50 protein-coding genes (2 of these 50 cut by a window edge) are annotated in these 57,671 nt (G+C 61.3%); 21 read left to right on the top strand and 29 right to left on the bottom strand.

Translation table 11 applies throughout. The annotated features are described in order from the left end of the window. From AB5Y91_RS09215 to fabA, 3 genes are all read left to right on the top strand, one after another. Window positions 1-221, top strand: partial view of a tyrosine-type recombinase/integrase gene (locus AB5Y91_RS09215; protein ID WP_368169610.1) — the 3' portion only. Its footprint begins 1,057 nt before the window's first position; only the last 221 of its 1,278 coding nucleotides appear in the window; its start codon lies beyond the left edge, outside the window; it ends in the stop codon at window positions 219-221. A 190-nt stretch (window positions 222-411) separates the two neighbouring features. Beyond that, the gene (locus AB5Y91_RS09210; RefSeq protein ID WP_368169609.1) at window positions 412-2,388 is read left to right on the top strand and encodes a Lon protease family protein; all 1,977 of its coding nucleotides are present in this window, start codon (window positions 412-414) and stop codon (window positions 2,386-2,388) included. Between the two features lie 78 nt (window positions 2,389-2,466). Beyond that, window positions 2,467-3,027: a 3-hydroxyacyl-[acyl-carrier-protein] dehydratase FabA gene (gene fabA / locus AB5Y91_RS09205; protein WP_106886764.1), complete on the top strand. Its 561-nt coding sequence runs from the start codon at window positions 2,467-2,469 to the stop codon at window positions 3,025-3,027. A gap of 84 nt (window positions 3,028-3,111) precedes the next feature. Here the strand turns inward: fabA and rmf are convergent, their stop codons facing one another. The 14 genes from rmf to AB5Y91_RS09135 all read right to left on the bottom strand — a co-directional run bounded on the left by rmf (window position 3,112) and on the right by AB5Y91_RS09135 (window position 23,576). Continuing rightward, complete coding sequence (gene rmf, locus AB5Y91_RS09200; RefSeq protein ID WP_010674759.1) at window positions 3,112-3,288, bottom strand: ribosome modulation factor; 177 nt, start codon at window positions 3,286-3,288, stop codon at window positions 3,112-3,114. Between the two features lie 161 nt (window positions 3,289-3,449). After that, a complete protein-coding gene (locus AB5Y91_RS09195) occupies window positions 3,450-5,096 on the bottom strand; it encodes a DUF3466 family protein (RefSeq protein WP_368169608.1) in 1,647 nt (548 codons plus the stop codon). A gap of 8 nt (window positions 5,097-5,104) precedes the next feature. Next, window positions 5,105-7,015, bottom strand: a complete 1,911-nt coding sequence (locus AB5Y91_RS09190; protein ID WP_368169607.1) for an ABC transporter ATP-binding protein — start codon at window positions 7,013-7,015, stop codon at window positions 5,105-5,107. Window positions 7,016-7,083: 68 nt separating this feature from the next. After that, window positions 7,084-7,314, bottom strand: coding sequence for a glutaredoxin family protein (locus AB5Y91_RS09185; protein WP_111910621.1), 231 nt, complete (start codon window positions 7,312-7,314; stop codon window positions 7,084-7,086). Then, window positions 7,314-9,485 carry a bifunctional 23S rRNA (guanine(2069)-N(7))-methyltransferase RlmK/23S rRNA (guanine(2445)-N(2))-methyltransferase RlmL gene (gene rlmKL, locus AB5Y91_RS09180; protein ID WP_262110379.1) on the bottom strand — a complete coding sequence of 724 codons (2,172 nt, stop codon included), beginning with the start codon at window positions 9,483-9,485 and terminating at the stop codon, window positions 7,314-7,316. The genes AB5Y91_RS09185 and rlmKL overlap by 1 nt, the downstream gene beginning before the upstream one ends. Window positions 9,486-9,770: 285 nt before the next feature. After that, complete coding sequence (locus AB5Y91_RS09175) at window positions 9,771-10,307, bottom strand: cell division protein ZapC (RefSeq protein WP_106886759.1); 537 nt, start codon at window positions 10,305-10,307, stop codon at window positions 9,771-9,773. An 85-nt stretch (window positions 10,308-10,392) separates the two neighbouring features. Continuing rightward, window positions 10,393-11,403: a quinone-dependent dihydroorotate dehydrogenase gene (gene pyrD, locus AB5Y91_RS09170; protein WP_111910624.1), complete on the bottom strand. Its 1,011-nt coding sequence runs from the start codon at window positions 11,401-11,403 to the stop codon at window positions 10,393-10,395. 46 nt (window positions 11,404-11,449) lie between these two features. Then, window positions 11,450-16,291 carry an NAD-glutamate dehydrogenase gene (locus AB5Y91_RS09165; protein WP_368169606.1) on the bottom strand — a complete coding sequence of 1,614 codons (4,842 nt, stop codon included), beginning with the start codon at window positions 16,289-16,291 and terminating at the stop codon, window positions 11,450-11,452. 447 nt (window positions 16,292-16,738) lie between these two features. After that, the gene (locus AB5Y91_RS09160) at window positions 16,739-16,960 is read right to left on the bottom strand and encodes a DUF2835 family protein (protein WP_106886756.1); all 222 of its coding nucleotides are present in this window, start codon (window positions 16,958-16,960) and stop codon (window positions 16,739-16,741) included. A gap of 63 nt (window positions 16,961-17,023) precedes the next feature. Next, the gene (gene pepN / locus AB5Y91_RS09155) at window positions 17,024-19,648 is read right to left on the bottom strand and encodes an aminopeptidase N (protein ID WP_368169605.1); all 2,625 of its coding nucleotides are present in this window, start codon (window positions 19,646-19,648) and stop codon (window positions 17,024-17,026) included. Window positions 19,649-19,787: 139 nt separating this feature from the next. Further along, the gene (prc, locus tag AB5Y91_RS09150) at window positions 19,788-21,800 is read right to left on the bottom strand and encodes a carboxy terminal-processing peptidase (RefSeq protein WP_106886754.1); all 2,013 of its coding nucleotides are present in this window, start codon (window positions 21,798-21,800) and stop codon (window positions 19,788-19,790) included. Window positions 21,801-21,808: 8 nt separating this feature from the next. Beyond that, on the bottom strand, window positions 21,809-22,447 hold the full coding sequence (proQ, locus tag AB5Y91_RS09145) for an RNA chaperone ProQ (RefSeq protein ID WP_106886753.1): 639 nt from the start codon (window positions 22,445-22,447) through the stop codon (window positions 21,809-21,811). Between the two features lie 101 nt (window positions 22,448-22,548). Then, window positions 22,549-23,007, bottom strand: a complete 459-nt coding sequence (locus AB5Y91_RS09140; RefSeq protein WP_005329612.1) for a GAF domain-containing protein — start codon at window positions 23,005-23,007, stop codon at window positions 22,549-22,551. A 110-nt stretch (window positions 23,008-23,117) separates the two neighbouring features. Then, window positions 23,118-23,576 carry a hypothetical protein gene (locus tag AB5Y91_RS09135; protein ID WP_368169604.1) on the bottom strand — a complete coding sequence of 153 codons (459 nt, stop codon included), beginning with the start codon at window positions 23,574-23,576 and terminating at the stop codon, window positions 23,118-23,120. 281 nt (window positions 23,577-23,857) lie between these two features. Between AB5Y91_RS09135 and ccoN the strand changes: the two genes are divergently transcribed. From ccoN to ttcA, 11 genes are all read left to right on the top strand, one after another. Next, window positions 23,858-25,282, top strand: coding sequence for a cytochrome-c oxidase, cbb3-type subunit I (gene ccoN / locus AB5Y91_RS09130; RefSeq protein ID WP_111910628.1), 1,425 nt, complete (start codon window positions 23,858-23,860; stop codon window positions 25,280-25,282). A gap of 18 nt (window positions 25,283-25,300) precedes the next feature. Then, complete coding sequence (gene ccoO / locus AB5Y91_RS09125; protein ID WP_106886750.1) at window positions 25,301-25,915, top strand: cytochrome-c oxidase, cbb3-type subunit II; 615 nt, start codon at window positions 25,301-25,303, stop codon at window positions 25,913-25,915. Between the two features lie 11 nt (window positions 25,916-25,926). Next, complete coding sequence (locus AB5Y91_RS09120) at window positions 25,927-26,106, top strand: CcoQ/FixQ family Cbb3-type cytochrome c oxidase assembly chaperone (RefSeq protein ID WP_005329633.1); 180 nt, start codon at window positions 25,927-25,929, stop codon at window positions 26,104-26,106. Further along, the gene (gene ccoP, locus AB5Y91_RS09115; RefSeq protein WP_042648242.1) at window positions 26,106-27,083 is read left to right on the top strand and encodes a cytochrome-c oxidase, cbb3-type subunit III; all 978 of its coding nucleotides are present in this window, start codon (window positions 26,106-26,108) and stop codon (window positions 27,081-27,083) included. Before AB5Y91_RS09120 ends, ccoP begins: the two co-directional genes overlap by 1 nt. Window positions 27,084-27,208: 125 nt before the next feature. Beyond that, window positions 27,209-27,697: a FixH family protein gene (locus tag AB5Y91_RS09110; RefSeq protein ID WP_005329637.1), complete on the top strand. Its 489-nt coding sequence runs from the start codon at window positions 27,209-27,211 to the stop codon at window positions 27,695-27,697. Window positions 27,698-27,786: 89 nt separating this feature from the next. Further along, window positions 27,787-30,168 carry a heavy metal translocating P-type ATPase gene (locus tag AB5Y91_RS09105; RefSeq protein WP_368169603.1) on the top strand — a complete coding sequence of 794 codons (2,382 nt, stop codon included), beginning with the start codon at window positions 27,787-27,789 and terminating at the stop codon, window positions 30,166-30,168. 135 nt (window positions 30,169-30,303) lie between these two features. Next, complete coding sequence (gene ccoS, locus AB5Y91_RS09100; RefSeq protein ID WP_106886747.1) at window positions 30,304-30,492, top strand: cbb3-type cytochrome oxidase assembly protein CcoS; 189 nt, start codon at window positions 30,304-30,306, stop codon at window positions 30,490-30,492. After that, window positions 30,476-31,162, top strand: coding sequence for a sulfite exporter TauE/SafE family protein (locus tag AB5Y91_RS09095; protein ID WP_368169602.1), 687 nt, complete (start codon window positions 30,476-30,478; stop codon window positions 31,160-31,162). Before ccoS ends, AB5Y91_RS09095 begins: the two co-directional genes overlap by 17 nt. A gap of 68 nt (window positions 31,163-31,230) precedes the next feature. Continuing rightward, the gene (locus AB5Y91_RS09090; protein WP_025327016.1) at window positions 31,231-31,986 is read left to right on the top strand and encodes an FNR family transcription factor; all 756 of its coding nucleotides are present in this window, start codon (window positions 31,231-31,233) and stop codon (window positions 31,984-31,986) included. 136 nt (window positions 31,987-32,122) lie between these two features. Beyond that, on the top strand, window positions 32,123-33,070 hold the full coding sequence (uspE, locus tag AB5Y91_RS09085) for a universal stress protein UspE (RefSeq protein WP_168235130.1): 948 nt from the start codon (window positions 32,123-32,125) through the stop codon (window positions 33,068-33,070). A 67-nt stretch (window positions 33,071-33,137) separates the two neighbouring features. After that, on the top strand, window positions 33,138-34,046 hold the full coding sequence (gene ttcA, locus AB5Y91_RS09080) for a tRNA 2-thiocytidine(32) synthetase TtcA (protein WP_025327018.1): 909 nt from the start codon (window positions 33,138-33,140) through the stop codon (window positions 34,044-34,046). A gap of 72 nt (window positions 34,047-34,118) precedes the next feature. Here ttcA and AB5Y91_RS09075 read toward each other — a convergent pair whose 3' ends face one another. Together AB5Y91_RS09075 and AB5Y91_RS09070 are read right to left on the bottom strand one after the other, a co-directional pair. Further along, window positions 34,119-34,796: a DUF2987 domain-containing protein gene (locus AB5Y91_RS09075; protein WP_368169601.1), complete on the bottom strand. Its 678-nt coding sequence runs from the start codon at window positions 34,794-34,796 to the stop codon at window positions 34,119-34,121. A 16-nt stretch (window positions 34,797-34,812) separates the two neighbouring features. Continuing rightward, window positions 34,813-35,571, bottom strand: coding sequence for a hypothetical protein (locus AB5Y91_RS09070; protein ID WP_163138052.1), 759 nt, complete (start codon window positions 35,569-35,571; stop codon window positions 34,813-34,815). A 270-nt stretch (window positions 35,572-35,841) separates the two neighbouring features. On the opposite strand from AB5Y91_RS09070, the gene AB5Y91_RS09065 reads away from it, so the two are divergent. From AB5Y91_RS09065 to AB5Y91_RS09035, 7 genes are all read left to right on the top strand, one after another. Next, window positions 35,842-36,459, top strand: coding sequence for a glutathione S-transferase family protein (locus AB5Y91_RS09065; protein ID WP_368169600.1), 618 nt, complete (start codon window positions 35,842-35,844; stop codon window positions 36,457-36,459). 208 nt (window positions 36,460-36,667) lie between these two features. Then, window positions 36,668-37,087, top strand: coding sequence for a D-ribose pyranase (rbsD, locus tag AB5Y91_RS09060; RefSeq protein WP_111910634.1), 420 nt, complete (start codon window positions 36,668-36,670; stop codon window positions 37,085-37,087). 21 nt (window positions 37,088-37,108) lie between these two features. Then, complete coding sequence (gene rbsA / locus AB5Y91_RS09055; protein ID WP_368169599.1) at window positions 37,109-38,638, top strand: ribose ABC transporter ATP-binding protein RbsA; 1,530 nt, start codon at window positions 37,109-37,111, stop codon at window positions 38,636-38,638. After that, entirely contained in the window at window positions 38,635-39,603 is a 969-nt protein-coding gene (gene rbsC, locus AB5Y91_RS09050) for a ribose ABC transporter permease (RefSeq protein WP_043131801.1), read from the top strand. Before rbsA ends, rbsC begins: the two co-directional genes overlap by 4 nt. Before the next feature lie 34 nt (window positions 39,604-39,637). Continuing rightward, window positions 39,638-40,513: a ribose ABC transporter substrate-binding protein RbsB gene (gene rbsB / locus AB5Y91_RS09045; protein WP_368169598.1), complete on the top strand. Its 876-nt coding sequence runs from the start codon at window positions 39,638-39,640 to the stop codon at window positions 40,511-40,513. A 105-nt stretch (window positions 40,514-40,618) separates the two neighbouring features. After that, window positions 40,619-41,551, top strand: coding sequence for a ribokinase (rbsK, locus tag AB5Y91_RS09040; RefSeq protein ID WP_368169597.1), 933 nt, complete (start codon window positions 40,619-40,621; stop codon window positions 41,549-41,551). Further along, window positions 41,551-42,552, top strand: a complete 1,002-nt coding sequence (locus AB5Y91_RS09035; protein WP_368169596.1) for a substrate-binding domain-containing protein — start codon at window positions 41,551-41,553, stop codon at window positions 42,550-42,552. The genes rbsK and AB5Y91_RS09035 overlap by 1 nt, the downstream gene beginning before the upstream one ends. Before the next feature lie 90 nt (window positions 42,553-42,642). On the opposite strand, the gene AB5Y91_RS09030 is transcribed toward AB5Y91_RS09035, so the two are convergent. The 13 genes from AB5Y91_RS09030 to thrS form a co-directional block, all read right to left on the bottom strand. Then, window positions 42,643-44,301 carry a diguanylate cyclase gene (locus AB5Y91_RS09030; protein WP_368169595.1) on the bottom strand — a complete coding sequence of 553 codons (1,659 nt, stop codon included), beginning with the start codon at window positions 44,299-44,301 and terminating at the stop codon, window positions 42,643-42,645. Further along, the gene (locus AB5Y91_RS09025; RefSeq protein WP_139743864.1) at window positions 44,298-44,780 is read right to left on the bottom strand and encodes a hypothetical protein; all 483 of its coding nucleotides are present in this window, start codon (window positions 44,778-44,780) and stop codon (window positions 44,298-44,300) included. Before AB5Y91_RS09025 ends, AB5Y91_RS09030 begins: the two co-directional genes overlap by 4 nt. Before the next feature lie 85 nt (window positions 44,781-44,865). Further along, window positions 44,866-45,639: a Sir2 family NAD+-dependent deacetylase gene (gene cobB, locus AB5Y91_RS09020; RefSeq protein WP_106886735.1), complete on the bottom strand. Its 774-nt coding sequence runs from the start codon at window positions 45,637-45,639 to the stop codon at window positions 44,866-44,868. 72 nt (window positions 45,640-45,711) lie between these two features. After that, on the bottom strand, window positions 45,712-46,326 hold the full coding sequence (locus AB5Y91_RS09015) for a GNAT family N-acetyltransferase (protein ID WP_368169594.1): 615 nt from the start codon (window positions 46,324-46,326) through the stop codon (window positions 45,712-45,714). A 3-nt stretch (window positions 46,327-46,329) separates the two neighbouring features. Next, window positions 46,330-47,580, bottom strand: a complete 1,251-nt coding sequence (locus AB5Y91_RS09010) for a response regulator (RefSeq protein WP_368169593.1) — start codon at window positions 47,578-47,580, stop codon at window positions 46,330-46,332. Between the two features lies 1 nt (window position 47,581). Then, window positions 47,582-51,505, bottom strand: a complete 3,924-nt coding sequence (locus AB5Y91_RS09005) for a transporter substrate-binding domain-containing protein (RefSeq protein ID WP_368169740.1) — start codon at window positions 51,503-51,505, stop codon at window positions 47,582-47,584. A 54-nt stretch (window positions 51,506-51,559) separates the two neighbouring features. Next, window positions 51,560-51,856 carry an integration host factor subunit alpha gene (gene ihfA / locus AB5Y91_RS09000; RefSeq protein WP_005300715.1) on the bottom strand — a complete coding sequence of 99 codons (297 nt, stop codon included), beginning with the start codon at window positions 51,854-51,856 and terminating at the stop codon, window positions 51,560-51,562. A 3-nt stretch (window positions 51,857-51,859) separates the two neighbouring features. Next, window positions 51,860-54,247, bottom strand: coding sequence for a phenylalanine--tRNA ligase subunit beta (gene pheT / locus AB5Y91_RS08995; RefSeq protein WP_368169592.1), 2,388 nt, complete (start codon window positions 54,245-54,247; stop codon window positions 51,860-51,862). 12 nt (window positions 54,248-54,259) lie between these two features. Continuing rightward, a complete protein-coding gene (pheS, locus tag AB5Y91_RS08990; RefSeq protein ID WP_106886730.1) occupies window positions 54,260-55,243 on the bottom strand; it encodes a phenylalanine--tRNA ligase subunit alpha in 984 nt (327 codons plus the stop codon). A gap of 323 nt (window positions 55,244-55,566) precedes the next feature. Beyond that, the gene (gene rplT / locus AB5Y91_RS08985; protein WP_010674800.1) at window positions 55,567-55,923 is read right to left on the bottom strand and encodes a 50S ribosomal protein L20; all 357 of its coding nucleotides are present in this window, start codon (window positions 55,921-55,923) and stop codon (window positions 55,567-55,569) included. Window positions 55,924-55,937: 14 nt separating this feature from the next. Beyond that, window positions 55,938-56,135, bottom strand: coding sequence for a 50S ribosomal protein L35 (gene rpmI / locus AB5Y91_RS08980; RefSeq protein WP_005315535.1), 198 nt, complete (start codon window positions 56,133-56,135; stop codon window positions 55,938-55,940). A gap of 85 nt (window positions 56,136-56,220) precedes the next feature. Beyond that, the gene (gene infC / locus AB5Y91_RS08975) at window positions 56,221-56,751 is read right to left on the bottom strand and encodes a translation initiation factor IF-3 (RefSeq protein ID WP_205597183.1); all 531 of its coding nucleotides are present in this window, start codon (window positions 56,749-56,751) and stop codon (window positions 56,221-56,223) included. Between the two features lie 21 nt (window positions 56,752-56,772). After that, window positions 56,773-57,671 carry the end of a threonine--tRNA ligase gene (gene thrS / locus AB5Y91_RS08970; protein WP_043131783.1) on the bottom strand. It continues 1,030 nt past the right edge of the window, so only the last 899 of its 1,929 coding nucleotides appear in the window; its start codon lies off the right edge, out of view; it ends in the stop codon at window positions 56,773-56,775.

The raw sequence follows: 57,671 nt of genomic DNA, 5'->3' as shown, positions 1-57,671 counted from the left end.
GCTTTGCCCAGGATGCCGCCGAGATGCGTACCCTGACGCCGCATTCCATTCGCCATACCGGCATCACCCACGACATCAACCTGCATGGCCGGCCACTGTCACACGTACAGGCAGACGCGGGACACGACAGCATAGACACCACCTCCAAATACCTGCACACCGGCAACAGCGAACGCCACGAGAGTGCCAACCATAAGCCGCTGGATCGCCTGCATGAATGAGTGTCCGTAAAAGTGCTACCCAGCGTATCTGCCAAACGTTATATGGCGGGAAAAAATACCCGCCAATCGCCTTCATACAGACCGCGCATAATGCATATTATGTTAAATGATGTGTGCTTGTTTCCTGTTACCGCCAATTGAACTGTGTATAATGGAAACAATTGATCCTATCCCCGACCGGATGTCTTAAGTGGCTGAATTAACATCAGAACAATTAAAACCCGCTTTCACGATTGAGCAGTTCCCCACGCTCAGCGAGCTCGAACCCATCCCTTTTGCCGCCCTGCAACCCAGAGCCATTTCCGGCATCAAGCGACTGGCCAGTTTTGATGGTGACTGCCCGGTCATGCTGCTCAACGGCTTCCCGGGTGCGGATTATGAGAGTGTCTGCCAGACCTTGATCGCCTCTTCCAATGGCAAGGATGGCGACCTTTTCGATCTCTGTTACACCGAGAACCTCAACAACCCGTTCAAGCCTATCTGGCTGCGCCTGCAACCCGGTACCGGGTTCGAATTCTGCGAGATGGTTGGCGAGCTGCTCAAGCTGATGAGCCATCACCTGGATGCCGAACGCCTGGTCACCCGGATCATCCGCAAGCAGGAAAATGACCCCAAGATTGTGGACTTTCTCTCCGATCTGGCGGCGCACGTGGCTCAGGGGCTCGAATTCCAGCACCCGGTGCTCATCAACCTGCTGATCCATCACGAAGAGCAGCAGGCCCCCGTCATCTATGGCCGGGACCTGAACTGGGACACCCTGTTTGGCTCCATCAACTATCAGACGGAGCAAGGCTCGGTCTATGCCAACCAGCATCTGCTGGAGCCGGGCCTGCTGCGGGAAGCCAACGGCGGCTATCTCATCCTGCAGCTCGACGAGCTGCTCGATCAGCCCCATCTCTGGTTCAAGCTCAAGAACGCCATGCAAAAAGGCGAGCTGGACTGGAATGCCTATCAGGAAGGCAAGACCCTGACCCCCTTCTTCACCCCCGAGGCTACGCCTATCCGGTTCAAACTGATCCTGGTGGGCGACCGGCTGGAAGTGGCCGAGTTCCAGATGCTGGACAGAGACATGTCCGAGCGCATCTTCCTGCGCGCCGATCTGGTGTCCGAGGTGAACATCGAAGAGGACTTGCCCGAGTTCCTGCAATACCTGGCCTGGCTGCGGCTGCGCTGGAACCTGCTGGACTTCACTCCGGGTGCCCTCCTCGCCCTGTGTCGCCATGCCAGTCGTCTCTGTGACCATCAGGAGTGGCTCTCCCTCTCGGAGGTGCAACTCAGCGCCATCATGCGCATGGCCGACAGCCTGGCCCGCGAGCTGGAGGCAACGACCGTCACCGACGAGCACATACTGCTCGCCCTGGAGGAGCAGGATTACCGCCTCAACTACCTGGTGGAGCAATCCGATCAGGGGGTCATCGATGGCCAGATCCTGCTACAGACCGACGGTGAAGAGGTCGGCCAGATCAACGGCCTCTCCGTCATTCAGGTAGCCGGTCATCCTTATGACTTCGGTGAACCGGTGCGGCTGACCGCCACAGTACACCTGGGGGATGGCGACGTGGCCGACATCGAGCGCAAGGCAGAGCTCGCCGGCCACATTCATGCCAAGGCGATGATGATCATCCACGGCTATCTCTCCAACAAGTTCGGCGCAGAGAACCCCTCACCACTCTCTGCAAACCTGGTGTTCGAGCAGTCCTATCACGAGATTGACGGCGACAGCGCCTCCCTGACAGGTCTGTGCGCCCTGCTCTCTGCCCTCGCCCGCCAACCCATCTCCCAGCGCTTCGCGGTGACCGGTGCGGTCGATCAGTTCGGCAACGTGCAGGCTGTGGGTGGCGTGAACGAGAAGATCGAAGGCTTCTTCCGGGTGTGCAAAATCCACGGCATCACCGGCAAGCAAGGTATCATTCTGCCCGGTACCAACGCCCAGCAGCTCAACCTCTCCGATGAGGTGATCGCCGCCGTCGAAGCGGGCCAGTTCCATATCCACCCGGTGGATCATGTGGAAGAGGCCATCGAATTGCTGACCGGCTGTGTAGCCGGCGAGCCTGACATGCCGGACACCCTGTTTGGCCGGATCCAGGACAGACTGGATGAACTCAATGGCACTGCACCCAAGAGTGGCGTGCTGCGCAACCTGCTGGGCCGTCTATTCGGCCTCTAAATAAAGTGATCGGAGTTGTTTAGCGAACAACTGTAAGCTAAATTGGCCCGGCTTTGACCCATATGAAGGATAAACAGCGTGACCCTAGATAACGACACCACTAATACCCACCTCTCCCTGTGTGAACAAGGTAAAGAGTCGTTTACCCGTGAAGAGCTGCTTGCTTGCAGCCGTGGCGAATTATTTGGTGAGGGTAACAGCCAACTGCCCGCCCCCAACATGCTGATGATGGATCGCATCGTCAAGATCACTGACAACGGTGGCGAACACGGCAAAGGCGAAATCCTGGCCGAACTCGATATCACTCCGGATCTCTGGTTCTTCGACTGCCATTTCCCTGGCGATCCCGTCATGCCGGGCTGTCTGGGTCTGGATGCCATGTGGCAGCTGGTCGGTTTCTTCCTGGGCTGGAAAGGCGGTCCGGGCAAGGGACGCGCTCTGGGCGTGGGCGAGGTGAAATTCACCGGCCAGATCCTGCCGACCGCCAAGAAAGTGACCTACAAGATCACCTTCAAGCGCGTCATCAACCGCAAGCTGGTGATGGGCATTGCCGACGGCGTGGTCGAGGTGGATGGTCGTCCCATCTACAGCGCGACCGACCTGAAAGTGGGCCTGTTCAAAGACACCACCGCATTCTGATCTGCTCTGACCCGGTCAGAGAGTGACAACGTAAAGGGGCCGCCATGGCCCCTTTCCTTTTTGCAATGAGTGATGAAGTCTCGGTTACTTCATGAAGAGGCCTGAGCCTCGCCCCTCCATGGCGTCGCGCCAACCACCAAGCCAGTGCCCTCTGGCATCCAGGCATTGGTACGGACACGCTTCTTTCTGTTTGCCGACTACGCCAGCCTGATAACCACGAGCGCGTGCTCTTTCCAGACGGTCCCGTTTCTGTCTCTTCATCATCTACGACCCTCTTCGTGGAACAAAAAAGCGACCAAGTTTTCACCGGGTCGCTTTCATCTTTACCCCAGGGGGGAAGCAGGGTCAAACAAAAAATTCCATGCTATTCAGACGTTGTGACACAAGATACTGAACTGCATTAATTTTTGATGACACATTTTTTATCGCTGGTAACGGCGCAGCCAGGCGAAGGGCAAGGCCAGCAGAGTCAACCAGAACAGGCTGCCACCACCACCATCTTCACCATCCTGACCGGTCTGGTTGTTGACCGGGGCATTGCTCACCACATATTCAGCGGGCTTGTTGCCCTGATAGTCCGCCACGGCCGGTGTCAGCTTGACGGCGACCACGGTTGCGTTGGTACGCAGGTTCAGATCGCTCTCGCTGTTGTAGCGATAGGCGGTCGCCGCTATGGTGCCATCGCTGCTGATGCCGCTGGCGTAGGCGATGTGGTAATACTTGCCATTCTGGGCACACTGCTTGGCACCGGCATCATCCAGGCCACAGATCAGGTCGTTCAGGTACCAGTTGTTGCTCGGGGACGCCGCATTGAGCAGGAAGGCTTCCTGCATGCGGTTGGTGCCGTTGGCCACAGGCTGGGTCTGATGACGGGAGTCACGCCAGCCGACCACCATGTTGTGATCGTTGATGGCAGCGCCCTCGGAGCCGGAGCCAGAGAGCGGCTTGTCCTGCAGGGGGATGCTGGCCGCAGAGCTCGGATTGTTCAGATTGAACAGGAACATCTCGGTCGGTCGGTTCTGACCCTTGTTGATGCTGTAACGCTGGTTACCGATCACATAGCCATTCTCGTTGACAGACACAGCCCAGCTATTTTGCAGCACGCTGTCATCCTTGCCAGGCTCGCCATCGGGCAGCGGGATGATCTTGGTGGCACCCACTGTGCCGGCATCGAGGTCCAGGGTCCAGTAGCTGGCCAGGTTGCGGCCGTCGAGATCCCCCGACCCTACCTCACCGGTGGAGCTGTAGCCAACGCCGTACAGGGTGCCGTTGAATGTCGCCGCACCAAATGCAGACGCGGTCTGCAGCACTTCGTCGCGCTGACGGCCATAGTCGCTGGCCTGTATCAGCTTGTTGAAACCACCCGAGCCATTGAGCAGCCAGAAGCTGGCCTGGGTATCGACCCCGGGGCAGTAACGAAAGTCACCATACTCATCGTCATTGCCGGCGAAACACCAGTTATAGAAGTCACCACCCACGTTGTGGCGGTACTTGCCGCTGGCGGCTGTCCCTGTCACCAGGTACTGACCGTTGTCCAGCTTCTTGATGCTGGTCGGGACGCTCAGGCTGTGGGCGCCGGCGGCATCTTTCAGCTCGACCGGGTTGCCGTCATTGACGATGGCAAAGGCGGTGCGCAGCTTGCCGTCCATCTTGTAACCCGCGCGGTCGGTCGGGGCATCCCCCAGAGCCGTTACCAGGCCATCGGTCTGAGTGGTGGCAACATAGCCGATGCCGCTACGCTGATCGACACCATCGAGGAAATCGCGGCGCCACTGGTAGGCAAAGCCCGGATTCTCGTCCCAGAAGGAGTCACAGACGGAGCTTGAAAGGAAGCAACCCTGCTCGAAGCGGAAACGATCGACCAGGAAGTCGGCAGAGCGCACGGTCGAGAAGTACTCAGCCATGTTGTTCTTGGTATTGATCCCGATGAGTCCGCTGCCATCGGTACTGATCCCGCTGGCATATCCTTTGACTTCGTCATCGACAATGGTGAAGAAGGAGCTTTGTGCCGCCTGCGCGTTGAGGCTGGCGCCGACCAGGATGGCCAGCATGGATAATTGCTTTTTCATCTACTTCCTTAGTCTTGATGTTTCAACGCTTCCAACTCCTCCCAACGGGAGAAGGCGTGTTCCAATGCGGCCTCTGCCGCATGCAATGCATCCAGTTTGGACTGGGTCTGCTCCGCCGGCAGGGAGAAGAAGCCGGGATGGTTGATCTCCGCCTGCAGGGCATCGAATTCCGTTTCCAGCTGCTCCAGCCGGGCTGGCAGATTATCCAGCTCCAGTTGCAACTTGTAAGAGAGTTTGCGTGTTTTTTTCGCCGGCTCAGCCGTCAACGCGACAGGCTCTGCCACCTTGGCCGCGGCCGCCTTGATCGCCTGTTGCTGACTCTGCTGGGCCCGGGTGGCCATCATGTCGGCATAGCCGCCCACATAATCGCTGATCCGCCCATCCCCTTCAAACAGCCAGCAGCCGGTCACCGTATTGTCGATGAAACGGCGATCGTGGCTGACCAGCAGCAGGGTGCCCGGATAATCGGTCAGCAGCTCTTCCAAAAGTTCCAGCGTTTCGACATCCAGGTCGTTGGTTGGTTCATCCAAAATCAACAAGTTACTGGGTTTGAGGAACAGCTTGGCCAACAGTAGACGGTTTTTCTCGCCCCCTGACAAGGCCTTGACCGGGGTCCGCGCCCGTTTGGGTTCAAACAGGAAGTCCTGCAGGTAGCCGAGGATATGGCGGGAGCGGCCGCGCACCATCACTTCCTGCTTGCCCTCCCCCACGTTGTCCACCACAGTCTGCTCGGGATCGAGCTGTTCGCGGTACTGATCGAAATAGGCCACTTCCAGGTTGGTGCCGCCCTTGACCAGCCCGCGGCTCGGCTCGAGCTGACCCAGCAAGAGCTTGATGAGGGTGGATTTGCCGCAGCCGTTGGGGCCGACCAGGGCAATCTTGTCGCCCCGCAGCACCTGCAGATCCAGCCCCTGGAACAGGGTGCGATCGCCAAAGTCCAGTCCTAGCCCTTCGGTCTCGAACACCAGCTTGCCGGAGCGGTTGACGTCGTCCATCTGCAGCTTGGCCTTGCCTTGCAGCTCACGGCGCTGGCTGCGCTCCATGCGCATCGCCTCGAGGGCGCGCACCCGGCCTTCGTTGCGGGTACGGCGGGCCTTGATGCCCTGACGCACCCACACCTCTTCCTGGGCCAGCTTGCGGTCGAACTCGGCGTTTTTCAGCTCCTCGACCCGCAACCACTCCTCCTTCCCTTGCAGGTACTGATCGTAATTGCCGGGCCAGGAGGTGATGGCGCCCCGATCGAGATCGATGATCCGGGTCGCCAGTTTGTGAATGAACTCCCGATCGTGGGAGATGAAGACGATGGCGCCGCGAAAATCCTTGAGGAACTCTTCCAGCCAGTTGATGGCGTCTATGTCCAGGTGGTTGGTCGGCTCGTCCAGCAGCAGCAGATCCGGGTCACAGGCGAGCGCACGGGCCAGGGCCACCTTGCGCAGCCAGCCACCGGATAAACTGTCGAGGGTCACGTCGGGATCCAGCCCCAGCAGGGTCAGCACCTGGCTGATGCGAGTCTCGAGCTGCCAGCCGTTCTGATAATCGAGCTGCTCCTGCAACTCGCTCATCTTGCGGATGTTGGCATCGGAGGGATCGTGGCCCAGCTCCAGGGAGATGTGGTGATACTGCTTGAGCAGCTCACCCACCCCGGCCAGCCCTTCGGCGGCATAGTCGAACACGGTCAGCTCGCTCGAGGCGGGAGGATCCTGCTCGAGACGGGTCACCTTCAAGTCCTGCTGCAACACCAGACGGCCGTCATCCAGGGAGAGCTCACCGGCGATGACCTTCATCAGGGTGGACTTGCCCGCCCCGTTGCGCCCCACCAGACAGAGGCGCTCGCCACGCTCTATGGTCAGCTCGGCATTGTCGAGCAGCGGGAAATCACTGAACGACAGACAAGCGCCGTGCAATGTCAAAAGTGCCATGTTTGTTCCTTGTTACTTATGAAAAAACGGGCGGCAGACTCTGCCCCCGTTTCATCGTCAAATCAGCCTCACCCCTGATGGGCAAGCCAGCCCTTGAGCTGTGCCAGGGTGAAGGGCCAGCCCAGTTCGCGGCCGGCGTCATCCCGCAGCACAGGGATGCGCACCCGGTAGGCCGCAAGCCACTGCTCGTCCTCCATGATGTCACACTGGCGAGTACTGGCGGCAAGGCCAGCCTCCTCCACCAGCGCCCAGGCCTGTTCGCACAGGTGGCAGCCGTCGGTGTGAAACAGGGTCAGCATCAGGCCTGCGTCTCGGCGTGGGTGATGATCCAGCAGTTGTGGATATGCTGGTTGCGCTCAAAATCCTTGGGCCGGGTCTTGCCGGTGATGTTCTGGGCCTTGAGGCCAGCGGCCTCGAGACCGGCCAGATCCATCTTGAAGTGGCGCTTGTTGTTGGAGAACACCAGGGTGCCGTCCGCCGCCAGCAGGCGTTTGAGGTGCTGCATCAGCAGCAGGTGATCCCGCTGCACGTCGAAGCTCTCGTCCATCCGCTTGGAGTTGGAGAAGGTGGGCGGATCGATGAAGATGAGATCGTACTGATCTTCGGCCTCGGAGAGCCACTTCAGGCAATCGGCCTGGACGAACTTGTGCTGACGACCCACCAGCGAGTTGAGCCGCATGTTGTCCTGCGCCCAGTTGAGGTAGGTGTGGGACATGTCCACAGTCGTGGTTTCGCTCGCCCCGCCAAGGCCCGCGTGCACGGTGGCACTGCCGGTATAGGCGAACAGGTTCAGGAAGCGCTTGCCGCGGGCCATCTGACCCAGCATGCGACGGGTCTGACGGTGATCGAGGAAGAGGCCGGTATCCAGGTAGTCATAGAGGTTGACCCACAGACGGGCGCCGTACTCCTGCACCTCCATTCTGTGCTGCTCTTCGGAGAGCTTCTGGTACTGCTGCTTGCCTTCCTGACGCTCGCGCACCTTCAGGATCACCTTCTCGCCGTCCATGCCGGTCACCTTGATGGCGGCCTGCACCATGTCGAGCAGACGCTGACGGGTCTTCTGGGCGGGAATGTCCTTGGGCGCGGCGTACTCCTGCACCACCAGGTAATCCCGATAGCGGTCGATGGCGGCGTTGTATTCCGGCAAGTCGGCGTCATAGAGGCGATAGCAGTCGATCCCCTCCTTGCTGGCCCACTTCTCGAGGGTCTTCAGATTCTTGCGCAGACGGTTTGCGAAGTCCTGGGCCACCTCTTTCTGGGAGGCCACGGAGTCGAGCGCTATCTGGTAGTTGCGCAGCTGGCACTCGAGGGCACCGTTGAACAGACGATATTGCTTGTCGGCCCGCAGGCGCAGGCAGCTCAGCAGCTCAGGCGAGGCAGACAGAATAGTGACCTTCCAGCCCTGGAAGCTGCGGCGCAGGGCATCGCCCAGGGCCTGGTGCACTTCCAGCAGGGCCGGGAACTCCCCCAGACGCTCGCCATAGGGCGGGTTGGAGATCAGCATGCCGACTTCGCGGGCCTCCCCTTCTGCGGCGGCTTGCGGCAGCGGGTTCTCAAGCGCGGTCACGTCGGCCTGCTTGAAGGTGATGAGGTGGGCCACACCGGCCGCCTTGGCATTGTCGCGTGCCTTCATCAGCACACGAGGGTCGGCATCGCAGCCAAACAGCTTCACTTCGCAGCGCTGCATGCCACGCTTGGCGCGCACCTGGGCTTCCATCATCAGGCTCTGCCACAGATCGCCATCGTGTTGCAGCCAGCGATCGAAACCGAAGCGCTCCCGGCGCAGGGCCGGCGCCATGTCGGCGGCGATGAAGGCCGCTTCGATCAGCAGGGTGCCGGAACCGCACATGGGGTCCATCATGGGCTCGCCGGTCCAGCCGCTGCGCGCAATCATGGCGCAGGCCAGGTTCTCTTTAAGGGGCGCTTCGCCTGTGCCCTGACGGTAGAAGCGCTGATGCAGCGCCGGGCCGGACAGGTCCAGGGTTATGTTGGCCTTGCCCTTGCCCAGGTGCGCCATGATGCGAATGTCCGGCGACTTCTTGTCGACGTCCGGGCGCACATGGCCGCGCTTGGTGAAGCGATCAACGATGGCATCCTTGATCTTCAGCGCGCCGTACTGGGTGTTGCGAATGGCCGGGTTGGTACCGGTGAAGTCCACGGCTATGGTGGCGGTACCGGGGAAGTGCTCTTCCCAGGGAATGGTGTGGGCACCGAGATAGAGATCCAGATCGTCGTTCATCTGGAATTCGGAGAGCACCAGCACGATGCGGGAGGCGAAACGGCTCCACAGGCAGGCCTTGTAGCCGATGGCCAGTTCGCCTTTGAAGTGGACGCCGGCCACGGTCTCACGGACCTGCTCCGCGCCCAGGGTGGTCAGCTCGACGGCCAGCAGGTTTTCCAGCCCCTTGGGGCAGGTTGCAAAAAATTCTTTCATCACGCTCACGGGGATGCCATAAAAATAGTGCCGCATTATACCTTATCGGCCCGCACTCGGCATCCGAACCTTGGGGTTCGCGCGAATATAAAGGGGCTGGCCGACGCAATGGCTACCATTTTTTGCTCTTGTCACCGGCACAGAGGGCGCGGGCTCGATGAGGCAACTCAATATCCAGTGCAGAAGGGCGTGCGCCGAACGGCGACGAATTGACTCAAGGAAGGTGCCGCAATGGCATGGGAGAGACGAGCGATAAATAACCGGCGTCGGTTATTCCGAGGGCGTATGAATATCAACCAAAAATAACGTGCAGAGGCAGCATCAGCTGACCTGTCGATATTGTGCCTGGGCACGGGTCCTGGTCTGCATCCGGTTATTCATCACCTTGATCACCGCGAACCTTGGCAGGATCTTGCTGGCAGTCAGCACCAATTCCTCGGTCAGGTTCAGGCAGACGCTCGCCTGTTCCCCGGCCTCGATGACCATGAACTCTCCCCTGCCATGGGATGTCTGCATCGACACCAGGGAGCCCATTTCCGGCGAGCAATGAGTCTGCTGTTCATGAAAGAACCAGCTTTGTGGCATCAGGGGTTTATAAAAGCGGCTGACGGCGATGGCATTGAGTACCAGCTGAACCTGATGGGGAACACTCCAATCGAGTTCGGCGGCCTTGTCCATCAATTGATAATAGAGGGCGGCATCGTCGACACAAAAGGGCTGGGTCGTGAAGGAGCTGGGGACGAGTTGTCGCCCCTTATATTCGGTGGCGAATATCATGCGATCGGATAAATCCAGCATCAGACGATCATCCTGAGCATCATAATGCCACTGCCAATTGTCATTGGGTTGGATACACATGGAGTTGCCCTTACTTAAGCCGTCCCTCGACTTTATTCCATGTCGAGAATTTGAGCAACTTTAAATAAGGGCAAGCGGTTATCTTTTAAATATGGGTAACTATCTCTTTGACCAGACTCGGGCCCTTATAAATAAAGCCACTGTAAATCTGGACCAGACTGGCACCCGCCGCCAATTTCTCCCGGGCGGCCATGGCGCTGTCAATACCGCCCACCCCAATGATAGGCAGGGCCCCATTGAGGGCCTTGGCCAGCTGGCGGATCACCTCTGTGCTCTTGTGCTGGAGCGGACGGCCGCTGAGGCCCCCGGCTTCACCGGCATGGGGCATGTCATAAATCATGTCACGCTCCAGGGTGGTATTGGTGGCGATGACGCCATCGATCCCGTTTTTGATCAAAGAGGCGGCAACCTGATTAATTTCATCCAGGCTGAGGTCGGGGGCAATTTTAACGGCAAGGGGCACGTACTTCTTATATTGCGCGGCCAGCTCCTGCTGCCGAACCTTGAGGGCAGCCAGCAACTCATCGAGCGCCTCGCCATATTGCAGCGAACGCAGTCCCGGGGTGTTGGGAGAGGAGATATTGACGGCGATATAACCGGCATGATCATAAACCTTGTCCATGCAGATCAGATAATCGTCCTTGCCCTGCTCTATCGGGGTGTCCTTGTTCTTGCCGATATTGATGCCAATCACCCCCTGATATTTGGCCTCTTTCACCTTGGCCACCAGATGATCGACACCCTTGTTGTTGAATCCCATCCGGTTGATGATCCCTTCCGCTGGAATTACCCGGAACAACCGCGGCTTGTCATTTCCGCTCTGGGGCTTGGGGGTCACAGTGCCTACTTCAATAAAGCCGAACCCCATGGCACCAAATGCGTCGATACACTCCCCGTCTTTATCGAGGCCGGCAGCCAGTCCCACCGGATTGGCAAAATTAAGCCCCATGACAGTGACGGGGCGTTGGGGGAGTGAATGACGGAAGAAACAATCGAGCGGTGTACCGAGAAGGCGGGGCAAATACTTGATGGAGAGATCGTGTGCCTGTTCCGGATTGAGTTTGAACAGAAAATGCCTGGCGAGGGGGTACAGCATGTTTGCTCCTTAAAAAAGCCCCGGCAACTGGCCGGGGCTTTTGGGGTTATGCCGAGGTTCGGCAATTCAACTGGAGCAGGTTCAACTCTCGCAAGGCCACCGAGAACTTGGCGAACTCGTGAGTACTCGTGGTCTTGAAGTCGGCCAACATATGGGTCCAACGGGACAAGAGTTGCTCATGCTCCGAAATCCAGTCGGCCAGTATGGTAGCGCATTCCCCCTGCTCTTTGCACCCTTCCAGTACCACTGAGGTGAGGCTGCGTTGCTGCCAGTCCAGATCCTCGCGGAAGGAGGCCCTGGCCATCGCCTGCCAATGGTTGCCCACTGGCTGATGGTTGATCTGCTCGAGGAACCAGTGCAGATCCAGCTTGGCGCCGAGGCGGTAGTAGACGTTGGCGGCGCGCACTATGTCGGTCTTGTGCTCCGCGGCAATCTGCGCCAGATCCAGGCTGGAGAACAGGCTGCTCATGTGGGCGACCTGACGGGCGATGGCTTCCGGCACCTGTTTGGCCACCAGCTCCGCGACCTTCTGCTGATGCTCAGCCACTTCGCTCTCGTCCATCACCTCGTAAAGGTGCTCCCCCAGGGTCTCGAAGGCCGGACGGAAGAAGGCGATGTTCTCCCCTATGCTCCAGCTGCGGTTGCGGGCACGCAGGAACCAGCGGGTGGCACGACGCACTATGCGGCGGCTGTAGAACATCAGCTCGAGCTGGGTGTTGGCATCCACCAGGTTGTCACAACCCTCGATGTCGCGCCACAGGGTACCCAGACCGAATACCTCACGGGCCATGGCGAAGCAGCAAGCCACTTCGGCCACAGAGGCACCGGTTTCGTCCTTCATCCGGCTGGCGAAGTTGAGCCCCATGTCGTTGACCAGCATGTTGGCCACCCGGGTCGCGATGATTTCGCCGCGCAGCGGGTGCTGGGCCAGCTCGGCACCGAACTGCTGCTGCAACTGGGCCGGGAAGCTGGTGACCAGCATGTTGGCGAGGAAGGGCTCCTCGGTCACTTCCGGGCAGTTGAGCTGCTCTTTCAGTACCATCTTGCCGTAAGCCACCAGCACGGCGAGCTCGGGACGGGTCAGCCCCTGCCCTGCGGCCATCCGCTCGGAGAGTTCCTCGTCGGAGGGCAGGAACTCCAGCGCACGGTCCAGCTTGCCTTCACGCTCCAGCCCCTGGATGAAGCGTTGCTGCTCTTTCAGCTGTTCGGCGCCGCGGAAGGCGGTGACCGAGATGGACTGGGACTGGCGGTAGGCGTTGGTGATGACGATCTGCGCCACATCATCGGTCATCTCGTACAGCATCTGGTTGCGCTGCTTGAGAGTCATGTCACCTGCGGCCACCAACTGGTTCAGCAGTATCTTGATGTTGACCTCGTTGTCGGAGCAATCCACCCCGCCCACGTTGTCGGTAAAGTCGGTGTTGATATGACCGCCCTGGCTGGCGTACTCCACCCGGCCAAGCTGGGTGAAGCCAAGGTTGCCACCCTCGCCCACGATGCGGGCACGCAGATCACGGCCATTGACCCGCAGCACGTCGTTGCTGCGATCCCCCACGTCGGCGTCGCTCTCGCGGGCGCTCTTCACGTAGGTGCCTATGCCGCCGTTCCAGAGCAGATCCACGTTCAGGCAGAGCAGCGCCTTGATCAGCTCGTTCGGGGCCATGCTGGCCTTGTCGGTGCCGAGCAGGGTCTGAATTTGCGGGCTCAGCTTGATGGACTTGGCGGAGCGCAGGAAGATGCCGCCCCCTACGGAGATGAGCTCCCGGTTGTAGTCATCCCAGCTCGAGCCCGGCAGCTCGAACAGCCGCTGTCGCTCGACGAAGCTCTTGGCCGCATCGGGAGTCGGGTCGATGAAGATGTGCATGTGGTTGAAGGCGCCCACCAGCTGGGTGTGCTCGGAGAGCAGCATGCCGTTGCCGAACACATCGCCGGCCATGTCACCTATCCCCACGCAGGTGAAGTCGGTGGTCTGGCAGTTGACGCCGATCTCGCGGAAGTGACGCTTGACCGACTCCCAGGCGCCGCGCGCCGTGATGCCCATCTTCTTGTGGTCATAACCGACCGAACCGCCGGAGGCGAAGGCATCCCCGAGCCAGTGGCCATACTCCTGGCTTATCTCGTTGGCAATGTCGGAGAAGGTGGCGGTGCCCTTGTCGGCGGCCACGACCAGGTAGTAGTCATCCTCGTCGTGGCGTACCACGGATTTTGGCGGGATCACCTCCCCCTTGATGATGTTGTCGGTGACATCGAGCAGGCCGCGAATGAAGAGGCGATAGCAGGCCTTGCCCTCTTCCTGGATGACGGCGCGGGGCGCCCCCACCGGCATCTGCTTGCAGTAGAAGCCGCCCTTGGCGCCGACCGGCACTATGACGGTGTTCTTCACCTGCTGCGCCTTGACCAGACCCAGCACCTCGGTACGGAAGTCCTCCTTGCGATCGGACCAGCGCAGGCCGCCACGGGCCACCTTGCCCCAGCGCAGATGCACCCCTTCCACCCGCGGCGAGTAGACGAAGATCTCGAATTTGGGCAGCGGCAGCGGCATGTCGGTGATGCTGGCCGGGGCCAGCTTGAAGGAGATGTAGGGCTTGGCTTGACCCTCCTGATCCGGCTGGTAGTAGTTGGTACGCAGGGTGGCGTCGATCATCTCCATGTAGCGGCGGATGATGCGATCGTCGTCCAGGTTCGCGACCTGATCCAGCTTGGCGGCGAGCTGCTCGTGCAGCTTGACCTGTACCTTGGCATCCTGCTTGATGACGGGATTGAGGCGCTGTTCGAACAGGGTGAACAGCAGCTCTGCGATGTCGGGGTAACGGGTCAGGGTCTCCTCGATATAGGACTGGCTGAAGGAGACGCCGGTCTGGCGCATGTATTTCGCATAGGCGCGCAGCACAGAGACCTGACGACCGGTGAGGCCGGCCCCCAGCACCAGACGGTTGAAGCCGTCATCTTCCAGGGTCTTGTTCCAGATGGCGGCGAAAGCCTGCTGGAAGCGCTGCTGGCTCTGGGCCAGATCGAATGGCTGGGTGCCGCGCAGCAGCATGGAGAAGTCGAGGATCCAGAAGATCTCGCCGCTCGGGGTGCGTACCTGGTACGGGGTCTCGCCGATGACGCGCAGTCCCATGTTTTCCAGCATGGGCAGCACGTCAGAGAGATGGATGGGCTCGGTGCGGTGGAACAGCTTTAGGCGCACCCGGCGATCGTTCTCTTCTTCCTGGGCGCGGTAGAACAGCATGCCCAGCGGCTCGGCTTCACTCAGGCCATCGAGGGCCATGATGTCGGCGACCGCAGAGCCCGGCAGCACGTCCTCTTTATAGGCGCGGGGGAAGGCGGTGCTGAAACGGCGGCGCAGCTCGTTGCCACGGGCCTCCCCATAATGGGAGAGCAACACGGAATCCAGGCGGTCGTCCCAGCTGCGGGCCGCTTCAATCAGGTTGTTCTGTACTTCGTTCACATCCACATCCACGTTGTTGTTGTTGACCCGCACTATGTAGTGGGTCCGTGCCAGCACGCCCTCGGTGAAGTAGACGTTGAACTCCACCTCTTCGTTGCTGCCAAAATACTTCTGCAAAATCTGTTGGGTCTTGACTCGCAGCGCCGTGTTGTAGCGCTCCTTGGTGACATAGACCATGCAGGAGAAGAAGCGGCCGTAGACATCCCGGCGCACGAACAGGCGCAGCATGTCGCGCTCCTGCATCTCCAGCACGCCAAGACCTGTGGCCAGCAGCTCCTCTTCCCGGGCCTGGATCAGCTCATCGCGGGGATAGGTTTCCAGCACGTTCAGCAACGCCTTGTAGGCGTGGGAACCCTTCTCGTGACCGGAGGCGGCCATGATGCGCTCGAGGCGATGGCTGATGAGGGGGATCTGGGTGGCGCTGGTGTTGTAGATGGAGGAGGCGTAGAGACCGATGAAGCGATCTTCCCCCACCACCTTGCCGTGTTCGTCAAAGCGCTTGATGCCGATGTAGTCCACATAGGCCGGGCGGTGTACCCGGGACTTGGAGTTGGACTTGGTGAGGATCAGCAAGTCAGAGCTCAGGGCCGCGTGACGGGCGCTGGCGGGCATGTTGCCAAGGCGCTGCCCCTCGTCCTTGATGGAGTTCTTCATCAGCCCCAGGCTCGACTCTGACAGCGGCAGGATCTCGTGATCCCCCTCCACCGCTTTGACGTCATAACGGCGATAGCCCATCAGGGTGAAGTTGTGGGCGGCGACCCACTTGAGGAAGGCTACACAAGAGTCGACCTCTGCCTGGCTGACCGGGTTCTTGCGCTTGGGCAGCTCCTCGATGATCTCGTTGAGGCGACCCAGCATGGGCTGCCAGTCCCCCACCGCCAGGGCCACTTCCCTCGCCACCGAGTTGAGCTCGGCGGTCAGGGCATCCATCTGTTCCTCATCCGTCAGATGATCGATCTCGATGAGGAAGGCGGTCTCGACCGAGGTCTGGGAGGCCGTGTTGTCCAGATCCAGGATGGCGCCTATCTTGCCATCGCTGCCGCGAATCAGGTGCAGCGGCTGGTGCAGCATCATGTGGGCCGTGATACCCCGGCGCTTGAGGGCCATGCGGATGGAGTCCACCAGGAAGGGAGAGTCCTGCAGGATGATCTCGACGATGGTATGGGGAGACTGCCATCCGTGGCGGGTCAGCTCGGGGTTGTAGACCCGGATATAGGGCTCTGTGCTAGTGCGCTGGTTGAGCGCATTCCACAGGCTGAGCGCCGCCCCGTAGAGATCGCTGTCATTGCGATCGTGCAGGTCGGTGCTCGCCATGTTGCCGTAGAACTTGGCGACGAAGCATTCGACCAGGGAGGCGCTGTTCTTGGGCAGTTTCTGATGGATCAGGCTGAGAACGTTTTCGAGCAGAACTGAGGTAGGGGCGTCTTTCAATGCCATTGCTAGTTTCCTTATCGGACGACATCACAGACACGGCGACATCCACCCAGGATGCGCGCCGGTACAGAGTTGCTGCGAAGTGTAATGACTTGGATCGAGGAAGGCGAGCAAAGGTGATAACGGGATGTTAAAAACAAGGGGCAGATCACGGCTTGGGTTGTGATAAATTTTGCCAAGTCGCTAAAATTTAGAAAATCGCACTGGTTGTCAGCCGATTTACCGGATGGATAGTGACTTAAAGCAGATATTTACCCGGAATAATGTTCATGTTTTGTTAATTTATGCGTTTTGGGCTATCGGGGCGCTCATCGTCCTGCATTTGGCGCCGCAAGCAGGCGAATTCCCCTCTAGTAGGACGCTCACACGAGCGGTTCGACTACGGCAAGCGACCCTTTCGAGGCAAAGGCCACCGGGATGAACGGCGCGCTCTTGGATGGTGAGCGGCCCTCAGGAGATCCTCTCCAGACGAACAAAGCGGTGATCCTCCTGGGTCACCAGCCGAAAGTGACCGTGCACCCCGTTGACGCTGACAAAGGAGCGGATCTTTTCCAGGCCCAGCTCTATGGTCAACCCCTGCTCGGTGCGCACCACCAGGCGTCTGGCCTGGCCCTGGTACATCAGCATGATCTCGTCGCGACCAAGGGCCAGTCGAAAGGTGTACTGCCTCATTCCCCCTCCTCTTGATGAAAAACGGGCAGGAGAGCCTGGCTCCCCTGCCCGTGACCAGCACGCTTACTGCGCCAGTGCCTTGCTTACCTTCTCGAACAGATCCCGTGCCAGCCCCTCGAGGTTGGCCAGACGAGTCAGCTCTGCCCGGATCAGCGTCTTGCGCCCCTCATCCAGTCGCTTGAACTGGATGAGCGGCGTGATGAGGCGGGACGCCACCTGGGGATTGACCTCGTTGAGCGCGATCAAGAGATCGGTCAGGAAACGATAGCCGCTGCCATCCACCGCGTGGAACTGCACCTGGTTGTTCATGGCAAAGCTGCCGATCAGGGCCCGCAGCCGGTTCGGGTTGCGGATGCTGAAGGTAGGATGGGCCATCGCCTGCTTCACCTCATCCAGCACATCGGCGTCAGGCTTGCAGCCCACCAGGCGCAGCCAGTTGTCCAGCACCAGGCCGTCATGGGCCCACTTGCCTTCGAAGTCCGCCAGCAGCGCGCTGCGGCATGGCAGCAGATGGCTGTTTGCCACCTGCAACGCCGCCAGGGTGTCGGTCATGTTGTCGGCCGCGGCGTATTGCTCGCGCACCAGCACATCGGCCTGCTCCGCATCCAGTGCCGCCAGATAACCGAGCACCACGGCCTTGAGGGAGCGCTTGGCGGTGTCAGCATGGATCACCCTGTAGCCCGTCAGCCGCAGACCCTCATAGGTGCTGGCCAGCCGGGCACCAAAGGCGTGGGCCAGCGAGGTGTGGATCTCGTTGCGCACCCGATGGATGGCATCGATATCGGCCACCTCGAACAGCTCGGCCAGGGTCGCCTCACCGGGCAGCGCCAGGATCTCCGCCTTGAGGGCCGAGTCTAGCTCGGCATCGTCCAGAATGGCGACGAAGGCGGCCAGCAGGGTTGGGGAGAGCTCAACCCCCTGCCCTTGCTGCACCCGCGCCACCCCATCGATGACCGCCTTGTTGATCAGCATCTGGGCCGCATCCCAGCGGGCAAACTCGTTGCGGGCAAAGCGCATCAGGAAGGCCAGCGCCTCGTCGCTGTAGTCATAGTGCAGCTTGACCGGCGCGGAGAAGTCCCGCAGCAGGGAGGGAACCGGCTTGACCGGCACCCGATCGAAGACGAAGGTCTGCTCTGCTTCCAGCACGTCGAGCACGTTGCCGATGGCCTTGCCCTGGTATTGCAGCGCAATGGCGGCACCCTGCTCGTCATAGAGTTCGATGTCGAGGGGGATATGCAGCGGCAGTTTTTGCGGCTGATCCTGGGTCGGCGGGGTGTGCTGGCGCACGTGGAGGCGATAGACGCCGCTGGCGGCATCGTAGTCGTCGGTGACGGTCAGCTCGGGGGTGCCGGACTGGCTGTACCAGCGGCGGAAACGGCCGAGATCCACCCCGGAGGCATCCTCCATCGCCTGCACGAAATCGTCGCAGGTGGCGGCCGAGCCGTCGTGACGCTCGAAGTAGAGGCGCATGCCGGCCTGGAAATTATCCTCACCCAGCAGGGTGTGTAGCATGCGGATCACTTCCGAGCCCTTCTCGTAGACGGTCAGGGTGTAGAAGTTGTTCATCTCGATCACCACGTCCGGGCGGATGGGGTGGGCCATGGGGCCGGCGTCTTCGGCAAACTGCGGGCCGCGCACTGTGCGCACGTTGTTGATGCGGTTGACCCCGCGCGAGCCCAGATCCGAGGAGAACTCCTGATCCCGGAACACCGTCAGCCCCTCTTTCAGGCTGAGCTGGAACCAGTCGCGGCAGGTGACCCGGTTGCCGGTCCAGTTGTGGAAGTATTCGTGGGCGATGACCCGCTCTATGCCGTGGTAGTCGCCGTCGGTGGCGGTGGCCGGGTTGGCCAGCACGAACTTGGAGTTGAAGATGTTGAGCCCCTTGTTCTCCATGGCGCCCATGTTGAAGAAGTCCACCGCGACGATCATGTAGATGTCGAGGTCATACTCGAGGCCGAAACGCTGCTCGTCCCAGCGCATGGCGTTGATGAGGCTCTCCATGGCGAAGCCGGCGCGATCCAGGTTGCCCTTGTCGACGAAGATCTCGAGGGCCACCTTGCGGCCGCTTTTGGTGTCGTAGTGGCTGCGCTCCACATCGAAATCGCCGGCCACCAGGGCAAACAGGTAGCTCGGCTTGGGGAAGGGATCCTGCCACTGCACGAAATGGCGACCGCCATCGAGCTCTCCGCTGTCGACCTTGTTGCCGTTGGAGAGCAGATAGGGGTATTTGGCCTTGTCGGCGGTGATCCGGGTGCTGTAGCGGGCCAGAATGTCGGGCCTGTCCAGGTAATAGGTGATGCGGCGGAACCCTTCCGCTTCACACTGGGTGCAGTAGGCATCGCCGGACTTGTAGAGCCCCTCCAGCGCCGTGTTGGCGGCGGGATCCAGATCCGTGACTATGGTCAGCACGCACTCGGCGGGCAGGTTGAACAGGGTCAGGCTGCTCTCCCCCTGCTCGAACCGGGTGTAGGGGACACCGTCCACGCTGACGCTGTGCAAGACCAATCCTTCCCCATCCAGCACCAGGGGCTCGTTGTGCTCGCCGCTGCGGCGCAGCCGGGAGATGGCGGTCACCCGGGTCAGGGGCTCCTGCAGCTGAAAATCGAGATCGATGCTGTCGATCCAGTAGAGAGGCGCCTGGTAATCCTGGCGATACTTGGCCGTCATGGCCTGGGAGTGATCGGTCATTATTGTGTGCTTCCACGCGTTGTTATCAACGTGTCAGAGGCTGTCACAACGGTCCCGCAGGGTCAAATAGTTTGCATTCAGCCAAAAGAGAGGGCGACCTGAGTCGCCCTTGTATTCATGTGGATGTCACCCAGGACACTCAGCCCTTGCTGAGTTTCGCCAGATCCGCCGTGATGTTCGCGGCTTCGATCTGATACTCGTCAGGGGCCTCGAAATCGGCAGGCAGTTCATCCAGGCTCTTCACCGTCGGCTTGCCAAGGCGGGTCAGTCTCTCGTTGGCTCGCGCCAGCGCCTTCTCGTCCTGCTTGGCCTGATCCGCCAGTCGCTCGGCTTCGTTCAGGGAGACCGACTTCTTGTCCTTGTCCGCCTGATACTCCTTGATGTCCTGCATCACGTAGGCAAACTCAGGATCCTTGGCGATCCGCGCCTCGTGAGCCGACTTCAACTTGGACAGCAGACCAGAGAAGTCCCCCAGCTTGTCGTAACTGGCCGAGGCTATCTTGTCCCAGGGCAGCGCGTTGAATTCCCGGCTCTCCCCGGTCTCGTCAGGCGAAACGGCGGTCGGGAAGTTGATGTCCGGCGCCACCCCCTTGTTCTGGGTGCTGCCGCCATCGATCCGGTAGAACTTGGCGATGGTGTACTGCACGTGACCCAGCGGCTGCTCGTAGAAGTCGTAGACCTTGGCGAGGCTGCGATGCTGCTGCACAGTGCCCTTGCCGAACGAGTTTTCGCCGAGGATCAGGGCGCGGCCGTAATCCTGCATGGCGGCGGCGAAGATCTCGGAGGCCGAGGCGCTGTAGCGGTCGATCATCACCGACATGGGGCCGCCGTAGTAGACGTTGCCGTCGTCGTCACCATTGACGGTGATACGACCCATGTGATCCCGGATCTGCACCACGGGACCGCTGGCGAAGAAGAGACCGCTCAGGGCCGAGGCTTCCGTCAGGGCGCCGCCGCCGTTGCCGCGCAGGTCGACGATGAGACCATCTATCTTCTGCTTGTTGAGGCTGGAGAGCTCCTTGATGACGTCGTCATGGAGATTGACGTAGAAGCTCGGGATCTCGAGTACCCCTATCTTCTTGCCTTCGGCGTTGATCACCTTGGACTTGGCGGCCCTGTCTTCCAGGCGCACCTTGTCGCGGGTCAGCTCCACCAGCTCGGTCTTGGCGGTCGCGCCTTTGCCGCGCTGGATCTCCAGCTTCACCTTGCTGCCCTTGGGCCCCTTGATGAGTTCGACCACGTCGTCGAGACGCCAGCCGATCACATCGACAATCTTGCCGTCGTCCTGCCCCACCCCGGTGATCTTGTCATCGGGTTTGAGGTGGTTGGACTTGGCCGCCGGGCCGCCGGGCACCAGGGAGCGGATGACGGTGAAGTCATCTTCCGCCTGCAGCACGGCACCTATGCCCTCCAGCGAGAGGTTCATCTCGGTGTTGAAGCGATCGGCGCTGCGCGGCGAGAGGTAGCTGGTGTGGGGCTCGATGGCACGGGCGAAGGAGTTCATGAAGAGCTGGAACACATCTTCACTCTCGGTCTGGGACATCCGCTTGATGGCGTTGTTGTAACGCTTGCCAAGCAGCTCCTTGATCTCGGGCCACTCCTTGCCGCTGAGCTTGAGGCTCAGGGCATCGAACTTGACCCGTTGACGCCACAGCTCGTTGAGCTCGGCCTCGTCTTTGGGCCAGGGAGCCCCTTCCCGATCGAAGATGTAATTGTCAGGCTGGGTGAAATCCAGGGGAGTGTCGAGCAGTTTGAGGGCGTATTCGAACCGCTCGTAACGCCGCTGCTGACTCAGGTTGAACATCTCGTAGGCCGGAGCCAGACGCCCTCTCTCGAGGTCGGTGTCAAAACCGGTACGGTACTTTTCAAAACGGCTGATGTCAGAGGCCAGAAACAGGTTGCGGCTGTAGTCCAGATTCTCCAGATATTTATCAAATATCACGGAGGAAAAGGCATCGTCCAACTTGAACTGTTTGTAGTGAGAGCGGGTAAACAGATTGGCAATTCGCTTGCTGGCCGTAGCATGTTGGCTCTCCTGAGCCAACACAGGCAAATCACTTTCCTTGAGCACCGGCTCGATGGCCTGCGCGAGCCCGGCAAGCGCCAGGCTACAGGCAACGAGGGAAAAACGAATCACGCCATGCTTCAACATTCGTCTCCTTAGAGAACCAGATGTTCGAACTTGACCCGCAACATCATGCCGGTCTGCAATTGAACCTGTACGTCATCCTTGGTCACTTCCTTGATGGTCGCAGGCAGGGGAGACTTGCCCAGCATGACGCGCACGCCTTGATCCACTTTCAGGGTGGCGGCATCCACCTTGACCAGGGGAGCATCGGCTACAGGCGCGGCCTTGGGGGCGGACTTGGGCTTGTCGGAGCGAGGAGCATCGGCCTTGCGCGGCGCGTTGCGGCGCGGCTGCTTGGGCTTGTCTTCCTTCTCCTTGGTGTTGGTGCGGCGGCTGGCAAAGACACGCTCTTTGCTCTCCTTGAGGGCCTGTTTGGCATGTTCGATGTGCTCTTCGGTCAGCAGCTCACCGGGGTTGCCATCCAGATCGACACGGGCCTGGCCAGCCTTGAGGCCATGCAGGTAACGCCAGCTGGAGGTGTATTGACGCAGAGCAGAGCGCAGCATGGTCTTGGAGACTCTCTCGTCATCAGCAAGACGCGCGGCCAGATCCTGGAAGATGCCAATCTTGAGTGGCTTGGCCTCTCCTTCAGCGATGAAGCAGGCCGGGAATTTCTCGACCAGGTAGGCAACGATCTCTTTACTGTTCTTCAGCTTTTCAGTGTTTTCCATGTATAACCTTGGCTTTCATATAGACGCACGGGCATGCCCGAACACAACAAAGGCCCTATTATAGAGAGCTTGGGACCTTTTGCGAACCATCTAGCAATGACTTAGAGCATGCTTTCCAAAATTTGCACCGTTTCTTCGAGGCCAATTCGGTCCTCCTGGTCGAAACGGTTAAAAATCGGACTATCCACGTCCAGCACCCCGATGATCTCACCACCGCGACGCAGCGGAATCACGATTTCAGAATTGCTGGCGCCGTCGCAGGCGATGTGACCCGTGAACTGATGTACGTCGTCCACCAGCTGGGTCTTGCCCTCGGCCACCGCAGTGCCGCAGACGCCGCGGCCCACCGGAATGCGCACGCAGGCCGGCTTGCCCTGGAAGGGGCCGAGCACCAGGGTCTCCCCTTGCAACAGATAAAAACCGACCCAGTTGATGTCGGCCAGCTCCTGATTGAGCAGGGCAGACAGGTTCGCCAGGTTGGCAATCAGGTCGGGTTCACCCTCCAGCAGAGCCTGGGCCTGTTGGTTGAGGGTGCGATAAAATGCTTGTTTTTCAATCATGATTAAATGAACTTCACTCCTTGATAATGAATGCAAGGTACCGACCTGCCTGAAAAATTCAAATCAAATTTCACTTCTCCCCCCTCCTGGGCCATAAACAACGGCCCCTGTCAGGGGGAAACCCCCAACGCCAGTTGCTGGCGCTGGCCATTGCTCCACTCGATATTGAGCAGCCACTCCATGGCCTCAGTGGTGCAACTTCCTACCTGAGCGGCCCCCTGCCAGCCCCCGTCCTTCGCCTCGAGTTGCACCGGGATGACCCCCATGAACATGGTCTTGCCCTCCAGCCAGGCCTTGGTGGGGGTGATGGCAGGGGATCCCCCCTGAATGCGCAATACAAAGTCATGTTCAGGGCGGATCGGCAAGCCCTCTATGCTGGCCGTCAGGGGCTTGTCACCGACCAGAAGGGAGCAACTGCTGTGGGACAGATCACAAATCTGATCATTTGTTCCCGTCGCCTCACCGCTCGGCGGGCCCGAAAACCAGGTCCGATAGGCCATCAGGGAGAGCAAAATGGCCAGCACTATGGTCAAGTGCACGATTTTGCGTGAAGTGAGTCTCTCTTTCATGAAAAAACAGCCCTGTAAGGTACTTTAAAAATGCGATTTTCGTGATCTTGCGCAAGGTAAAAACTGGCGGGCACCAGACCCGCTGGAGCCAAATATATCACTGTTTGTACTGTTATTTTACCGGTCAGTTCAGTATCATTCTCAATGAATTTTCATTTAACCACCTTTTGCTTTTCCTTTTATTAACAGATGTTAACGAGAGGATTTTGCAAATCAGGGGTGAAAATGGCCCCGATTACCGGGCGAAAAACAAACAACAGCATCGGAAGCGGAATACAACGATGAGCCATACAACAAACCACCCTGAGTACAACTACACCGTTGTGCGCCAGTTCACCGTCATGACGATTGTCTGGGGAATTGTCGGTATGTCGGTTGGTGTACTGATCGCAGCCCAGTTAATCTGGCCTGCCCTCAACTTTGATACCCCCTGGCTGACCTACAGCCGCCTGCGTCCCCTGCACACCAATGCGGTCATCTTTGCATTTGGCTGCAGTGCGCTGATGGCCACCTCCTTCTACGTGGTACAACGTACCTGCCAGGTCAGGCTGTTTGGCGGCCCGCTCGCCGCCTTCGTGTTCTGGGGCTGGCAGGCGATCATACTCGCCGCCGCCATCACACTGCCGCTGGGATACACCACTTCCAAGGAGTATGCCGAGCTGGAGTGGCCCATTGACATCGCCATCGCCGTGGTCTGGGTGAGCTATGCCATCGTCTTCTTCGGCACCCTGGTCAAGCGCACCACCTCCCACATCTATGTGGCAAACTGGTTCTTCGGTGCCTTCATCATCACTGTGGCCGTGCTGCACATCGTCAACAACATGGAAGTGCCGCTCTCTGGCATGAAGTCCTACTCCATGTACTCAGGTGCCATGGATGCCATGGTGCAGTGGTGGTATGGCCACAACGCGGTCGGCTTCCTGCTCACCGCCGGCTTCCTGGGCATGATGTACTACTTCGTGCCCAAGCAGGCGGGTCGCCCGGTATACTCCTACCGCCTCTCCATAGTGCACTTCTGGGCGCTGATCTCCCTCTATATCTGGGCCGGTCCGCACCATCTGCACTACACCGCCCTGCCCGACTGGGCCCAGTCCCTTGGCATGGTGATGTCCCTCATCCTGTTCGTCCCCTCCTGGGGCGGCATGATCAACGGCATCATGACCCTGTCCGGTGCCTGGCACAAGCTGCGCTATGACCCCATACTGCGCTTCCTGATCGTGTCCCTGTCGTTCTACGGCATGTCCACTTTCGAAGGCCCAATGATGGCGATCAAGACGGTCAACGCCCTCTCCCACTACACCGACTGGACCATAGGTCACGTTCACTCCGGTGCCCTGGGATGGGTTGCCATGGTTTCTATCGGCGCCGTGTATCACCTGATCCCTAACCTGTTCGATCAGGGCCGCATGTACAGCATCCGCCTGATCAACGTTCACTTCTGGCTGGCGACCGTGGGCACTGTGCTCTACATCGTCTCCATGTGGATTTCCGGGGTGATGCAGGGTCTGATGTGGCGTGCGGTCAACGATGACGGCACCCTGACCTACAGCTTCGTGGAGGCGCTGCAAGCTTCCTATCCCTTCTACTTCGTGCGCTTCCTGGGTGGCTGCTTCTTCGTCACCGGCATGTTGCTGATGGCCTACAACGCCTACCGCACCGTCACTGCGCCCAAGGGTTCCCTGGAACCCGTCGCACAGCCAGCCTGATCTGAAGGGGTTTAAAGCATGAGCAATAACAACCGTCACGAAATTTTTGAAAAGAGCGTCCCCATGCTGGTGATAGGCATCATCTTTGCCATCAGCCTGGGGGGCCTGGTCGAGATCACGCCGCTGTTCTTCCAGAAGCAGACCAACGAACCGGTGGAGGGCCTCAAGGCCTACACAGCCCTGCAGATGGAAGGACGCGACATCTACATCCGCGAGGGCTGCACCGTCTGTCACAGCCAGATGATCCGCCCGTTCCGCGCCGAAACCGAGCGTTACGGCCACTACTCGGTCGCCGGTGAGAGCGTGTGGGAGCACCCCTTCCTGTGGGGCTCCAAGCGTACTGGTCCGGATCTGGCCCGGGTCGGCGGCCGCTACTCCGACGACTGGCATCGCGCCCACCTCATCAACCCGCGCGACGTGGTGCCCGAGTCCAACATGCCCGCCTTCCCCTGGCTCGAGACCAATGTCCTGACCGGTGAGCTGACCGGCAAGAAACTGGCGCTGTTCCGGGATCACTTCGGGGTGCCCTATACCGATGCCGACATCGAAGGTGCGGCCGAGGCAGTCAAGGGCAAGACCGAGCTGGATGCCCTGGTGGCCTATCTGCAATCACTGGGTCATGCCCTGAAATAAGGAGTCGGGATATGGATTACGGCACATTTCGCGGCCTGTACACCCTGCTGCTGATGATCATCATGATCGGCATCATCGTCTGGGCATACAGCAAGCGCCGCAAGGCCTCCTTCGATGAGGCTGCCAACCTGGTTTTTGCCGATGACGAGCAACCCAGTGCTGATAACAAGAACGCAGGAGCGAAGCAATAATGAGCACTTTGTTTAGCATTTTTGTGACCGTCATAAGTCTGGGCACCATACTCGGCTGCTTCCTGCTGCTGATGTGGTGCATGAAAGACAAGATGGGGACCGAAGAGGGCAAGCCCATGGGGCACACCTTCGACGGCATAGAGGAGATCAACAATCCCCTGCCGAAGTGGTGGTCCTATATGTTCCTCTTCTTCATCGTCACCGGTCTCATCTACCTGCTCGCCTTCCCGGGTCTGGGCAACTTCAAGGGTCTACTGGGCTGGCAGAGCTCCAACCAGGACGTTCGCTCCCTGGCCGAATCCAAGGCGGCGGCTGCCTCTGCCAAGGACGAAGGGCGCGCGGTGGAGTACGATCGGGAACTGGCCAAGGCCGACGAGGTCTATGGCGCCAAGTTCCGCGAGCTGACCTATCAGGCCGACGGCAAGAACTACAAGGAGATCACCGAGATCGCCAAGGACCCTGAAGCCCTGAAAGTGGGTCAGCGTCTGTTCCTGCAGAACTGCTCCCAGTGCCACGGCTCCGATGCCCGCGGTGGTCGCGGTTTCCCGAACCTGACCGACAGCGAATGGCAGTGGGGCGGAGCGCCGGATCAGATCAAGACCACCATCATGGGCGGTCGTCAGGGGATCATGGCCGCCTGGGGCGAGATCCTGGGTCAGGACGGGGTCAAGGAAGTGGCCTCCTACGTGCTGAGCCTCTCCGGCCGCAAGGTGGATCTGGTGGAAGCCAAGAAGGGTGAGGCGCGTTTCGCCATGTGCGCCGCCTGTCACGGCCCGGATGCCAAGGGCGGCATCGCCTTCGGCGCGCCGGATCTCACCAACAACACCTGGTTGTATGGCGGCTCCCGTCAGGTGGTCGAGCAGACCATCACCCATGGTCGTCACGGCGTGATGCCGGCCTGGAAGGATATCCTGGGAGAAGACAAGGTCCACCTGCTGGCGTCCTATGTCTACAGTTTGTCCCACCAGGCGCAGTAAAATAAGCAGTAACATGTGATAAGCACGTGATTACGCAGCAAAAAGCCTCGACTCTTCGAGGCTTTTTGTTATCTTGTGTTGGCTAGAATCCCTCCATTTCGTTAACCATTTGTTTCGGTAGCACCATGACTCAACCCTGGTATCGCCAATTCTGGCCCTGGTTCATCATCGCCCTCCCCTGCGCCGCCGTGGTAGGCAGCATCGCCACCGCCATCATCGCCAGCAAGGATGGGGTCAACCTGGTGGCGGAAGACTATTACAAGCAGGGCAAGGAGATTAATCAGGATCTCAGCAAGTTCGATCGCGCCGAGGCCCTAGGCATCCGCGTCGAGCTCTCGGTCAGCGACAAGGAGCTGACCCTGAAGCCCCTGTCGGGTGAGATCCCCGCCGGTCAGGCGCTGCACCTATCCCTGTTCCACCCGACCCTGGCGGGTCTGGACAGCGATCATCTGCTCACTGCCGATGGCAAGGGAGTCTATCGCCTGATGCTGGACAAGCCACTCACCGGCAAGTGGCACATCCGGGTCGATGCCTTCAACCACGAGTGGCGCCTGCAAGAGACGGCGCAGTTGCCGACCAAGGCCCCGGTGGAACTCGATCCCAGGGGACGCTGAACCCTGGATGAGCGGCAGCGTTCATCCAGGCATGACGGCGTCCTCCCTTTTCTCGCCCACGCGGGCAGCTTCCAAGAGGGATAATGACCATGACCGGCTGTTTTCACTGTGGTGAACCGGTTTCCACTGGCAGTGACTTTACCCTGGAGATCAAGGGGATAGTGCAACCCATGTGCTGCCCTGGTTGCCAGGCCGTGGCACAGACCATTCTCGAATGCGGCCTTGCCAGTTACTACGAGCACCGCACCGCCCCCGGCATCAAGGGGGAATTGGTGCCGAGCGAGCTGGCGGCCCTCACCCACTACGATCTGGCCGAAGTGCAGCAGGAGTTTGTCACCGAAACGGGCACGCTGCGGGAGAGCCAGCTCAGCGTGGAAGGGCTGACCTGCGCCGCCTGCGCCTGGCTCATCGAGCGCCACCTAATGGGGTTGCCAGGCCTGCACTATGTCAACGTCAACACCACCACCCACCGCGCCCGCATCAAGTGGGATCCGGACAGGCTCTCGTTAAGCGACATCCTCAAGGGATTCGCCAAGATAGGCTACCGCGCCTACCCCTTCCAGACCCACAGCCAGGAAGCCCTCTACGCCCGCGAGGTGCGCAGCTACATGTTTCGCATGGCGCTGGCCGGTCTCGGCTCCATGCAGGTGATGATGTGCGCCGTGGCGCTCTACATGGATCTCTTCATCAGCGTGGAAGAGGAGTTCATGATCTACTTCAAGTGGATAAGCCTGCTGCTCTCCACCCCCATCATGATCTACTCGGCCCAGCCGTTTTACGCAGGCGCCTGGCGCAGCCTGAGACAGGGGCACCTCTCCATGGATGTCTCTGTGTCGCTGGCCCTCATCGGCGCCTTCGTCGCCTCCATCTGGGCCACCGTCTTCAACACGGGTGAGGTCTATTACGACTCCATCACCATGTTCGTCTTCTTCCTGCTGCTGGGGCGCCTGCTCGAGCTGAGGGCGAGGCGCAAAGCATCCGAGTCAAGCTCCAACCTGGCGCGCCTGGTGCCCATCATGGCCACCCGCATCGATGCAGATGGCGAACACGAGGTGGCCGCCAAGACGCTGCGGGTGGGGGACAGGGTCCGGGTGCTGGCCGGCGCCACCCTGCCGGCAGACGGCATCATCACCCTGGGGCAGGCCAGTCTCAACGAAGCCATGCTGACCGGCGAGCAACTGCCCCTGCTCAAGCAGGCGGGGGATCCCGTCTTCGCCGGCACCATCAACACGGATGCGCCGCTGGAGATCCGGGTCAGCCACCCCATCGAAGAGTCGCGCCTCGCCCAGATCATGCGGTTGCAGGATCATGCGCTGGATGACAAACCCGCCATCGCCCAGCTGGCGGATGTGCTCTCCCGCCATTTCATCCTGGTACTGCTGCTTATCGCCGCCGGGGTCTGGACCTTCTGGCACTTCCATGACCCGGAGCGGGCCTTCTGGGTCACCCTGTCGGTGCTGGTGGCCACCTGCCCCTGCGCCCTGTCGCTGGCGACCCCGACGGCGCTCACCTCGGCCACCGCCCACCTGACCCGCAGCGGCATACTGCTGCGCCGCGGCCACGTGCTGGACGTGCTGACCCGGGCCAACCGCATAGTGATGGACAAGACAGGCACCCTGACCACGGGCAACATCAGCCTGGTGGGCGTCCAGCCCCTGGCAGAGCTTGGCGAAGACGAGTGCCTGGCAATCGCCCGCGCGCTGGAAGCCTACTCCGAACACCCCATTGCCCGCGCGTTTCGCAGCCAGGGGGCAGAGGATGCCGTGCTGCCGGCAAGCGAGGTGACCCCCGTCATCGGCCACGGCATCCAGGGCAGGATCGCAGGCAAGCATTACCGCATCGGCAGCGCCCGCTGGCTAGCGCTGGCTGACGAGCAAGAGGCGACCCAGGGGCTGGCCATCTATCTGGCTGACGAGACAGGGCCGCTGGCCCGCTTCACCCTGGCCGATACGGTGCGGGCGGATGCCGGTGCCCTGATCCAGGCCTTCAAGGCGGCCGGGCTGCAGACCACCATCCTCACCGGCGACAGCTCCCCTCAGGCCGACGCCGTAGCCCGTGAACTCGGGGTCGATGAGCTGGTGAAAGGGGTCACCCCCGATGGCAAGCTGGCCTACCTCAAGGCCCGGGAAGCAGCGGGAGACATCAGCATCATGGTTGGGGATGGCATCAACGACGCCCCCGTGCTGGCCGGTGCCCATGCCTCCTTCGCCATGGCAGGCGGCACGGATCTGGCGAAAAACAGCGCCGACGCCATTCTGCTGGCCGACGATCTCTCCCGCCTGCTGACTGCCCGCGCCCTGGCGCTGCGCACCCGCAGGATCATCCAGGAGAACTTCGCCTGGTCCATCGGTTACAACCTGCTGGTGTTGCCACTCGCGGCCAGCGGCTGGCTGCCCCCCTATCTGGCGGCGGCGGGTATGTCCCTGAGCTCACTCATAGTCGTCACCAACTCCATGCGCCTCAATCGATGAGCAGGCTGGGAAATAAGCTGAAAATGTGGCCTGCCTCCGATGCAGGCCACATTTCTCGCTGATAGCGGCTGGCCCCCTGCCCGAACAGGGTTACCATAGGGGTCGATTGCCACGGATGAATGCAAGGTAGCTCCCATGAACATCATTTTTGTCCTGATCCCCATCGCCATCCTGTTCGTCATCATCGCGGGAGCCGTCTTCTTCTGGGCCATTCGCTCGGAGCAGTTCGAGGATCTCGACCGCCAGGGCTCCAACATACTGTTTGACGAGGAGCAACCCGTCACCAAGGGCAAGGATCAGCCGAGCGATGACAAACAGCCTTGATCTGATGGGCGCCCTGCTGGTAGGACTGGCAGGCTCAGGCCACTGCATCGCCATGTGCGGTGGCGTCTCCGCCGCCCTCTCCATGGCCATCCCCGCCGGGAAACAGCACTTCTGGGGGCGACTCGGTTACCTGCTCAACTACAACCTGGGGCGGATCCTGAGCTATGTGCTGGCCGGCGCCCTGGTGGGCGGGCTGCTGGCCACCACCAGCGAGCTCGGGGCCGGCAAGCACGCCATCGCCGGCTTGCGCCTCGTTGCGGCCCTGCTGATGATAGCCTTGGGCCTCTATCTGGCGGGCTGGTGGCAGGGAGTGCTGGTGCTGGAGCGGCTAGGCGCAAGACTTTGGCCCTTTATCAAGCCGCTGGCCGGCAAGTTCATCCCCTTCACCTCGGCTTGGCAGGCGCTTCCCTTTGGCATGGTGTGGGGCTGGCTGCCCTGCGGGCTGGTCTACTCCATGCTGACCTGGAGCGCGGCGGCAGGCTCCGCAAGTGGCGGAGCGCTCATCATGCTGAGCTTTGGTCTGGGCACCCTGCCGACACTGTTCGCCCTGGGGGGGCTGGCAGACAGATTGCGCTACTGGTTGACCCTGCGCAGCCTGCGCCTCGGCGGTGCCCTGCTGCTCATTGCCTATGGCCTGCATACCCTCTGGATCGGGCTGGCATCCTTTTGAAACCCTATCCAAAACGGATGAGTTGGTGGTAAACTTGTTTGATATAAATCAATTATTCATATGAGCCTATGATCCCGGACAAGAAACCTGGCAGACGTATTCAGAGCGGTGGCTGTGCAATTCATTGCCAGGATTGCAGCATCAGTCAGCTCTGCATTCCCTTCACCCTGAACGACAGTGAGCTCGATCAGCTGGACAGCATCATCGAGCGCAAAAAGCCGATCCAGAAGGGTGAGGAATTGTTCAAGGCCGGCGATGAACTGAAGTCGCTCTACGCCATCCGCTCCGGGACCATCAAGTCATACACCATCACCGAACAGGGTGACGAGCAGATCACCGCCTTCCACCTCGCGGGGGATCTGGTCGGTTTCGATGCCATCCACAAGCAGGCACACCCCTCCTTCGCCCAGGCGCTGGAAACCGCCATGGTGTGCGAGATCCCGTTCGATGTGCTCGACGATCTCTCCGGCAAGATGCCCAAGCTGCGCCAGCAGATCATGCGCCTGATGAGCAACGAGATCATGGGAGATCAGGAGATGATACTGCTGCTCTCCAAGAAGAATGCGGAAGAGCGCCTCGCCGCCTTCCTGCACAACCTCTCGGTACGCTTCTCCGAGCGCGGCTTCTCCGCCAAGGAGTTCCGTCTCTCCATGACCCGGGGTGACATCGGCAACTACCTCGGCCTCACCGTCGAGACCATCAGCCGTCTGCTCGGTCGTTTCCAGAAGTCCGGCCTCATCAGCGTCAAGGGAAAATACATTACAGTGCTGGATCACGTGGCCCTCGGCGTCATGGCCGGTGCCACTCGCCCTGCCTGCGGCTGATCACCCCCTTTCCCCTCTGTTGCCGGATCGGTTCACCCTGAAATTTGATCCGGCACACCTTCCCGTCTCCCCCCTTGGACTAAGCTGTAATGGCTAAAGAGTTGCCATCATTGGCGTTTTTGCCAAGGAGGAGAACATGGTCAAGTACCGAAACATTCTGGTGGTGATCAACCCGGAAGAGGAGCGCCAGATCGCGCTCGAACGCGCGGTCAAGGTCGCCGAGCTGGACGAGGGCGCCCAGCTGACCCTGCTCCTGACGATTTACGACTTCTCGTACGAGATGACCGCCATGCTGTCCGTGGATGAGCGGGAAGAGATGCGCCACGGCGTCATTGCCCAGCGCCGGGAGTGGCTGGACGAAATACTGCAACCCTATCGTGCCAGGGGGCTGGAGTGCGAGATCAAGGTGCTGTGGCACAATCGCCCCTTTGAGTGCGTCATCCAGGAAGTGCTGGAGCATCGCCACGATCTGGTGGTCAAGGCGACCCACAAGCACTCCTTCCTGCAAACCTTCATCTTCACCCCGACCGACTGGCACCTGCTGCGCAAGTGCCCCTGCCCCGTCCTGCTGGTCAAGGAGGGTCACTGGCAGCGGGGCGGCAACATCATTGCCGCCATCAACTGCTCGAGCGACGATCTGGAGCAAAAAGTCCTCAATGAGCGCATCACCCGCGAGGGCGTCGCCATCGCCGATCTGCTCGGCTCCAACCTCTATCTGGTCAACACCTACCCCGGCACGCCGGTGAATGTGGCCATCGAGCTGCCCGAGTTCGACCCCAACGCCTACAACGACGCCATCCGCAAGCATCACGAGGATCTGCTGCGAGAGCATGCCGATCAATTCGGCATCAATCACATGTGGACCAAGGTGGCGGAAGGATTGCCGGAGGAGGTGCTGCCTGACATGGCGGACGAACTCAAGTCCACTTTGATGATCATGGGGTGCGTCGGTCGCACCGGTCTCTCCGCCGCCCTGCTTGGCAACACGGCTGAACATGTGGTGGACAGGCTCAACTGCGACATCCTGATCCTCAAACCCGATGATTACAGCTGCCCCGTGGATGACAAGCGTCATCCTGCATAAGCGTTTCTTGCCCTCCCCCGGGACATGGCTATAATAAGCCGCTTATTTTTGTCCCGGGTTTGAGGCCATGCTAGAAGAGCTTAACGCCAAAGAGAAATACAGTTTCAACAAGCTGCAGAAACGCCTGCGGCGCAACGTGGGTCAGGCCATCGCCGACTTCAACATGATTGAAGAGGGTGACAAGATCATGGTGTGCCTGTCTGGCGGCAAAGACAGCTTCGCCATGCTCGACATCCTGATGAGCCTGAAGGCCAGCGCCCCCATCCATTTCGATCTCGTGGCCGTCAACCTGGATCAGAAGCAACCCGGCTTCCCCGAGCACGTGCTGCCGGAATACCTGGCCGCCCTCGGCGTCGACTTCAAGATAGTCGAGGAAGACACCTACTCCATCGTCAAGGACAAGGTACCGGAAGGCAAGACCACCTGCGCCCTCTGCTCCCGCCTGCGCCGCGGCATTCTCTACCGCACCGCCCAGGAGCTGGGCTGCACCAAGATTGCCCTCGGCCACCACAGGGATGACATCCTCGAGACCCTGTTCCTCAACATGTTCTACGGCGGCAAGCTCAAGTCCATGCCCCCCAAGCTGGTGAGCGACGATGGCAAGAACGTGGTGATCCGTCCCCTGGCCTACTGCAAGGAGAAGGATCTGGTGCGCTATGCGGAGGTCAAGGCCTTCCCCATCATCCCGTGCAACCTCTGCGGCTCGCAGGAGAACCTGCAGCGCAAGGCCATCAAGCAGATGATGCAGGACTGGGATCGCCGCTTCCCGGGCCGGATAGAGACCATGTTTACCGCCATTCAGGACGTGATCCCGAGCCACCTGCTGGATCACAAGCTGTTTGACTTCAAGAGCATCAACCGCGACTCCGGCATCATCGACGGCGGCGACAAGGCATTCGATCCCCCCGAGCTGCCGACCGCGCCCCTGCTCAACATCGATGAGATGGACGTGCTGGATGTGATAGAGGTGCGCTGAGCGCCCTGCCAACAACCACGAAAAAGGAGCGCCATGCGCTCCTTTTCTTTATCTGTCTGGCTCGAGGCGTCTTCAGCCCTTGTGCAACCAGGGAGTCAGTCGCAGTATATCTCCCTCAAGCTGCAACTTGCCCGCCGCGAAGTCTGCGAGCTGTTCGTTGCGAAGCAGCAGCTGGCCATCCAGCCAGGGGAGAGGCTGCTGACGGGCACCGTCGATGAGGTAGGCTGTGCCGCTCGGCTGCACCAGGGTCACCCGTATCCCCGCCATGTCCGGCAGGAAGTGCTTGCCGACCATGCCGGCCAGCTTGTCCAGCAGCGACTGCATCTCCTGCTGGCGTGCCACCACCTCGCTCACCCTGAACCCCTGACCATCCGATGCAGGGGGCGCATCGGCCATCACCTGCACCGACATGTCGCAGGCGGCGTGTGGTTCGGTCAGCTCCACCACCACGGTTGCCTTGTCGAGATTGAGATCGTCGTCATAGGGCAGGCGCAGCTCGCTGTCTATGGTCACCTCGGCGGCAACGTCCCTGTCCAGGGTCGAAACCCGGGCCGAGGAGAGCCCGCAGCGCTGGCCACTTTGCGGATCGGTCAGATAAAACCCCAGCCTGGCATCACCAAACTCGCCCTTGGCAAAGGTCTTCATCTGGCTGTAGAAGGTGCTGTATTGCAGATCCAGCGAGGGCGCAGCCGCGCACAGCACCGGCACTATCAGCAGACTTGCCGCCATGCCATGTCGAACCAGCTTCATATGCCATCCTTTTGCATCACGCGTTGAAATGATCAGGCCCTTGCCCGGTGGCGGCATTGTCCGCCACTTCGGTCACCTCCACGGCAACCCCGCACAGATCCCGATAGAGGATCCCCTTGAGGTTGAAATAGAGGGGGGCCACCCAGATAAGGCCTATGCCCATGGGGATGATGGCCAGGAAAAACAGCGCCAGCATGACGCCATGCAGCAGCACTATGCTGGGCCAGCCGCGGGCGAACAGCTTGAGGGAGACCAGGATGGCCTGGGCCGGCGACAGGCCGCGCTCCAGCACCAGGGGCACGGTGAACACCAGCCCCATGCCCACCAGGGCTGAGGGAATGAAGGCCAGCATTACCGGCAGGCCCAGCATTTCAAACAGAGGGCCGAACAGGCTGGTGATCAGGCTGCCGAGCAGGCTCAGGGAGCCCAGACGCAGGAAGTGACGGAAGAAGTCGAACACCTGGTTCGGGCGAGCCCGTACGCCCACCGACTGCTGCAACCCCAACATGTCGAGGGAAGAGGTCATGGGAGACATGATGACAGTGATGAGCAGGCTCAATATCAGAGCCATGTCCATGTCACCCCCTTCCTGGCTGACATAGGGGGCCAGCAGGGTGTTGCTCAGCAGGATCCAGATCGCCATGACCCCGGCGATGGCCAGCGTCAGACCGAAACCGGTGCGGCGGGTCTGTTGCCAGGCCTCTTTCAACACCCCTTGCAGGTCCAGACGATATCCCTGGCTGAGGGACTGTTCGAGGGTTCCACCGATCCGCATTCTATTACTCAATTGACTATCCAACATTCAAAGGCGACTGTTCCAAGGTGGCACATTATAGCGGTTTGACCGGGCATGCGTAGTCGTTTTTCCTGTTATCTTCCGTTCAGAAAGCCATTGATTTCACTGACAAGCGCGCTGTTACCCTGCCCTCTGTTTGTGCTCCGGTCGCCTGGCTTGGCCCTGGCCCACCATGGGCGTAGGATGGATGGCCAAGACTCGACAGACTCGCGCACTCCATCCCGGATCGCCCACACAAGGAAAGCTGCAATGTCCGAACTGACGCTCTATCTCGCCCCCGGTACCTGTGCCATGGCGGTGCGCATCGCCCTGGTGGAAGCCGGTGCCCCGCACCAGATCAAGCGCCTCGATCTCGCCGCCGGGGAGCAACGCACCCCCGCCTACCTTGCCATCAACCCCAAGGGACGGGTGCCGGCCCTGGTGACGGAGCGCGGCGTGCTGACCGAAACCCCGGCCCTGCTGCTCTACGTGGCCCAGCGTTTCCCCGATGCGGGGCTCGCGCCCCTGGACGACCCCTTCCTGCTGGCCAGGATGCAGGAGGTGCACAGCTTCCTCGCCTCGACGGTACACGTCTCCCATGCCCATGGTCGCCGTGGCAGCCGCTGGGCCGATGACGAGCACGCCATCGCCGCCATGAAGGCCAGGATGCCGCAGAACATGCGCGAAGGGTTTGCCGAGATAGAACACCACTATCTGGCCGGTCCCTGGGTGCTGGGGGAGCATTTCAGCCTGGCCGACATCTACCTGTTCGTGGTGGCCAGCTGGCTCGAGAGCGACGGGGTCGCCATCGACGAGTTTCCCAAGGTGGCGGCCCATACCAGGCGCATGCAGGCGCGCCCCGCCGTGCAGCAAGCCCTCCTCCTCTGACCCCTTCTTTCCGTGGTACGGGTGCTCTTCTGGCACCCGTTTTTCCCTCCGACGGCCGGATCACTGAGATCGTTTTCACATTTTCGTCATCTGTTCCTAGACCCGTTAACGGTTAGCGCCTATCTTTCGCCTCAACGACGCAACCGGTTGCGTAACCGGTTGCCCAGATAAATATCGACATGCGGTCCCCATGCCGCCGAGGTGTTGTATGAAACGAGGCAAGCTGCTCAATGCTCCCCTGAGTGCCCTGGTGGCACAGATGGGCCACACCGACGAGATCACCGTCTGCGATGCGGGCCTGCCCATTGCGGCAGGGCCGGAGCGGATCGATCTGGCGCTGATGGCGGGCACTCCCAGCCTTGAAACCGTGCTGACCGCCCTGCTCACCGATCTGGTGGTGGAGAAGGTGATCATGGCAAGCGAAATAAAATTGATCAGCCCGGATGCCCATCAGGCACTGGTTGCGCAGCTAGAGGCCCATGCCTTGGCCCAGGGCAAGCCCATCACCATCGAATATTGCCTTCACGAGGCGTTCAAGACCCGCTCCCGCCAGAGCAAGGCTGTGGTACGCAGCGGCGAGGTGACTCCCTACGCCAACATTATTCTCTGCGCCGGTGTGGCGTTTTAAGCCTCTTCAAGGAAGCTGCAAATGAGCACAACCTCCTCCCCCTCACCCATTCTCGAGCTCACCGGGATCGTCAAGACCTTCCCCGGTGTGCGCGCCCTCGACGAAGCAGGTCTGCGAGTCTATCCGGGCCAGGTGATGGCCCTGCTCGGTGAAAATGGCGCCGGCAAATCCACCCTGATGAAGGTGCTGACCGGCATCTATCAGGCCGATGCGGGCACTATCAGCTATCGCGGCCAGCCGGTCCACTTCAAGGGCCCGCGCGACTCCCAGGATCAGGGGATCAGCATCATCCACCAGGAGCTGAACCTGCTGCCGGAGTTGTCGATTGCCGCCAACATCTTCCTCGGCCGCGAGCCGCGCACCCGCTTTGGCAACATCGATCACAAGCAGTTGCGTGAGCGGGCAAGCACCCTGCTGGCCCGTCTCGGCGTCAAGCACGGACCGGACACCCGGCTCGGGGACCTCTCCATCGGCGAACAGCAGATGGTGGAGATCGCCAAGGCGCTGTCGTTCGATGCCAGCGTCATCATCATGGACGAGCCGACCGATGCCCTGACCGACACCGAGACGGAGCAGCTGTTCGTGGTCATCCGCGAGCTGCGCCAGCAGGGCTGCGGCATCGTCTACATCTCCCACCGCCTCAAGGAGATCTTCCAGATCTGCGACAGCGTCACCGTGCTGCGGGACGGCAAGTGGATCGGCGAGCAGGCGGTGAGCGAGCTGGACGAAGACAGGATCATCGAGATGATGGTGGGCCGCCGGCTGGAGGAGCAGTACCCGCGCCTGGCGCGCGAGCTTGGCCCCGTCAGCCTGCAAGTCAAAGATCTGGCCGGTCCCGGCGTGCGCGGGGTGAGCTTCTCCCTGCGTCAGGGGGAGATCCTGGGCTTCAGCGGCCTCATGGGCTCTGGCCGTACCGAGCTGATGAAGCTCATCTACGGCGCCAGCCCCATCAGCAGCGGCGCTGTCGAGGTCGATGGCAAGGTGCTGGTACCGCGCACCCCGGCCGACGGATTGGCCGCCGGCATCGCCTATATCTCCGAGGATCGCAAGGGGGATGGCCTGGTGCTGGAGCTGTCGGTCCGTGAAAACATGAGCCTCTGCGCCCTCGGCGAGTTCATCAGTCACGGCAAGATTGACGGCAAGGCCGAGCGCCAGGCGGTGAGCGACTATGTGCGCCTGTTCAACATCAAGACCCCGAGTCAGGATCAGCTGATAAAGCTGCTCTCAGGCGGCAACCAGCAGAAGGTGGCCATCGCCAAGGGGCTGCTGACAAGGCCCAAGGTGCTGATCCTGGACGAGCCGACCCGGGGCGTCGACGTGGGGGCCAAGAAGGAGATCTACCAGCTCATCAACCAGTTCAAGAAGGAGGGGATGAGCATCATCCTGGTCTCCTCCGAGATGCCGGAAGTGCTCGGCATGAGTGATCGCATCCTGGTGATGCACGAAGGGCGCATCAGCGCAGAGTTCAACACCCGCGAGGCCAATCAGGAGAAACTGATGGCGGCGGCAGTCGGCAAACAGTGGCAAGCAGAGCAAGAGGCAGCACAATGACAACCCAAACCCTTCCCCGCCGTGGCGTCATGAGCAAGGCCTGGTGGATCGAGAACAAATCCCTGGTGGCGCTGCTGGTGCTGATCGGCGTGGTCTCCTTCCTGAGCCCCAACTTCTTCACCGCCGACAACCTGCTCAACATACTGCGCCAGACCTCGGTCAACGCCATCATGGCGGTCGGCATGACGCTGGTCATCCTCACCGCCGGCATCGACTTGTCGGTCGGCTCCGTGCTGGCCCTGTGCGGCGCCCTGGCGGCGACTATGGTGGCCATGGAGCTGCCGATCTGGCTGGTGGTGCCCCTCACCCTGGGTGCCGGTGCCCTGCTCGGCGGCGTCAGCGGCCTCATCATCGCCAAGGGCAAGGTGCAGGCCTTCATCGCCACCCTGGTGACCATGACGGCCCTGCGCGGCGTGACTATGGTCTACACCGAGGGACGTCCCATCTCCACCGGCTTCAGCGACGGCGCCGATCACTTCGCCTGGCTGGGGACCGGCTACCTGTTCGGTCTGCCTGTGCCCATCTGGCTGATGGCCATCGTCTTCCTGCTGGCCTGGTACCTGCTCAACCACACGCGCCTCGGCCGTTACATCTATGCCCTGGGCGGCAACGAGTCGGCCACCCGCCTCTCCGGCATCAACGTGGCCCGGGTCAAGCTCGCAGTCTACGGCCTGTGCGGCATGCTGTCGGCCCTGGCCGGCCTCATCGTCACCTCCCGCCTCTCTTCGGCCCAGCCGACCGCCGGCATGGGGTACGAGCTGGATGCCATCGCCGCCGTGGTGCTGGGTGGCACCAGTCTGATGGGGGGCAAGGGCCGCATCATGGGGACCCTCATCGGGGCCCTCATCATAGGTTTCCTCAACAACGCCCTCAACCTGCTCGACGTCTCGTCCTATTACCAGATGATCGCCAAGGCCAGCGTCATTTTGCTTGCCGTGATGATCGATAACAAAAGCAATCGTTAATAACGTAAGCCATGCACACACAAGGAATGAAATGATGAAAAAGCTCAATACCCTGCTCGCTGCCGCCATCATGTCCGTGCTGGGTACCGCCCAGGCCGCCGATCAGACACTGGCCATGGTGGTCTCCACCCTCAACAACCCCTTCTTCGTCACCATGAAGGAGGGGGCCGAAGCCAAGGCCAAGGAGCTTGGTTACGAGCTGGTGGTGCTGGACTCCCAGAATGACCCTGCCAAGGAGCTCTCCAACGTGGAAGATCTCACCGTGCGCAAGGTCAATGCCATCCTGATCAACCCCACCGACTCCGAAGCCGTGGGCAACGCCATCCGGCTGGCCAACAAGGCCAATATCCCGGTGCTGACCCTGGACCGCGGCGCGGCCCAGGGTGAGGTCAAGGCCCATATCGCCTCCGACAACGTGGCCGGTGGCAAGCTGGCCGGTGACTTCATCACCGAGAAGCTGGGGGCCGGTACCAAGGTGATCCAGCTCGAAGGGATAGCCGGTACCTCGGCCGCCCGTGACCGTGGCGAAGGGTTTGCTCTGGCCGTTGCCGCCAACAAGCTGCAGGTGCTGGCTTCCCAGCCGGCCGACTTCGACCGCACCAAGGGTCTGAACGTCATGGAGAACCTGCTGGCGGCCCACCCGACCGTGCAGGCGGTGTTCGCCCAGAACGACGAGATGGCGCTGGGTGCCATCCGCGCCATGCAGGCGGCCGGCAAAGAGGTGATGATAGTCGGCTTCGACGGCACCGACGATGGCAAGGCGGCGGTGGCCAAGGGTAAACTGGCCGCCACAGTAGCTCAGCAGCCGGCGCTGATCGGTGCCATCGGCGTGGAAACCGCCGACAAGGTGCTCAAGGGCCAGCCGGTGGAGAAATCCATCCCGGTGCCGCTGCAAATCGTCAGCAAGTAAGCATGACGGGGGAGGTTCGCCTCCCCCTTTGTCTCCTGTGCGCAGGCAGAGCCTCCCGGCTTGGGCTCACTCAAGCCAAGATGTTCTCAATCAAGGGTGATCGATATGAATCGTCTCGTAGTTCTCGGCAGCGTCAATGCGGATCATGTGCTGCGCGTCCCCCACTTTCCCCGTCCCGGTGAAACCCTGACCGGTCACAGTTACCAGGTGGTCCCCGGTGGCAAGGGGGCCAACCAGGCGGTGGCCGCCGCCCGCCTCGGCGCTGCCGTCTCCTTTATCGCCCGCATCGGCGATGACGCCATCGGCCGTCAGATGAAAACGGGTTTTGCCAACGACGGCATTGATGTCAGCGCCGTCGAACTCGACGACAAGCTCCCCACCGGCATCGCCATCATCTATGTGAGCGATGAGGGGGAGAACAGCATAGGCCTCTCCACCGAGGCCAACGGCGCCCTCGACACCGCCATGGTCAAACGCCATGAGGCCATGATCGCGGGCGCCCACACCCTGCTGCTGCAACTGGAGGTGCCGCTCGACAGCGTGCTGGAGGCGGCTCGTCTGGCCCATGCCCACGGCACCCGGGTGGTGCTCAACCCGGCGCCCGCCCAGCCACTCTCGGCCGATCTGCTGGCGCTGGTGGATCTCATCACCCCCAACCAGACCGAGGCCGAGTTGCTGACCGGGGTCAAGGTGAGCGACGAGGCGAGCGCGGCAGAGGCGGCGGCCCGTTTCCACCAGATGGGGATTGCGGATGTGATGATCACCCTAGGCTCCCAGGGGGTCTATTGCAGCAACGGCCAGCAGCAGACGCTCATTCCGGGCTTTAGGGTCGAGGCGGTGGACACCACGGCCGCAGGCGACACCTTCAACGGCGCCCTGCTGGCCGCCGAGCTGGCTGGCGCGGATTTCCACAGTGCGGTGCGCTTCGCCCACGGGGCGGCGGCGCTTTCGGTGACCCGCTTCGGGGCCCAGAGCTCGATCCCGGGCAAGCAGGAGGTCGACACCTTCCTCCAGTCCCAAACGGCGCAGGGGCACTGATGGCCAACATCAAGGAGGTGGCGGCGCGGGCGGGGGTCTCCACCACCACAGTCTCCCACGTCATCAACGAAACCCGCTTCGTCGCAGAAGAGACCCGGGAGCGGGTCTTCAGTGCCATGCGCGCTCTCAACTACGCCCCCAGCCTGGTGGCCCGCAGCCTCAAGGTGAAGGAGACCAACAGCATCGGCATGCTGGTCACCACCTCCAGCAACCCCTTCTTCGCCGAGGTGGTGCGCGGGGTGGAACGCTACTGCTTCGAGCAGGGCTACAACCTGATGCTGGGCAACACAGAGGGACAGGCCGAAACCGCCCTCTCCTACCTCAAGATGATGCTCAGAAAACGAGTGGATGGCCTGCTGATCATGTGCAGCGAGGGGCAGCAGGAGGTGTTCAACCAGCTCGACTGGCTCAAGAGCCTGCCTGTGGTGGTGATGGACTGGGGCATGGAGAGCAAGGAGGTGGATCTCATCGCCGACAACTCCCATCGCGGCGGCTATCTGGCGACCCGTCATCTGCTGGCGCTGGGCCACACCGATATCGGCTGCATCACAGGGCCCCACAGCCGCGCCCCCGCCAACCAGCGCCTGGCGGGCTTCGAACAAGCGATGCAGGAGGCGGGGCTCACCGTCAATCCCGCCTGGATCCAGGAGGGGGATTTCGATTGCGCCAGTGGTTTCAGCGCCATGGAGCGGCTGCTTGCCCTGCCTGCACGCCCCAGCGCCCTGTTTGTGTGCAACGATATGATGGCCATGGGGGTCATCAGCGCCGCCCATCGCGCCGAGCTTCAGATCCCGCGGGATCTCTCCCTCGTCGGCTATGACAACGTGGCGCTGGCCCAGTATATGTCCCCGCCGCTGACCACCATCAATCAACCCAAGGAGGAGCTGGGTCGCCTCGCCGTCACCCGGCTACTGGCAAGGATCAATGGCGAGCAGATTGATAACCGCATGATCACCGTGGACCCTGACCTGGTGATCAGAGACTCCTGCGCCCCCTTGTAGCCCTCCGCCGGCCCCCACCAGTCCTGATTTGCAAAGAATGACAAGGGCGGCCTCGGCCGCCCTTGTCATTCTCTATCCATCACCACCAGGTCAACGGGGCTCCCCCTGTCTCCTTATCTCCCCTTCCTGCACCTCTGCCGGACGGCCCAGCCGCAGCAGCCCCAGTTGCTGCGCCAGGGGTTGCAGCAAGGCATCGTGATCCGAGGGATCGGGCAGCCAGTAGCGCACCGGCCAGCCCGCTCGCAAGAGTACGGGGACCCGACTACCCAGCTCACGCAATGCCAGCACGCAGCCGCGCTGGCTCAGTTTCTCCAGCAGCAGGGCATCCTCCGTCAGGGTCGGCAGCGCCAGGATAAGCGTTCGCTCTCCCAGGGGCGGCAGATAGGCCAGCACATGGGCCAGCTGGGACTGCTGATGGAGCATCAAGAGCAGCGGCAGCCGCTGTTCGGCATCCGTCAGCAGCCGTGCCACCACAGGGCCCAGGATACCGCGCTCCTGCATCCAGTCCATGTCGCACACCTGCTGCCCCACCCGCCAGCGCAGGCTGATGCCCAGCACCTGTTGCCCCCGCTCGTCCTCCAGGGTCTCTGAGATAGTCTCCAGCGGCGAGGGCGCCGCCCCCGCCAGCCACTCCCGCAGTTGATGCAGCTGGCGCTGGCCCATGCTCAGGGAGGCCTTCATCGCCGGCTGGTACCAGATCAGGGTCGCGTTGTCCCGCTTGGCCTGGTTCAGCGCCAATATGGCCTGCTCCAGCAACTGATCCGCATCCTCTCCCTCAATGGCCCTGGCCACCCCGAAGCGGCAGGCCAGATCGAAGCTGCTCTCCCGGGTCACGAACTCGAACTGCAGCAGGCTCACCATGGCCTCCATCTCGGCTTCGAGACCGGGCTGCTCGCCGGCCAGGACCACGGCAAATTCATCTCCCCCCAGCCGGTAGGCCCGACCTGGATAGGCCTGCCGCAGCCTTGCGGCCACCGCCTGCAGCAGGCGATCCCCGACCTGGTAGCCGAGCAGATCATTGACCTGCTTGAACCGCTTCAGATCCAGTACCACCAGGGCCTGGACACGGCCACGCTGCAGGGATTGCCTGAGCTGGCCCTGCAAGGCGCGGCGATTGCCGAGTCGGGTCATGGGGTCGAGCAGGGAGAGACGGCGATTCTGCAGATTGGTGCGGATCAGGGCAAACACCAGCACGCCCCCCATCACCAGCAGGATCAGTTGCCAGATCTGGATCCAGAACAGGCTCTGGCGCAGCTGATTGAGCGAGGCTTCCCGCTCCTGCCCCGAGAGGATCTGATCCCCTATCTGCTCCACCTGGCGGGTAAGCTCGGCAATCCGGGCCTGGGAACGATCGAGAGCCTCCCCCTCCTGCAGCGCACCGGCCTGTATCTGGGGCTCGAGCGCCTTGATCTCGTCAAACAGCCCGGCCAACACAGTCCCCAGGCCATGGCGGGCGCGGGCATCTGCGGTCTCGCTGCTGATCAGGAACACATCCAGTCGATTCCACAGCAGATCGTAATCCAGGCTCAGGGCCTCCATCTCGAGGCCCCCCGCCCGATAGAGGCGCAAGCCATAGAGGAAACGCTGGGACTCCAGCATGACCTGGCTGATGTTCCAGTGGGTGTTGCGATAGAAGATATCGACCAGCTGCTCGTGCCGGCTCTGCAGCAGCAGCCCCCAGACAGAGGAGAACAGAAACAGCAGGGAGATGGCCGCCAGCAGCAGGTTATGACGGTGGCGACGAGTCACGGGATGACCTCGATGCGCACCAGCTGCCACACCATGAAGCTGTGAATGGGAGAGACATCGAACTCTGGGTATTCAGAGAAGGGCATCAGCAGCCAGACGGGTCCCTTGTTGCGACGGGTCAGCGGCTTGTCATCCTGATAGCGCACCAGGGTCAGCGGCACCTGGGCAAACGGGGCGAGATCGAACTGCTGCTGATAGCCATTGAGGCCAGTCACCCTGACATGAGTGACATCCTTGAGCCCCTGCGCCGCCAGCATCGCCTTCAGGGTCGGGCCACGATAGCGATGAACCCCGGCGGTCCAGGGAGTCGCGGTCTCGAACTCGGTCTGTGGCAAGGCGGCCAGCGCCGCCTCATCCAGGGGGATCTCCCGCTTGTCTGGCAGGATCAAGTGCAACAGTGGTGAAGAAGCGGTTGCCTGAGTGCCGAACGCCGTCAGCACCAGCAGAAGAAACGCGATTCCATGCTTGAAAATGTCCATATCCCTTGCGCCAGCTGCATCTTCTATTTTACGGGTCAGTTTGGCGGCTTCATTGAGTCAATGCAACTATGTTGTTACTCAATAGTTATGGCCCACGCATCTCCATCCAGTTATGACCGTCGATCTGTTTGGGCTGATGCACCCCGCAGCTTTGCAGCAATTCGTCCACGAAGGCGGGTACCAGCAGGGAGGCAGGGCCATAGCGCTTCTCGTCAAACTGGCTACCCACTTCGCTTGGCTCCAGGTTGAGTTCGACTGTGTGCGCACCATTGAGGCCCGCCTCATGGACGAACCCCGCCGCGGGATAGACGGCCCCCGAGGTCCCTATGGAGATGAAGAGATCGCATTGCGCCAGGGCCGAGTAGATGCGATCCAGTCCGAGGGGCATCTCGCCAAACCAGACCACATGAGGCCGCAACGGCTGCGGCAACTGGCAGCAGGAGCAGAGCTCGTGCTGGTGGAGATCCCCGCGCCACTCGATCACCTGTCCCGAGCCCGGGCAGCGCGCCTTGAGCAGCTCGCCGTGCATGTGGATGAGGTGCTTGCTGCCCGCACTCTCGTGCAGATTGTCTATGTTCTGGGTGACCAGGGTCACTCGCCCCGGCAGCAGGCGCTCGAGGCGCGCCAGGGCATAGTGGGCAGGATTGGGGTGGATCTCGGCGCGTTGCAACTGATGGCGCCGCGCGTTGTAAAAGCGCTGAACCAGTTCGGGATCCCGGGCGTAGCCCTCCGGAGTGGCCACGTCTTCCACCCTGTGCTCCTCCCACAGTCCGTCGCAGGCCCTGAAGGTCTTGATACCGGATTCGGCCGAGATGCCGGCACCGGTGAGGATCACGATATGTTTGGCTGACTGCACCATGGTTGACTTCCTCCAACGGATCACAGGCTGACCTTAGCACAGCCGGCTGGCCCGGCACATTCGCCCTTGGTCTTAGGAAGGCCGGGGCACCAGGGTGCCCAATATGCTCAAGTCCAGCCTGACAAAGACCATCTCCCGCCCCGTCACCAGGGTCAGCGGCAGCCCCAGCCCCTTCAGCAGGGCCAGCATGGGGCGATTCTGGCCGAGCACCTCGGCGGTCCACTCGCGGATCCCCTCCCCGTGCGCCAGCAGTGCCAGCGCCAGCAGGATGCGGCGCCCGGCCCCCCTATGCTGAAAATGATCCGCGACTATGCAGGAGAACTCCGCCCTGTCCGGGTGCAGACGCCGCCGGATGGACTGAGCCATGGCCAGCGGGGCGCCTTGCTCGTCGGTGAGCAGCAGCCCTATCTGGGGCGCTCTGGGGTAGTCGAGAAAGAAGGCGAGCTGATCGGCGGTGGCAGGCTGCTTGGCGCGCATGAAGCGCAGGTAGACACTCTGCTCGCTCAGCGCCTCGTAGGCCGCCTTCAGCCGCTCGGGATCGGATCCTGCCAGCTCCTGCAGTCGGCAGGGAATGCCACCCACCTCCATCATCAGGGGCAGAGAGGCCCGCGAGCCGGGGTGTACCCAGCCCGCCAGCGCCCGGAGCAGGCGCGCCTCGTCGGGAGGCCAGCAAAGGTAGCGCGGCACGGGCTACCAGCGCCCCGCCATGCCAAGATCCTGCCACTGGGCGGGATCCTGCAGGTTGAAGGGATCGTCGAGATAGAGGGCCATGCCGAGCTCGCGAGCACGCTGGATGAAGCGGGCGAGCAGAGAGTCGGCGGCCATGGCCTCCAGCTCCGGCAGCAGATGTTGCCCAAGCAGCAGGCTCTGGATCGGCAGCCGCTCCAGCTGATCGAAAGGCAGGTGCTGGGCATTGTCCAGCAGCAGGGCGAGCCTGGCCCCGGCAAGACTCGCCTGCAGCACCAGGGCGAAGCGATCCGCCTGGTTCAGCAAGTTATCCCGCCGATGGATGACCAGGGTCAGCTCGCTCGCCTGCCTGCCATGCTGCTCCAGCCATGCCTTGAGGGGCTCCCAGTGAGGGGTCAGGCTGCTCACGGCCAGCCAGATTGGCAGGGGGCTGGAGGCCGCATCCGCCTGCAGACCGAGCTGACCCCGCGCCCCTCCCTGCCAGCTGCGAATGGTACGCTTCAGGCCACCCAGCCTGCGCTGGCGCTGCGGCCCCAGGTAGAGCGCCTTGAGCAGGCGCAACAGATCGTCGCTCTGCAGCGGCTTGGCCAGGGCAGCCAGCACGTTGAAGCCGGCGTCGTGCAGCAGGCGTCTGGCGCCGTCGATCAGGGTCTGATCGTGGGCAGACAGCAGTATGATGGGCAGGCCGCTGTGACGGTACTGGGGATGGCTCATCAGGAGACTGATGGCATCCTGCTCCGCCAGGCTGAGATCGCAGATCAGCAGCCCCACGCCCCCCTCTTCCAGCGCCTGCAGGCAGCCGTCGCCATCCTGCACCCAGTGGCAGGGAAGTCCCAGCATCTGGATCTCCTGCTGGATGCAGGCTCCCTGGAAGGGGTGATCCTCGAGCAGCAGGATCTGGAGCCGGGCGAGCCAGTCCCGCCACCCCTGCTCCCGCGCCTGCAACCCCTCAAGCCAGGGATCCGACAGGCGGTAGATCCCCACCCCCGGTGTCTGCAGCCGCGGCAGATAGTCGGCCCCCCCGTGGGAGGCGGGATCGAACAGGGCGATGGCCCCGGCGGCGAACAACCCCTCCCACTGCCAGCTCGCGTCCGGCCGGGTACGGTGCAGGCTGGCATAGGCCGGCAGGCCCGCCTCCTTTGCCGCCTGATGGGAGACGGCGTCCAGGGCATAGACGCTGACGGGGTGAAATACTGGCTCCTGGCTGACATCTGACTCCAGCAAGGCCAACAACTCTTCATCTGTGATGATCATCTCATGCTCTCTCGCCCAGTTGCCGGCAGACGTCTTCCACGGCCTGCTGCAATTCTTCCACCAAGGGGTGCCCGGGGGCGCGCTGCCAGCGCTCTATCACCTGTACCAGGGCGGCGGCCCCCACCATTTTGGCGGCCCCCTTCATCTTGTGTAAAGCCGTATCGAGGGCGCCTTCATTCCCTGCCGTGACGCACCCCTCAATGTCGGCCAGATCCTGACGAGCCGACACCAGATAGAGGTTGATGAGCGCCGGGTTGAGCAGTGTCGTCATGGGGCTGGCCTTGACCGAGGCCTCCACCAGGGGCGCACTGCTGCGACCGGAGACGGTGCGCAGCAAGATGGCCAGCTCCTTTAGCAGGACGGGTTTGTCCAGATGGCCCTGGCAACCGCAGTCGGCCAGACGCTGGGCAGCCTGCTCGCTGAGATCGGCGGTGATCACATAGACGGGCAGCTGCTGCCAGCGCGCCGAGGCCCGCAACTGCTTGCAGAGCTCGGCACCGTCCATCACCGGCATCTGCAGGTCGGTCAGCACCAGATCGACAGATTCCCGCCCCAGGATCTCGAGGGCCAGGCGGCCATTGGCGGCGCTCAGCACCCGGGCGCCCAGCTGACTCAGCTGCATGCTGATCAGCACCCGGTTCACCTCGTGATCTTCCACCAGGAGGACACGCATGCCGGCCCCCGGCAGATCCGCGACCTCCCCGCTCCCCTGAACCAGCCTGGGTTGCAGCAGGCTCACCACGGCGCCCGGGATCCAGGGCTCACCCTGCCAGGACCAGGCACGCAGTCCCTGTTCATCCTGGGTGGCGGCAAGGCCGGGCGCCGTCGCCTCCTCGGTCACGCCAAACTCGGCGAGCCAGGCCCGCACGTACGCCAGCTCCTCGGGGGGGAGCTGCAGGGAAATCTGTTTGAACCTTGGCTGCCAGGGCGCCTTCTCCTGCGTCTCTTTGAGGGGCCATGCGCAGATGAAGCGGCTGCCGCCAGTGGCCACCGGCTCGACCCGGATCTCCCCTCCCATCTGCTCCATCAGCTGGCGACAGATGGCCAGCCCCAAGCCGGTGCCCTGGGCCCTGAGCTGACCCAGCTCCTCCCCTTGCTCGAAGGGCTGGAACAGCCGAGGCAGCAGCTCTGCACTGATACCGGGCCCCTGATCGTCCACCCCGCACCAGACCCAGTCCCCGTGCCGGCGGGCCCAGAGCACCACCTCGCCGTGCTCGCTGAACTTGATGGCGTTGGAGAGCAGGTTGTGCAACACCTGCTGCACCCTGTGGGGATCGAGCGCCATCAGGGCAGGCAGGGCCGGGTCCAGGTTGAGGCGCATCTGCAGGTGTTTGGAGCGCGCCTTGGACCAGTGCACCGCCGCCACATGCTCGCACAGCTCCACCAGATCGGTCGGCTGCATGGTGAGCCGCAGCTGGCGGTTCTCGTTGCGGCTGAAGTCGAGCACGTCGTTGAGCAGCCCGAGCAACTCGTTGCCCGCCTGCCTGACGTGCGCCAGCACCGAGGTCTGCTCTGCGGAGAGTTCGGTCTGATCCAGCCACTCCAGCAAGCCCAGGATGGCGTTCATGGGGGTGCGGATCTCGTGGCTCACGGCGGCGAGGAAGCGCCCCTTGGCGAGCACGGCCTGCTGGGCCTGCTCGTGGGAGAGTTGCAGAGAGTGCTCCTGCTCGACCCGGTTGGTCACATCCTGCACCACCCCAAAGACGCGCCACCCCTCCCCCTGACGGCGCCCCCTGCCGGAGAACTGCAACCAGCGCGAGCCCTTGGTCGGATGCTGGTAGCGCAGCAGATGGGAGAAGGGGCGCCCGGCCTGCAACATGGTCAGCATGGGGGCACGCATCTCCCGCCTGTCCTGGTGCGAGATGCGGGTGAGGGTCTCGTTGGGATTGAGACGGATCTGCTGGCTCGCCAGCCCCAGCAGCTCATGGCTGCCGCGGCTGACGAACTCCACCCGGGTGATGGCGCCGCCTTGCAGGGTAAACTGCAGCACTACCCCGGGCACCGTATTGGTGAGGGCCCGCAAGCGTCGCTCCGCCTGGCGCAGCAAGCGGGTGCGCTCACGCAGGGCGCTGATGTCTGACAGGGCGATGAGATCCCCGGCCGGGGCCTGGGGCCCCAGGCGCAGCGGGATCTGGGCATAGGAGTAGACCTGATCCCGCAGGGCTATCTCCCCCTCAGCCCCTTGCAGCTGCGGGGACGGCAGCACGAGATCGGTGGCGTAGCGCGCCTCCATCCGTTTGGCACGCTTGTTGCGCTTGATCACCTCCCCCTTGTCATTGCGCAAGAACACGGGCACGGGCAGCGCCTGGAACAGGGACTCCCTGAACTTGCTCTCCAGCGCCAGCGCCTGCTCCGCCTTCTGGCGCTCGCGCGCCTCCTGGGCCAACTGCTGGCGGGAGCGCCAGATTGACCAGATCACCCCCGCGCTGATCAGGAGTGCCAGCAAAATGGAGCCAAGCCAGAAGCCGTAACTGACCCCCTCCTGCTGGTTGAGGACGAGGCGCCGCCAACGCTGGACCAGCTCGCTCACCTGGCGATCGTTGATCGTCGTCAGGCTCTGCTCCAGCACCCCGGCGAGCCTTGGCTGATCCCGCCTGATAGCAAAGCCGAGGCCAAACACCTCAGGCAGCTCTGTGATGCTCAGCTCGCTCAGCTGGTTGTTGCGCAGCGGATATTGCAGTTGATAGAGCTCGGCCAGCATGGCATCGGCCTCACCGCTCTGCACCGCCGCCAGCCCTTGCAGCAGGTTGTCGGTCACCCCCCAGTCGTGTTGCCCGAACCGGGCCAGCAGGCTGGGGTCGTACAGCATACGGGGCACGACCACCTTGCCCTTGACCTCGGCAAGGGCGTGATATGCCCCCCCCTTGCGGCTGACCAGGGCATAGCGACTGGTTGCCACCGCACGGGTGAACTCGAACTCCTCGTGCAGCGTCGGGGACTCCAGCAGACCGGCCATCATGGCGGCCTCCCCGCTGCGCAGCCTGGCCAGCGCCTCCTCCTTGCTGGCAACGGGGATCAGCTCGAAATTCAGCCCCGTCTGGCGGCTCACTTCCCGCAGTACATCGCCGCTCCAGCCGATGAGTTCACCCTGCTGGTTGACGCCGCTATAGGGCATGAAGCCGGGATCCGCCACCAGCTTGATGGTGCGCGCGCTGCCGACCAGCCAGGCCTGCTCCTTGTCGGTGAAGTGCAAGGGGTTGATGTCCTGCTCGCTCTGGGGCAGATAGCGCCCCAGATCCCGATAGAGGCTGCCCGGCGGCAGGAAGCGGATCGCCGTGTCTATCAGCTCCTGCAACTGCGGCTTGTCGGCCATCATCAGCCGGTAGCTGATCACCAGATCGTCGCTGCGCATCCGCCGCAGGCGAAGCCCCTCGTCCGGGAACTCCCGCATCAGGTAACGCAGTTGCAGATAGTCACCGAGGTAGGCGCTGCCCCTGCCCGCCACCAGGGCCCCGTACCAGTTTTCCGCATCGGTCAGGAGCAGCTGGGACGAGTGGGGATAGAGCCGCTGCAGGGTCTCCTCTGCCTGCCAGATGGGCGAGACCAGGAAGGTCGCCTGCTCGAGCTCCCCCCGATAGAGGATGGCGGACTCCGCCTCCAGCATGGCACGGCTCAAGGCCGTGCCGGGCATGGTCTCCCGGGTTGGGCCCACATGGGGGATGAGATCGCACTGCCCGCGCTGCAAACCCTGCAGGGTCGCCGCCCAGTTTGGCAGTTTTTCGAAACGCAGCGGCACCGGCAGTTGCAGGGCCAGTCGTTTCATCTGATCGATGAGCAGGCCCCCCTGCGCTTCCAGGTAGGGGGGGCGCTGCAGGGCCGGGTAGCAGAAAGTCAGCCCGGTGAGCGTATCGGCATAGGCCTGGGTCTCGGCTGACAGGGGGAGCGTGGCGGCACGCAGCGGCAAGGCCAGCAGCGTACCAAACAGGAAGAGGGTCTTTATCATCGAAACGCAAAAGCCAGGCGGTTGCCTGGCTTTTCTTTACTCATTGGGTTCAACATTTTCTACCCTGGCCTTGAGCTTCTGGCCAGGCCGGAAGGTCACCACGCGACGGGCGCTGATGGGAATATCCTCGCCCGTCTTGGGGTTACGTCCGGGACGCTGGTTCTTCTCACGAAGATCAAAGTTACCGAAGCCTGAAATCTTGACTTGTTCACCGCGCTCGAGCGCCTGTCTGATTTCCTCAAAGAAGGCTTCCACCATGTCTTTGGCTTCACGCTTGCTCATCCCGAGCTGGGTGAACAGGTGCTCTGCAATGTCGGCTTTGGTAAGCGCCATAGATCAATCCCTCAAGGATGCATTCAACTCTTCACCAAGGGCCCGCACGACATTGTCTACGGTCTCGGCAATCTCTTTCTCCTCCAGGGTGCGCTGGGTGTCTTGCAACACTAGACTGATGGCCAGGCTCTTCTTGTCCTCTGCCATACCAGCACCCTGGTATACGTCGAACAAGTTTATTCCAACTAACTGATTTCCGCCAACTTTTTTAATTACTGCCAGGACGTCACCGGCCAGAACCGCTATGTCGACCACCACGGCGATGTCACGGCGATTGGCCGGGAAGCGGGAAACTTCGGCTGCAACCGGCACCTTGGCAGGGGTCAGCTTGTCCAGTTCCAGCTCGAACATCACGGCACGGCTCTTGAGACCCAGCTTCTTCTCGAGGCTCGGGTGGATCACGCCGATGTGGCCGATGACGGCGCCATTGCGCAGTATGGCGGCACTCTGACCCGGATGCAGGGCGCTGTGCTCGGTGCGCTCGAAGCTGAAGGTAGCCCCTTCGGCGGTGAGATCCAGCACTGCTTCCAGATCCCCTTTCAAATCAAAGAAGTCGCTGCCACGGCTCTTGACGTCCCAGTGTTCGTCGCTCTGGTTGCCGGTGATGATGCCGGCCAGCATGGGTTCCTGACGGATGCCGTTCTCGGCGCTCGCGTCCTTGATGAAACGCAGGCCCTGCTCGAACAGACGCACACGGCCCTGCTGGCGGTTCTGGTTGTAGACCACAGCCTGCACCAGACCCGGGAAGAGCGATACCCGCATGGCGGACATCTCGACCGAGATGGGGTTCGGCAGCACTATGGCATCGCTCTGGGGGAACAGGGTCTGCTGGGCCTTGGGATCCACGAAGCTGTAGGTGATCGCTTCCTGGAAACCGCGGTCGACCAGCAGGTCACGCACCCGCTTCAGGGTCACCTGGCCTTCGGCCTGCTCCACCATCGCCAGGGAGGCGGCGGGTTTGAGGTTCGGGATCTTGTTGTAGCCGTAGATGCGGGCCACTTCCTCGATGAGGTCTTCCTCGATGGCGATGTCGAAACGCCAGGAGGGGGCCAGTGCGGTCCAGCCGTCGGCGTCCACCGTCACCTGCATGCCGAGGCGGGTCAGGATCTCGAGCACCTGGGCGTCGGCCACGCTGATGCCGATCACCTTGTCGAGCTTGGTACGGCGCAGCTTGATGGGGGCAGCCTTGGGCAGATGGGCATCGGATTTGACTTCGATGACCGGACCCGCTTCACCGCCGCAGATATCCAGCAGCAGGCGGGTGGCTCTGTCCATCACCTTGGCTTGCAGCTCGGGATCGACCCCGCGCTCGAAGCGGTGGGAAGAGTCGGTGTGCAGACCATAGGCACGGGCACGACCAGTGATGGAGAGCGGCGCGAAGAAGGCGCACTCCAGCAGGATGTCGGTGGTGGTCTCGGACACACCGGTGCGATCGCCGCCGAAGATGCCGGCCATGCAGGCAGGGCCTTGTGTATCGGCAATCACCAGGGTGTTGTCTTTGAGCTTCACCTCGGTACCGTCGAGCAGAGTCATGGGCTCATCGCTCTTGGCGCGGCGCACCACCAGTTCCCCTTTCAGCTTGGCCAGATCGAAGGCGTGCATCGGCTGACCGAATTCCAGCAGCAGGAAGTTGGTGATGTCGACGATAGCGTCGATGGAGCGAATGCCGCCACGGCGCAGCTTCTCCTGCATCCAGAGCGGGCTCTGCGCTTGCAAGTTCAGCCCCTTGATGACGCGGCCCAGATAACGGGGGCAATCGGCTGGCGCTTCAACCCGGATCGGGAAGGTCGCGTCTATGGTAGCGGCAGCAGGGGTCCAGGTCGGCTCGACCACGTCCACGCTGTTGAGCACGCCAATCTCGCGGGCCAGACCTGCGATGCCGAGGCAATCGGCACGGTTCGGGGTCAAGTCCACGTCGATGGCGACGTCGTTCAGATTGAGGTAGTCGCGAATGTCGGTGCCGATGGGGGCATCGGCCGGCAGCTCTATGATGCCGTCCGCTTCCACTTCGATTCCCAGCTCGCTGAAAGAGCAGAGCATGCCGTGGGACGGCTGGCCACGCAGCTTGGCCTTCTTGATGGTGAAATCACCCGGCAGGGTCGCACCCACCTTGGCCACGCAGACCTTCAGGCCGGTGCGGCAGTTCGGCGCGCCGCAGACGATGTCCAGCAGCTCGCTTTCGCCCACGTTGACCTTGGTCACCCGCAGCTTGTCGGCGTCCGGATGCTGGGCGCACTCGACCACTTCACCCACGACTACGTTGTTGAACTGGCCAGCCACCGCTTCCACGGCGTCCACTTCCAGGCCGGCCATGGTGATCTGCTCGGCCAGTGCGTTGTCACTCAACTCGGTGCGGACCCACTCCATCACCCAGGATTTACTGAATTTCATGTTCTCTCGCCCTTACTTGAACTGCTTGAGGAAGCGCAGATCGTTTTCGAAGAAGGCACGCAGGTCATTGACCCCGTAGCGCAGCATGGTCAGGCGCTCAACGCCCATGCCGAAGGCAAAACCGGAGTATTTTTCCGGATCTATGCCGACCGAACGCAGCACGTTCGGGTGCACCATGCCGCAGCCCAGCACTTCCAGCCACTTGCCGTTCTTGCCCATGACGTCCACTTCGGCGCTCGGCTCGGTGAACGGGAAGTAGGAAGGACGGAAGCGAATGGTCAAGTCTTCCTCGAAGTAGTTGCGCAGGAAGTCGTGCAGTATGCCCTTCAGCTCGGTAAAGCTGGCATGCTCGTCCACCAGCAGACCTTCGACCTGATGGAACATCGGGGTGTGGGTCATGTCGTAGTCGTTACGATAGACGCGGCCCGGCGCAATAATGCGAATTGGCGGCTGTTGCTGCTGCATGGTGCGGATCTGCACACCTGAGGTGTGGGTACGCAGCATCAGATCGGGATTGAAGTAGAAGGTATCGTGATCGGTCCGCGCCGGGTGATGAGCCGGAATGTTCAGCGCATCGAAGTTGTGGAAGCCATCTTCAATCTCGGGACCGCGCTCTACCTTGAAACCCATCTCGCCAAACAGGCGCTCGATGCGTTCAATGGTACGGGTCACCGGGTGCAGGCCACCGTTCTCGATGCGGCGACCCGGCAGGCTGATGTCGATGGTCTCGGCGGCCAGCTTCTGGTTCAGCACGGCAACTTCGAGGGCTTCACGACGCGCGTTCAAGGCATCCTGAACCAGCTGCTTGGCCTGGTTGATCACGGCGCCTGCGGCGGGACGCTCCTCAGGCGAAAGGGCGCCAAGGCCCTTCATCTGCTCGGTGAAAAAGCCCTTTTTACCCAGATATTTGACCCGGATTTCGTCGAGGGCGGCGATGTCGCTTACGCCCTCAATTTCGGCCTTGGCCTGGCCGACTACTTCTTCAAGCTGTTGCATGTCTTCCTCGTCACCACTCCCGATACAGGAGCCTTTAGGCTAAATAAGGTCAAGAGGGGAATAATACAAAAAAAGCCCCTTGGCTGACCATAGTTATGGCGGGCTTTTATCCCTATAAATCATTTTGTTATATCAAGCGAGTCTCAAGCTGTCCCCCGCCTGCTTCAATTTCTGATGTTCGAACTTGGTTTGTTGGCATATCAGACATTTTCGCATCAGCCACCAAGACGGATGGCGCTGTACGGCACAACTCCCTGAAAGCAAAAAGCGAGCAACAAAAAAGGAGGCCTGAGCCTCCTTTTATCTTTCATAACAGAACCGGATTAAACCAGAGCTGCTTTGGCCTTTTCAACCAGGGCGGTGAAAGCCAGCTTGTCGTGAACGGCGATATCGGACAGGATCTTGCGATCGATCTCGATGGAAGCCTTCTTCAGACCGTCGATCAGACGGCTGTAGGACAGACCGTTCTGACGGGCTGCAGCGTTGATACGCGCAATCCACAGCTGACGGAACTGACGCTTCTTCTGGCGACGGTCACGGTAGGCATACTGACCAGCTTTGGTTACCGCTTGTACCGCTACGCGGTAGACACGGGAACGGGCGCCGTAGTAACCCTTGGCGGCTTTCATTACTTTCTTGTGACGAGCGCGAGCAGTCACACCACGTTTAACTCTTGGCATTTTTCACATCCCCCTTATGCGTACGGCAGACAAGCGACAACACGTTTGTGGTCGGCAGCAGAAACCATGAACTTCGGCCCCAGCTTACGCTTACGCTTACTGCTCTTCTTGGTCAGGATGTGACGCAGGTGGTTGTGCTTGCACTTGAAGCGACCTGAGCCAGTCTTCTTGAAGCGCTTTGCAGCACCCCGGTTGGTTTTCATCTTCGGCATTTTATACTCCGCATTGTGAGTGACAACAAAATCGCAAGGCGAACCGACTCATGGGGCGAACCCATGAGTCAATTTCTTGTGGGCCTTAAGATTTCTTCTTGGGTGCGAGGACCATCACAGCTTGACGGCCTTCGACTTTCGGGAACGACTCGACTACGGCCAACTCTTCCAGATCGTTCTTGACTCGCTCCAGAACCTTGATACCAAGATCCTGGTGGGCCATTTCACGACCACGGAAGCGCAGGGTGACCTTCGCCTTGTCCCCGTCTTCCAGAAAGCGAACCAGGTTGCGTAGTTTTACCTGATAGTCGCCTTCGTCAGTGCCAGGACGGAATTTGATTTCCTTTACCTGGACGACTTTCTGCTTTTTCTTCTGTTCTTTGGTGGTCTTGCTCTTTTCGTAGAGGAATTTGCCGTAATCCATGATTCGGCAAACGGGCGGCTCAGCGTTAGGACTGATTTCGACCAGATCCACTCCGGCTTCAAGGGCCAAGTTCAGTGCATCCTGAATGGTAGTGATGCCAATGGCCTCACCGTCCAAACCAGTCAGACGAACTTCTTTCAGACGGATCTCTTCATTGATCCGGTGAGCGCGGGCTTGCGGTTGCTTGCCCAGTTTTTTTCCGCCTTTTATAGCTTATTCCTCCACTTTCTTTTGTCCGCGGGTCTGAACTTCCTGGGTTAACAGAGCTATCAGCTCTTCAACAGGATAAGAACCCAGGTCAGCCCCTTTACGAGTCCGTACTGCAATCTTGCCGGCTTCTACTTCTTTATCGCCGCAGACCAGCATGAAAGGCACTCGCTTCAAAGTATGCTCGCGGATTTTAAAGCCAATCTTCTCATTTCTCAAGTCCGCTTTTGCGCGAAGGCCCGCATCATTCAATGCCTTGGCAACTTTCACCGCATAATCGGCCTGATTATCCGTGATATTCATGACCACGGCCTGAGTCGGTGCCAGCCAGGTCGGGAACAGTCCGGCGTACTCTTCGGTCAGGATACCGATGAAACGCTCGAGGGACCCGAGAATGGCCCGGTGGATCATCACGGGTACGTGACGTTCGTTGTCTTCGCCCACATAAGTGGCGCCAAGACGGCCCGGCAAGGCAAAATCGAGCTGCACGGTACCACACTGCCACGCACGATCAAGACAATCGTGCAGGGTGAATTCGATCTTGGGACCGTAGAACGCCCCCTCCCCCGGCTGCAGATCGTACTTCAGACCGTTTAGCACCAGGGCTTCAGCCAGGGCGGCTTCCGCGCGATCCCAGGCTTCATCGGAACCGATGCGCTGCTCCGGACGGGTGGAGAGCTTGACCACGATGTTTTCGAAGCCAAAGGTGCCGTAGACGTCATAGACCATGCGAATACAGGCCGAGACCTCTTCCATGATCTGATCTTCGGTACAGAAGATGTGCGCGTCATCCTGGGTGAAGCCACGCACCCGCATCAGACCATGCAGGGAGCCAGAGGGTTCGTTGCGGTGGCAGGAGCCGAACTCGGCCATGCGCAGGGGCAAGTCCCGGTAGGACTTCAGAC

The organism is Aeromonas sp. R4-3 (genome assembly GCF_040908275.1).
Lineage (GTDB): Bacteria > Pseudomonadota > Gammaproteobacteria > Enterobacterales > Aeromonadaceae > Aeromonas > Aeromonas rivipollensis.
Note: the sequence above shows the minus strand (reverse complement) of the source record. Positions and strands in the feature narration are given on the sequence as shown.

What these genes read in the sequence shown, in the direction of transcription:
- AB5Y91_RS09165 (WP_368169606.1), bottom strand. Translation starts at nt 16,291, where the DNA reads ATGGCATTGAAAGACGCCCCTACCTCAGTTCTGCTCGAAAACGTTCTC.
- rbsD (WP_111910634.1), top strand. Translation starts at nt 36,668, where the DNA reads ATGAAACGAGGCAAGCTGCTCAATGCTCCCCTGAGTGCCCTGGTGGCA.
- AB5Y91_RS09185 (WP_111910621.1), bottom strand. Translation starts at nt 7,314, where the DNA reads ATGCTGACCCTGTTTCACACCGACGGCTGCCACCTGTGCGAACAGGCC.
- pepN (WP_368169605.1), bottom strand. Translation starts at nt 19,648, where the DNA reads ATGACCGATCACTCCCAGGCCATGACGGCCAAGTATCGCCAGGATTAC.
- AB5Y91_RS09070 (WP_163138052.1), bottom strand. Translation starts at nt 35,571, where the DNA reads ATGCGGATCGGTGGAACCCTCGAACAGTCCCTCAGCCAGGGATATCGT.
- rbsA (WP_368169599.1), top strand. Translation starts at nt 37,109, where the DNA reads ATGAGCACAACCTCCTCCCCCTCACCCATTCTCGAGCTCACCGGGATC.
- AB5Y91_RS09140 (WP_005329612.1), bottom strand. Translation starts at nt 23,007, where the DNA reads ATGATTGAAAAACAAGCATTTTATCGCACCCTCAACCAACAGGCCCAG.
- pyrD (WP_111910624.1), bottom strand. Translation starts at nt 11,403, where the DNA reads ATGCTGTACCCCCTCGCCAGGCATTTTCTGTTCAAACTCAATCCGGAA.
- ccoO (WP_106886750.1), top strand. Translation starts at nt 25,301, where the DNA reads ATGAGCAATAACAACCGTCACGAAATTTTTGAAAAGAGCGTCCCCATG.
- AB5Y91_RS09135 (WP_368169604.1), bottom strand. Translation starts at nt 23,576, where the DNA reads ATGAAAGAGAGACTCACTTCACGCAAAATCGTGCACTTGACCATAGTG.
- AB5Y91_RS09010 (WP_368169593.1), bottom strand. Translation starts at nt 47,580, where the DNA reads ATGATCATCACAGATGAAGAGTTGTTGGCCTTGCTGGAGTCAGATGTC.
- AB5Y91_RS09075 (WP_368169601.1), bottom strand. Translation starts at nt 34,796, where the DNA reads ATGAAGCTGGTTCGACATGGCATGGCGGCAAGTCTGCTGATAGTGCCG.
- rmf (WP_010674759.1), bottom strand. Translation starts at nt 3,288, where the DNA reads ATGAAGAGACAGAAACGGGACCGTCTGGAAAGAGCACGCGCTCGTGGT.
- AB5Y91_RS09190 (WP_368169607.1), bottom strand. Translation starts at nt 7,015, where the DNA reads ATGGCACTTTTGACATTGCACGGCGCTTGTCTGTCGTTCAGTGATTTC.
- AB5Y91_RS09110 (WP_005329637.1), top strand. Translation starts at nt 27,209, where the DNA reads ATGACTCAACCCTGGTATCGCCAATTCTGGCCCTGGTTCATCATCGCC.
- rbsC (WP_043131801.1), top strand. Translation starts at nt 38,635, where the DNA reads ATGACAACCCAAACCCTTCCCCGCCGTGGCGTCATGAGCAAGGCCTGG.
- AB5Y91_RS09095 (WP_368169602.1), top strand. Translation starts at nt 30,476, where the DNA reads ATGACAAACAGCCTTGATCTGATGGGCGCCCTGCTGGTAGGACTGGCA.
- AB5Y91_RS09090 (WP_025327016.1), top strand. Translation starts at nt 31,231, where the DNA reads ATGATCCCGGACAAGAAACCTGGCAGACGTATTCAGAGCGGTGGCTGT.
- AB5Y91_RS09160 (WP_106886756.1), bottom strand. Translation starts at nt 16,960, where the DNA reads ATGAGGCAGTACACCTTTCGACTGGCCCTTGGTCGCGACGAGATCATG.
- pheT (WP_368169592.1), bottom strand. Translation starts at nt 54,247, where the DNA reads ATGAAATTCAGTAAATCCTGGGTGATGGAGTGGGTCCGCACCGAGTTG.
- rplT (WP_010674800.1), bottom strand. Translation starts at nt 55,923, where the DNA reads ATGCCAAGAGTTAAACGTGGTGTGACTGCTCGCGCTCGTCACAAGAAA.
- AB5Y91_RS09195 (WP_368169608.1), bottom strand. Translation starts at nt 5,096, where the DNA reads ATGAAAAAGCAATTATCCATGCTGGCCATCCTGGTCGGCGCCAGCCTC.
- AB5Y91_RS09065 (WP_368169600.1), top strand. Translation starts at nt 35,842, where the DNA reads ATGTCCGAACTGACGCTCTATCTCGCCCCCGGTACCTGTGCCATGGCG.
- ttcA (WP_025327018.1), top strand. Translation starts at nt 33,138, where the DNA reads ATGCTAGAAGAGCTTAACGCCAAAGAGAAATACAGTTTCAACAAGCTG.
- AB5Y91_RS09035 (WP_368169596.1), top strand. Translation starts at nt 41,551, where the DNA reads ATGGCCAACATCAAGGAGGTGGCGGCGCGGGCGGGGGTCTCCACCACC.
- rbsB (WP_368169598.1), top strand. Translation starts at nt 39,638, where the DNA reads ATGAAAAAGCTCAATACCCTGCTCGCTGCCGCCATCATGTCCGTGCTG.
- AB5Y91_RS09025 (WP_139743864.1), bottom strand. Translation starts at nt 44,780, where the DNA reads ATGGACATTTTCAAGCATGGAATCGCGTTTCTTCTGCTGGTGCTGACG.
- proQ (WP_106886753.1), bottom strand. Translation starts at nt 22,447, where the DNA reads ATGGAAAACACTGAAAAGCTGAAGAACAGTAAAGAGATCGTTGCCTAC.
- ihfA (WP_005300715.1), bottom strand. Translation starts at nt 51,856, where the DNA reads ATGGCGCTTACCAAAGCCGACATTGCAGAGCACCTGTTCACCCAGCTC.
- prc (WP_106886754.1), bottom strand. Translation starts at nt 21,800, where the DNA reads ATGTTGAAGCATGGCGTGATTCGTTTTTCCCTCGTTGCCTGTAGCCTG.
- cobB (WP_106886735.1), bottom strand. Translation starts at nt 45,639, where the DNA reads ATGGTGCAGTCAGCCAAACATATCGTGATCCTCACCGGTGCCGGCATC.
- ccoN (WP_111910628.1), top strand. Translation starts at nt 23,858, where the DNA reads ATGAGCCATACAACAAACCACCCTGAGTACAACTACACCGTTGTGCGC.
- rpmI (WP_005315535.1), bottom strand. Translation starts at nt 56,135, where the DNA reads ATGCCGAAGATGAAAACCAACCGGGGTGCTGCAAAGCGCTTCAAGAAG.
- AB5Y91_RS09105 (WP_368169603.1), top strand. Translation starts at nt 27,787, where the DNA reads ATGACCGGCTGTTTTCACTGTGGTGAACCGGTTTCCACTGGCAGTGAC.
- uspE (WP_168235130.1), top strand. Translation starts at nt 32,123, where the DNA reads ATGGTCAAGTACCGAAACATTCTGGTGGTGATCAACCCGGAAGAGGAG.
- pheS (WP_106886730.1), bottom strand. Translation starts at nt 55,243, where the DNA reads ATGCAACAGCTTGAAGAAGTAGTCGGCCAGGCCAAGGCCGAAATTGAG.
- ccoS (WP_106886747.1), top strand. Translation starts at nt 30,304, where the DNA reads ATGAACATCATTTTTGTCCTGATCCCCATCGCCATCCTGTTCGTCATC.
- AB5Y91_RS09175 (WP_106886759.1), bottom strand. Translation starts at nt 10,307, where the DNA reads ATGTGTATCCAACCCAATGACAATTGGCAGTGGCATTATGATGCTCAG.
- rbsK (WP_368169597.1), top strand. Translation starts at nt 40,619, where the DNA reads ATGAATCGTCTCGTAGTTCTCGGCAGCGTCAATGCGGATCATGTGCTG.
- ccoP (WP_042648242.1), top strand. Translation starts at nt 26,106, where the DNA reads ATGAGCACTTTGTTTAGCATTTTTGTGACCGTCATAAGTCTGGGCACC.
- AB5Y91_RS09120 (WP_005329633.1), top strand. Translation starts at nt 25,927, where the DNA reads ATGGATTACGGCACATTTCGCGGCCTGTACACCCTGCTGCTGATGATC.
- rlmKL (WP_262110379.1), bottom strand. Translation starts at nt 9,485, where the DNA reads ATGCGGCACTATTTTTATGGCATCCCCGTGAGCGTGATGAAAGAATTT.